Source organism: Paenibacillus sp. JT31N17, from assembly GCF_056269255.1.
This window is the reverse complement of record NZ_JBWDNP010000015.1, coordinates 57,672-115,342: the sequence shown is the minus strand read 5'-3', so window position 1 is coordinate 115,342 and position 57,671 is coordinate 57,672. Positions and strand designations below refer to the sequence as shown.

Here is a 57,671-nt window from a genome sequence, read left to right as displayed (position 1 = left end):
GAGTGAAGACGGAAGGTTATACGCTGGCCAACGCCAACAGCCATCTAATGGTGTGGTCCAAGCACTTTAATTCGGACTGGACGATCGTGGAATTTACACCCTGGAAGCAGATTACTTCGAGCAGCGTTCATAATGCGTTTATTTTGTCCCTTGTCGGGATACTGACCATCTTTCTGGCGTTATTCTTCACTTTATTGTTCTCCAACCAGTTTATCAAGCCGATCCGGCTGCTGCTGCATGAGATGGGCCGATACACGACGAATGCCAATAAAGTGAAGCTCCCGGAGGATTATACGAATGAATACGGCGTATTGTTCTCGGGCTACAGAAAGCTGATGGACCGCATTCAAGAGCTGTATCAATCCCTGGAAAATCAGTACAAAAGGCAAAAGAAAGCGGAGATCAAGGCGCTGCAGGCGATGATCAATCCGCATTTTCTCTACAACACCCTGGACCAGCTGAATTGGATGGCCCTTGGGGCCGGTCACGATAAGATGAGCGAAATACTGGAGCTGATGGGCAAAATGTTCCGGATCGGCTTGTCCAACGGCGAAAGCCTGATAACGATCCGCGAGGAGCTTATGCATGCAAGCTGCTATATGCAGATTCAGCAGCTGCGCTGGGAGGAAGGTTTAACCGTGCAGGTCGAGGTGCCGGAGCATCTGGAAGCCTTTTATATTCCGAAAATGACTTTGCAGCCCTTTATCGAGAATGCCATTATGCATGGCTTCGACGGAAGAACAGCCGGAAGCATCAGGATCCACGCAGCCAGAGAGCCCTATGCGAAAGCCATTATGATTACGATAGCGGATGACGGAGTCGGGCTCAAAGCGAACTGGAATTCCGACAAGAACGGCAAGACCGGCGGGTACGGAATCCGCAATGTGAAAGAAAGATTCGAAGCCTTCTTCGGGGCGGCCTACGGGATTGAAATCAGAAACAAGGAGCCCGGCGGCGGGGTAGTGGTATTCATCCGGATTCCCTTGCTGAGCAATCAACATGACAATATAGGAACGTTTTCTCACAATCTACCGCCACTTTTTTGATTCTGAAAGCGCTACACTTATCATATAAACCAATCTATGGAGGTAGAGAGAATGACCCAGTCCTACTGGCAGGAAGTAATAAGCCGTCTTGATGCCAAGATCGGCAATACGATCGGCAAGCTTGCGGGAACCTATCCTCACTTTGCCGGAGAAGATGGAAAATTCGATAACATCGGCTCGGACTGGTGGACAACTGGCTTCTATCCTGGAATGCTCTGGATTATGTACGACATGACAGGCAAGGAACACTACAGGGAAGCGGCATGGAATTATGATCAGGTATTGGAGGAATGGTTCGTCAAACCGACCGAGGAGCTGCACCATGATGTTGGCTTTCAGTTCCTGTCGACCGCGGTTATCAAGCATAAAATGACGGGGGATGCGGATGGCTTCCGGAGGGGCATCGAAGCCGCCAATTTTCTTGCGGGCCGGTATAACCCCGTCGGACGCTTCATCCGCGCGTGGAATGCCGACAGGCATGGCTGGGCCATTATCGATTGCATGATCAATATCTCGCTTCTCTTCTGGGCAAGCAAAGTAAGCGGAGACCCCCGGTACAAGCACATTGCCATTGCGCATGCCGAGACGACCATGGAATATGGCATCCGCGAAGACGGGTCGACCAGGCATATTTTGTCCTTCGATCCGGAGAACGGCGGATTCATCGAATCCTTCGGCGGTCAGGGCCATTCAGTGGAATCCTGCTGGAGCCGCGGCGCTTCCTGGGGGCTGTACGGCTTTATCAATACCTACCGGAACACAGGCGATGTGCGTTTCCTCAATACGGCCAAACGGATCGCGCATTATTTTATCGCAGCTTTGCCGGAGGATCATGTCCCGTACTGGGATTTCCGGCTGGAGTCGCTGGAAGGTCAGTCAAGAGACAGCTCGGCCGCAGCTATAGCAGCTTCCGGCCTGCTGGAAATCGCGGAAGTCGTGCCTGCAGGGGAGAAGCAGCTGTACCTCGGAGCAGCCGGGCGGATCCTTCGTTCTCTAACCGAGAATTACGCCACATGGGAACTGCCGGAGCATGAAGCTATTCTGCTCCACGGTACTGGAAGCGGCACCTCTTTCATTGATGTCTCTCTCATTTATGGAGACTATTATTATGTGGAAGCAGTCGCCAAATTAAGCGGCTGGAAGCATCGGATTTATTAAGCGGCTGAAGATGGCGGCATGCACGCAGCAGGGGCTGGCCGATGCCTGCAGCAGCTGTCCTTGGGCTGCAGGCCATCCAGCCGCTATACCTATAATCAAAGGGTTGAGCAGGAGACTTCTACCGCTGCTCAGCCCTTTTTTCTGTGAAAGCGGCTCTGCTCCAGCCAGCCCAGGAAACTAAATGATGGAAACGCCCGCGCTTGCATAACCGGTCACAACCAGAGCAACAGTCAACACTGGTGCTGCCACAGTGTACACCAGCAACAGACGGGTACCTGTCGTGACAGGTATTGCAAGCCCTGTAGTAGTACCGCTGCTGATCCCGCCAAGCGCAACAACATCCGTGAGTGGCGGAGCACAACATCTGCAAGCATGAAGACTCTATCTCGAATCAATTTATTCCAAATTGTGGCAAAGGGTGCAAACACATATTTTTGTTCAAGTGTATTGTTGTCCATGCGTTTCCTTATTTGAGACATACCCTGTTCTTGACAGGCTTTTCGGGAATAGGAGAGATAAAGAATGTACAGAAACGGCGCTTTACTCGGCATTATGGTCGCTACCCGCAAAATAAGAAAATCTTCGCTTATCAACTATCTTCGGTTCAACACAACCCGTTTGAACCTTTTCTGTTTTACACCGGCCGATATCGACTGGCAGCGGAACAGGATTACCGGACTTCACCGCTCCAAAGGCAAATGGGCGATTAGCATATTTCCCTTTCCGAAGGTGATCTACAACCGCTGTTATGAGCTGAAACAAGAGATGATTGAACAACTGGAAGCCGTAATCGGACGAAACAAATGCTTCAACCATATCAATCATCTCAATAAATATGAAACTCACAATCAACTAACCAGGTCGCTTGTCCCTTATTTGCCTGAAACCCTTCCTTTTAACCGGAAGAATGCGGCCGAAATGCTTGCTGCTCATAAACTTCTCTATCTCAAGCCTTGTTACGGCAATAAGGGCAAAGGGGTATATCGTGTAGAACTGAAAGATTCCGGCGAAATCCACATCGGCGAGCATTATATTCAACCCAGTATCATAGCCAGCAATATACCGCAGTTTCTGGAGAGCGTGCAAACTCTTCTCGGCTCCGAACCGTACATCATACAAAGGGGAGTCCCTACACAGCGATTAGCCGGGAGAATCTTCGACATTCGCGTGCTTGTGCAAAAAAATAAGACGGGCATATGGTCCGTAACCAGTGTAATTAGCAGAGTGGCCTATAAAGGATGCTTTAACACCAGCATATTTGAGAAGATGTGCTCGTCTATAGAGGCGCTCAGATATTTATATCCCCATGAACAAGCTGGCGCCATTTTAAACCGGATTCATGAGATCAGCTTGCAGGCTGCAAAAACCATCGAGACAAGCAGCGGCCTGCATTTAGGGGAGCTTAGCGTCGATTTGGCGCTGGACAACGATTGTCATCCCTGGATTATTGAAGTAAACGGCAAACCGCAAAAGAGTCTGTATCAAGCTTTCCGCAATAAAAGCACCGTCTATAAGAGGCCATTGGAATATGCGCATTTTCTGCAGAATCGCTGATCCCCATGCTGCAAAGTTTATGCGTGGTGTCAATATGCCCGAAACGGACTATCGTTTCCTTGTTTCTTGGCACCTCTTCCGTCTTAAGAGAAGACCGACAGGACTTTGTAAAAAATGGACAAGCTTCACCCCGAAACCGCACCTCCAAGACAAAACAGCAAAGAAGCAGCTCCGGGAAAAAGAGCTGCTTCCGGCTGTTCCTGATCTATTCGCGGGTCTTATGCCAATCTCTTGATAACAACAGAGGCGTTCACATTGGCTTGCGTGCCTCCTGCCAGCGTCTGAAGGGTAACTGCGGCAGATGAGCTGTGATTGCGCAGCGTAAGCACATCGCCGGAAGCCAAAGCGATTATAGCCTGCCCGTTGTTTTGCTGTGTGCCGGCACCGGAGCCGTATATAGTTCCGGCAACCAGAGCCCCATTCAGGAATAGTGCGAACTGGTTAGGCTCCACACCCGACACGGAAAAAGTAACCTCATAGGTACCCGCATCGGTAACTGCGATCTGAGTTGTTCCGGGGGCATGCGTAATTCCAGGCGTCAGAAGACCATTCGTATCGAAGATAACATCCGCCTCTATAGGAACCACTCGGGATGCCAGGTTATAAACATACCCGAACTGGGAAATCCCTCCGGCAGGGCCTGTAGCTCCTGTTGCTCCAACAGCACCCACGCTTCCCGCTGCGCCTACACTGCCTGCTGCGCCTACAGTGCCCGCTGCGCCTACGCTTCCCGCGGAGCCTACTGTGCCTGCGGGGCCTACCGTACCTGCGCTGCCTACACTCCCTGCCGTACCAACAGATCCGGCAGATCCTACGTTGCCTACTGAACCGGCAGATCCTACACTGCCTGCTGTGCCTACATTGCCAGCAGCTCCTACACTGCCTGCAGCTCCTACACTGCCTGCGGCCCCTACCGCTCCGGCAGCCCCTAATTCAGCTCCTTGAGGAAGATTGACAACCACCACTTGCTTTTTGACAACGATTTTCTTGCAGCAGCAGTTTTTCTTCGGGCGACGGATTTTTCGCTTGACTGTTTTCTTTTTACAGTCTTTTTTTGGTTTAATCACAGGACAACCCAATTCACACACACCTCCAGTTAGATTTGATGTATAGTACTCCATCGATCTATCGAAGGCATGGACATTTGTCTTACAGCTCATAGACTCCTATCTATTTCTGCTGAAAACAGGCCTTTGTACAAGGTACATTCATCCGTAAAGTACATCAAAGTGTTTATCTATCCCGGCACGACTATTTTAATAGAATCATATACTACCAACGGGACAACTCAATAAAGCATCACAACAAACCCTCCTTATGAACATAAGTGAGGGTTCTTTTTTTGCCCAAGCGTATCCGGTTGCGGCATGATCCCCTTTTATTGGAGGGCCAACTTCGCCAGAAAGGTCTGCAGCGCAAGGCGCAATCCGTCCGGATCGCTGAGCATCGGCAGGTGGCCTGTGTTCAAGCTCGCAATGTGCTCAGGGGTAAAGTTTGCAATCATTTTGTCCTGCTGAGCCTTACTGAGCTCTCTATCGTTCAGCAGTTTAATATACAGCTTAGGCACCGGCGGAATAACCGCATTTGATCGGTCCGTGTAAACACGGACCGATTCCGGGACAAATTCCCGCACAACCTCTGCCGCCTGTTCCGGCGGCAGATCATGGCATAAGCCCGAACGGATGGCAGATTCGGGGGGCCGGGTGCCCAGCTTTCGCAGCAGGATGGACATGAGGAGGCGTTTGGGAAATGGCAAAATGGAAAGAAAGGACCCGCCATTCCCGGGGATTGCCGCTCCGACGGCCGCGAATCCGGCCAGACGCCCGGACAACCCCGCGGCAGCCTTCAGAGCGGGAATTCCCCCGAGCGAATGGGCCACAATAATGAATTTTTTCACTTCCCATTCCTCTATTTGTTCCCGGATATAGGCCGTATAATGATCCAGTGAAAGTTCTTGCGCCGTTTCGTTATTGCCGCCGCGCAGCGGGAAGTCAACCAATAAACAGGGATTCTCCAATCCATCAACGACCTTCTCCCAAATTCCGCGATTCAGGCCCGCACCATAAATAAAGACCAAACCGATCCTGTCTCCGGATTGTTGTTCAACGTTCATCCTGATTCCCCCTCCAGTTAATATCTCTTCATAGAAATCTTAGCGTATAAACCGGTCAATTTCTGTCCTATTATTATGGTAAAATAAAAAAAAAGGAGGAGGGGAAGGAATATGTTAAAGGCGCAGCGGCTTATCCAGCTCATTATGATAATTAACGCCAAAAAAACCTTTACCGTTCAGGAGCTGGCGGATGAATTCGGACTGTCCTACCGGACGATAACCCGCGATTTGCTGGAGCTCAGTGAGCTTGGCGTTCCCATCTATTCCGTCCAGGGGCGGGGAGGCGGCTATAAGCTGCTGCAGGACCGGATACTGCCGCCAATCGCATTCACGGAAAGCGAAGCGGTGGCCCTGTTTTTCGCCTGCCAGTCCCTGCAGTATTTCGGCTCCTTGCCTTTTGACGAGGGAGCGAGCTCCGCGCTTCACAAGTTTTATCATTACCTGCCTGCTGACGTCAAGGATCAAATAGACCGTTTGCAAAACAAAGTGGCCATCTGGAGCCCTCACCGCAGAATGTCTCCGGACTGTCTTCGAACACTGCTGCAGGCCATCATGATCCGTAAAGTGGTGACGATCGAATACAGCTCGCGCAGCGGCACGACAAAGCGGAATATTCAGCCGATCGGCCTCTATTCGAGCGATGGCTACTGGTATTGTCCCGCTTACTGCATACTGCGCAGCGAGCAGCGATTGTTCCGTGCAGACCGGATTCTCTCTGCCGCCCTGAACGATGCCATACCGTGGTCGGATGATGTGGAGCAATGGAATTTGCAGAATACGCCTGAAAAAAGCCGGTCGGAGCAAACTTCTCTGACCATCGAGCTCACTCCCAATGGGGTGTGGGCGCTCGAAGCCGATATCTGGTTCGGAACTGCCATTGAACGCCGCGAAGACGGCAGCGGCACGGCAACCATTCTGGTCCCTGCGGAAAATCTGAAGTTTTATGTAGATCTGATCTGGAAGCTGGGGGGAGACGCCAGGATTCTGTATCCCGCTCAGGCCATTGCGTATACAAAACAAAAGCTCCAGGCCATGAATTCGAAATATCTCTGATTGCTATACAGCAGCCAATGTCAGACGGATATCTTATTGATCCCCCTGATCCCAAGGATATCCTCCAATGAGGAAATTCATGCTTGCATGCGCTCACGAGGCATTTCTTTATCTCTAACAAGGAATAACCTCACTGTACCCGCTTCTGAGTAACGTTCCGTCTCATAAAGGTGCTCTTATAAGCTTATTCCTGCTTGCATGCTCTCACGCGGGATTTCTTCATCTCTAACAAGGAAAAACCTCACTGTACCCGCTTCAGGGTACCGTTCAGTCTCGTAGTGGTGCTCTTATAAGCTTATTCCTGCTTGCATGCGCTCATTTCGGATTTCTTCATCTCTAACAAGGAATAACCTCACTGTACCCGCTGCTGGATGCTGCTGTTTAGTCTCGTAAGGATGTTGATGTTCTTATTAACTGTAGATTATTGGTAAATAACTCAATTTCCATGCAAATAGACGCCTCCATCACCACTGTCAGGGTGGTTTTGAGGCGTCTTATACATTGCTTGGGAGTGAGCCGCTCACTGAACCGCCTTTGGCAAAGCCCGCTTGGCAAAGCACTTGGCCGATCCCAACAGGTTGTTATCCTCCCTGCGCATACCCAAGCTGATAGAGCAGCTCGATCAGGACGGCAATCCCCGCCGCCATATCCTGAGGCAGCGTATATTCCTCAGGCGAGTGGCTGATGCCCCGGCAGCTTGGAACGAATAGCAGAGCTGTCGGACAATACCGCTGAAAAACCTGCGCGTCATGCCCGGCGCCGCTGACCATTCTGCGATAGGAGAGCGACTTGGCCTGGCAAATCTGCTCCAGTCTATGTGATAAATCGTGATCCATCCCGGCAGGAGCAGCATCCAGGCTTTTCCGGCAGTCCATTGATAGTCCCCGGATATGTGCTATCTCCTCAAAACGGGTCAATACAGCCCCGCAAAAGCTTTCCAGCTCCGCTTCCCCGGGATGCCGTATGTCCAGCGTGAAGGTCACTTTTCCAGCGACGACATTCGATGTATTGGGCACCGCTTCGATTTTTCCGACGGTAGCGACAAGCGGCTCTCCGAGGCGGAGCGCCTCCTGCTCCAAATAAACGATCATCTCCGCCGCGCCGCTGAGCGCATCCTTGCGCATCCGCATCGGCGTCGTCCCCGCGTGATTGGCCTCGCCATTCAATTCAATGACATAACGCTTCTGCCCGACAATCGCATCGACGATCCCGATCGTCTGCTCCATGCGCTCCAGGATCACGCCCTGCTCGACATGCAGCTCGATAAAAGCCGCAATATCGTCCCGCCGGCTGGTAGGCTGCTGCGGATTTCCGAACCCTGCCGCCTCCATGGCTTCGCGAAAAGCAATGCCGTTATCGTCGTATATCCCCCGTATATGCTCCTCCCCGCGAAAGCCGGTAATGCTTCCGGACCCCCAGAATGCAATGGGAAACCGGCTTCCTTCCTCCTCGCAGAACGAAACCGCCTCGAGACTGCGCTGCGGCTGCCCGCAGATTAGCTTCAAATAACGCAGCGCAATCAGACCGGCGGCAATCCCGTAGATGCCGTCATAGCTGCCGCCGCAGCGCACGGTATCCACATGCGATCCGGTCAGAATCGAAGGCGCTGCCGCATCCATTCCGGTTAACCGGCCGAAGACATTGCCCGCCTGATCCTGCCGCACTTCAAGGCCCATGCGCCTCATCCGCCCGGCAAGCGCCTCCTGCCCGCCGCGCCAGGCTTCAGAGTAGAGCAGACGGGTAACGCCTCCGCCTGCTTCGGCTCCGAACGAAGCCATCTCGTTAATGATCGTTTCCGCTTCCGCCGCAAACTGCGCCAGCTGCTCCTCGCCGATTGAAACCGGGGTATCCGCTCCTTCTCCCATCGTCCGCATCCCCCTTCTTTCTGCTTCGATTCACTGCACACTCAACCAATGGCCGTCCGGATCACCCTGCAGCCCCCGGCCGTTCTCATAGACAAGGCGACCCCGGCTGATCGTCGCTTCGACCCGGCAGCCCATTCTCCGCCCGACATAGGGACTGTGCGGATGTCTGTAGTGCAGATCGGATTCGTGCAAAACATATGCCCGATCCAGCGCAACCAGCGCAAGATCGGCATCCGCATGAAGGGCGATCCCGCCTTTATGCGGGTGAAGCCCGAATCGTTTGGCGGGACTTGCGGACAGCCACTGCGCCACCCGTTGCAGCGGAATTCCTCTTTTCATATGCGCTTCGTCGATGATAATTTCCATGCTGCTCTGACCGCCGGAAATTCCGCCCCACAATGCAAAGAAATTGCCGTCGGCATTTTCCTTCATCGATCGCGGACAGGGAGAATGGTCGGAAGAAATCATGTCGATTTTGCCTTCGCGGAGCGCTTCCCACAGCTGCTCCTGATCCTGCCGGGTTCTTAAAGGAGGCGAGCATTTGGCAAGACCGCCAAGCGTGTCCAGGTCATCCGCCGTCAGAGCCAGGTAATGCGGACAGGTCTCCAGCGTTACATCGATTCCGCGCTGCTTGGCGGCATCGATCAATTCAACGGAACGGGCGCTGCTGATATGGACAAAATGCAATGCGCAGCCGGTTTGCTCCGCAAAGAATAATGCGCGCTGCACAGCTTCCATCTCGGCGATGACAGGGCGCGATGCGGTATAATCGGCCGCCGAATGCAAGCCCGAGTTCCTGCACCGCTCTGCCAGCCTGCCCGTCATCGCTTCGCTTTCCGCATGCAGGGCCAAAATTTTGTGATGCTTCGCAATCTCCTGCATGCCTTCATAAAGCGTAAGATCATCCGCTTCTCTGAATTCATCCTCCTCCGACGGCGACGGAGATGACATAAATGCCTTAAAGCCGATGATGCCGCTTTGCGCGAGTGCCGCGAGGTCATCCCTGTTTCGGGGAACCAGCCCTCCCCATAAGGCATAATCGACGAAGGATTGGCCTTTGGCCGCTTCCAGCTTTTGCTGAAGCGCGGAGATTCGGATAGTTGGAGGAACGCCATTGAGCGGCATGTCAAAATAGGTGGTGCATCCTCCAGCGGCCATGGAGGAGGAGCCATGATAGAATCCCTCCCATTCCCCCAGCCCCGGCTCGTTGAAGTGTACATGCACATCGATCATCCCCGGCATAATATGCAGCTGCGAGGCATCTATCTGGCGGTCGCTGTCTCCATCGATCCGTTCCGACAGCTCTGCAATCCGACCACCGATAATCCCGATGTCGAGCCGTTTCACCTCATCCGCAAGAACCGCCATTCCGCCCCTGACAATCAAATCAAAACGCTGCATGCTTCATCCGCCCCCTCTTCTTCCTGCCGTTACATGGAATCCCATTCACCACTCATGTTATATATACTTACATAATAAAGATTAAGTCTTCCAAAGTCATTATCTATATTTGCCCATTTTGTCATGGCCTTCATGCTTGCCGAGCCGCAACGTAAGCGTATCGCCTCACCTGTTCTGGTGTTTCTCCGCCGTTGTTCCAGAAGCGCAAAAAAAACCAGTCAGGTCATGAATTTGACCTGACTGGCATTATTAATGCGATCTCTGGCGTCTGTGCCATTCGCGAAGCGGCTTCGACCGTTATTCGGCTCCACAGGAGTGATCTCCCGCGGCAGGATGTCCCGCTAAACCAGATGGCAGGCAACATAGTGATTGCCGCCTGCGTCGCGGAATTCCGGCACCTGCTCTTTGCAGATATCCGTGGCGTAAGGGCATCTTGTATGAAACTTGCAGCCTGACGGCGGATTGGCCGGACTTGGAATGTCGCCTTTCAGCACGATTCTCTCCCGCTTCAGCTTCGGAATCGGGACCGGAACCGCCGACAGCAGCGCTTTGGTATAAGGATGCAGCGGATTGCGGAATAATTCATCCCGGGATGCTGTTTCCATCATGGAACCCAAATACATGACGCCGATCCGGGAGCACAGATGCTCGACCACGCTCAAGTCATGGGAGATGAACAGATAGGTCAATCCCCGCGTCTCCTGAAGCTTGCGGAAAAGGTTGATGATCTGGGCCTGTATCGACACATCCAGAGCGGATACGGGCTCATCGGCGATAATCAGATCGGGATTCAGCACGAGCGCCCGGGCGATGCCGATCCGTTGACGCTGCCCGCCTGAGAATTCATGGGGGAAGCGGTCGATATGATAGGATGACAATCCGCAGGAAGCCAGCACCTCCTCCACGCGCTCCCGCACTTCCCCGCCCGGAACCAGACCGTGGTCCAGCAGCGCTTCACCGATGGCATCGCCTACGCGAACACGCGGATTCAGCGAGCTGTACGGATCCTGGAAGATCAGCTGCATTTTCGGACGCAGCTTGCGGAGCTCCTGCGCGGAGAGGCTGTACAGATCGATTCCTTTATACTTCACTTCTCCGGACGTTTTCTCCGTCAGCCGCAGAATCGTCCGCCCGACCGTGCTTTTCCCGCTGCCGGATTCACCGACAAGACCGAAGGTCTCGCCGGGCTGCAGGGTGATGCTGATATCGTCTACCGCCCTGACCTGCCCTACCGTCCGATTGAGCAGGCCGGATTTGATCGGAAAGTATTTTTTCAGATGGTTGATTTCAAGCAGCGCCTCAGACATGAACGACCGCCTCCTCATAGAGCCAGCAGGCGACTTTTTGCTTATCCGCTACAGCTTTGAGCTGCGGCTCCTTCGTCTGGCAGACCGCCATACAGCTCTCGCACCGGTCATGAAAATAACAGGAAGGCGTCAGATCGAGCGGATTGGGAACCTGTCCCGGGATCGAATATAAGTCATCCTGCCGCCGGCCCAGCACCGGCTTGGATTTCAGCAGCCCCCGCGTATACGGATGCTTGGGATTCTCGAACAGCTCGACAACCTCGCCCTCTTCAACGATTTTGCCGGAATACATAACGATCACATAATCGGCCATTTCCGCCACCACGCCAAGATCATGCGTAATCAGCAGAATGGACATATTCGACTCTTCTTTGAACTTGCGGAGCAGATCCAGAATCTGCGCTTGAATGGTCACATCGAGCGCGGTCGTCGGCTCGTCGGCAATGAGCAGCTTGGGACTGCAGGATACCGCAATGGCAATCATGATCCGCTGCAGCATACCGCCGCTGAGCTCATGCGGATAGCTGCCCGCGATCTGCTCGGCCCTGGAGATGCCGACCTGCGTTATGAGCTCAATCGCACGCTTCCGGGCTGCTTTCTTGCTCATCTTCAAGTGCTCGACCAGCGGTTCAATCAGCTGCTCGCCGATCGTCAGAACCGGATTGAGCGACGACATCGGTTCCTGGAAGATCATCGCAATATCATGACCGCGTATGGTACGCAGCTCATTCTTGTCCAATTTGAGCAGGTCACGCCCGTCGAACCCGATCTCTCCTCCCACGACTTTGCCGGCCGGTCCCTCTACCAGTCCCATCACCGACATCGCCGTAATGCTTTTTCCGCAGCCGGACTCCCCGACAATGCACACGGTCTCTCCACGTTTGACCCGCAGGCTCACATCGTCAACCGCTTTGACCGTACCCGCTTCGGTTTCAAAATATGTGCTGAGGTGATTGATCTCAAGCAGCTCTTTCATGGAAGTCTGTCACCTACCTCTTCTGTTTGGGGTCCAGTACGTCCCGGAGCCCATCGCCAAATATGTTAATTGCGATGACCGTCGCGAATATCGAGAAACCCGGCGGTATCCAGAGCCATGGCCGCTCCTGAAAATCAATCATGTTGTTGGCCGAATCGATCATATTGCCCCAGGTCGGCGTTGGCGGCATGACGCCAAGACCGAAGAAGCTCAGAACCGATTCGCTCAGGATGGCGCCGCCGATATTGAGCGTCGCGATAACAATGAGCAGCGGCACCAGATTCGGCAGCAGATGGTTGAACAATTTGCGCCGGTCGCGCAAGCCGAGCACGACCGCGGCCTGCATAAATTCGCGTTCGCGGAGGCTGAGCATCTGCCCCCGCACCATCCGCGCAAGTCCCGGCCAGCCGACAAAGCTGAGCATCACCATGACAATATACATCCGGTAATCGGTCGGCACCTTCCACTCCGAGAGCATCGCGCCGAATATGAACAATAACGGAAGACTCGGAATCGTAAGCATCAGATCCGCGATCCGCATAATAATTTGATCCGCAATTCCCCGATAATAGCCGGCAATCGTGCCCAGAAGCGCTCCGATAAAGACCGAAAGCACCATGGACGCGAGTCCGACAGTCAGTGAAATCCGGCCGGCCTGAAGCACCCGGGTCAATACATCCCGGCCAAGCGCATCCGTGCCAAGCCAGTGCTTGAGGCCGGGAGCCTTGTTCATCATGGCCATATTGATTTTGTTGTCGGTATAAGGCGAGAACAGCGGTCCGATGAAGCACGCCGCAAACATGAGGACGACGACGACAAAGCCGGAGACCGCCAGCTTATTCTTGAGCAGACGGCGCAGCGACTGCTTCCAAAGCGATGATTTTACCGGAACCGGCTTAGCCTGATTGACCTTGCTCAAACCGCTGCTAATGGTTGACATCCATGACAGCCCCCTTCTACAACCGGACGCGCGGATCGGCAACACGGTATAAAATGTCCGATAACAGCGTGCCGATGACCGTCAGAACCGCAATAAATACAGTGAAGCCCATAAGCAGCGGATAATCCCGCAGCGAGAAGGACTGCATATACAGCTGTCCGATTCCCGGCCAGTTGAATATTTTCTCAATGATGAGCGATCCGCCGAACAGCGCCGGAAGCTCGAAGCCGACCAAAGTAATAGCCGGCAGAAGCGCGTTTCGCAGCGCATGCGTAAACAGCACTTTTCTTTCCTTCAGCCCCTTGGCCCGCGCCGTACGGATATAGTCCTGCTTGAGGACGTCGATCATGCTGCTGCGGAAATACCGGGTCAGCGAGCCGAGTCCCAATAGCGTCATGACGATTACCGGAAGCGCCATATGATGGATGACTTCCTTCACATAAGCCATTCCGACCGCGTTGCTTCCCGTCGTCAGCATTCCGCCGGGGGGCAGCCATTTCCAGTCGACCGCCATGATTTTGATCAGGAACAAGCCGATGAAGAAGGACGGGATCGACATGGCGGCGAATATCCCGACCATCACCAGCGTATCGAACCAGGAGTACTGCCGGTAAGCCGCGACCACCCCGACAATCACGGCGATCAGCCAGGTCAGGAACGTTGATACAACCGCCAGCAGGAAGGAATTCCAGACATATTGGTTAAACAGCGTAAGAACCGGCTTCTGCTGCGCCAGCGAATAACCGAAATCCCCGTGAAAAGCATGCTTCATCCATGTGCCGTAACGCTCCAGAAGCGGCTTGTTGAGACCGTAAATCTCCCGCAGCTCCGCCTTGCGCTCCGGCGTCAGCTTGATGTTGCCGGTGATGAAATCCCCCGGAGTCAACGCATACAGGCTGAAGATCAGAAATGTAGCTGCGAGCAGTATGACGACCATGTATGTCAATCTTTTCGTTAGATAAGCGCTCATGACCGGCTCCTTAAATGGCGTCCCCCGCTCTTAAGTAATATAAGGCAGGGGACGGTTTATTTATTTCAGGGTCCAATTCGGCAGGCTGGCGGCAAGTCCGTTGAAAGGACTTACGGACAGGTTCTGAATCCGGCCGTTGTAGGCATACACCGATTTCTTGTAGTTGGTGAAAATTACCGGAAGCTCATCGTTCAGAAGCTGATAAATTTCTTTGTAAATGGCTTTGCGCTGCTCGATATCGAGCGTTGCCAGCCCTTTGTCGTACAATTCCTTGAATTTCGGATTGTCGTAGCCCTTGATCTCTCCGTCCACGAACATCAGCAAGCCATCGGACGGATCGGTCAACAGCGGCGTCGAGAAGGATACGAGATCGTAGTCTCCGCCTTCCACCTTGGATGACAAGGCATTAAAGTCCGCGAACACTTCCGGCTGGAAGTCGACGCCAATCGCCTGAAAGTTTTCTTTGGCGACAGCGATAAAGATATCGGTGTTTTTGCTCTTGGAGCCGAGGTAATGAATGGACAGCTTCTTGCCGTCCTTCTCGCGGATGCCGTCCGCGCCCGGAACCCAGCCCGCTTCGTCCAGCAGCTTGTTCGCCTGATCCGGATCGTATTTGTACGGATTGATTCCGTCCTCGGTATACGACCAAGCAATCGGTGACGATGGAATATTGGCGATGGAAGCGGCCCCCTGGTTGGCGTCAACATAAATACTTTGACGGTCCAGTCCATAGGTGATCGCCTGCCGCACTTTTTTATCCTTCAACGCTTCATGCTCCAGGTTGACCTGCAGATATCCGTAAGTGCTCGGCGTGTAAGAGAGAATATTTACGAACCCGAGGCTTTTCAGCTTATCAATATTTTCCTGCGTTGCTGTGAACGAGGCATAATCGACTTCACCGGTTTCAATGAACTGCCACACATCGCCTTCCGACGTTTTATAGATAAAATGCTCCGTTGCCGGTTTGCCTTTGTAGTAATTCTCATTGGCTACAAGCCGGACTTCCTGACCGGGAATGAACTTCTCCAGCTTGTACGGGCCGCTGCCGACCGGTTGTTCATGCAGCTTCTTGATGTAATCCAGCTGGCCGAATTTATATTCCTTGCCGTAGTAGGCTTTGGACAGCACATCGGAGCCAAGCGTCAGCAGCGCTGCCGCATTCGGCTTTTCCAGCGTGACGGAAATCGTCAGGGGGTCAATCACTTTGATGCCCTCGATGCTTTCCGCTTTGCCTTCTTTGTAAGCCTGGCCGCCTTTGACAAGCAGCGTTGGCAATTGGGAATCGCCATCATAGGCCTTGTCATGCAGAATCGTCCAGGTGAACGCTACATCGTCAGAGGTAATCGGCGTCCCGTCGCTGAACTTCAAGTCTTTGCGAAGATGGAAGGTGTACGTGAGATTATCGGGAGAAACATCCCAGCTTTCCGCAAGAGCAGGCTGCGGGACTCCTTGATCGTCAACCGTAACCAGCGGCGTATAAAGCAGGGAAGACACATTGCCGTCATAACCGCTCTGTTGAAAATAAGGCGTGAACGCGCCGCTTGGATCCGTCAGGCCTACAATGATCGTATCTGTACGCTGCTGGGCCGCAGCGGGAAGTTTGGACATGTCGCTGGCCTGAATCGTCGAGGCTGTACCTTGCGCCGCATCGGCAGGTTCCTCTGTGCTTGCATTGCTGCCGTTCGCTGCCGCCGGAGCTGCCGGTGCATTGTCAGCCGGTGCATTGCCGCTCTTATCCGAGCAAGCGGATAACAATAAACTGCCGATAATCAATACGGTGGATAATAAAACAGCGCCTTTCTTCATAACAACCTCTCCCATTTCAATTAAATTTTCTTTTTCTCAAAATATAAGACAGTATAAATTTGGTCTATACGTTGCTTATATTTCCAAGGTGAAAAGTCCTAGCTGCACTCATAAAGATGGCGAAACCGTTCTTCTCGATAATTCCGATAATATAAGTATGAATTAACTTCAATTATTTATATTATAGAAACCAATTGCGGTTCTGTAAATAGAGAACTGAAAAACATTTCCTAAAAAAGAGAAAATATTTTAAAAACAAAAAAACCACTCCCTTCGGAAATGGTTTGCTGGCATTCTTATTTGTCTCCCGAAGCCCGGTGTTGAAGGGCGGAGAGGTTATTTTTACGAACTAGCTCTGCTCAATATATGCGATCAGTCTGCGCTGCATATGCTCCAATGCGCCAGGCCTCAGTGTGTATTCAACCAGTGTCTCGCCCTCAAAATAAGCCCGGATCATCCCTGCGCTCCGCAGCTTCGCAATATGATCATGCGTAATCCCCTTGGATAAATTCAAATGCCTCACGATTTCGATAAAGCTGCGGGGACCCTGGTGAAGATAGCGTAATATTTTCAGCCGGTTCTTCTCTCCGAGACTTCGGATCATCCGGTATTCCGGCGCGGGAAAATAATCGTCATCGGCAAAATAGATTCTTGCGGAATAATGGCAGAGCGTTAATTTGCCGAAATTGCAGATCACATTCAACGGCTGAAAATGATGCTGCGGGATGAGGATCAACTGTTCCAGCCCGTTCACCGGTTTAAAATGCAGCCCGTTCGTCGTTTGATCGATAAACTCATCCGGCTCAAGCCCCAATAACGCTTTCTTGCGGTCAAGAGTCTCAACCCTTAGCGATTCAATGATAGCCGGATCGATATGCCGGAAATACTGCTCTTCCCACTGCGACAGCATCGACAAGGTGCGGGAACGGAATTTTCCTTTGTTATCGGGAAACTGGTTGCTGTACTCCGATATAAGCTCGTAAAGGTCGCCGGACGACAATCCTTCCAGCCAAGCCAGGAAATCCTCGGTGCTTCCACAGCCTGGGCACAGATGAACGAGCAGAGAGGTTAATTTCCAATCCCCGTCGATCTCCGTTTGATCGAGGAAGGAAGCAAATTCAGGCGTCAATCGCTGACGGGTATCTTTGGCCCATTGGGGGGCCAAATCAATCTTCTTATATGATTTTCGACATATGTACGTATGCAGACTATTGAGAAGTTCATATATGGGCCCAAACTTCACGTCTATCTGGTAGTCCATCTCTCACGCTCCTTTCTTTCGCTTTCTGTTAGGCGTATTCTACAGCAGACTTTACGAAAAACGCAAGAGGAATGTGTAACCATCGGCGTTACAGTCCCACGCAAACTCCCTGTCCGTATGCCGTTCAAAGGTACCGGCATGGCCGCTTTAGTCCTGTTAACCATACCTGGTATGAATAAACGGCGTACTTTGCAAATCCGCGATTATCGCCAATAATGAGGCTGTAAGAACATACGGCAAACAAAACTGCGGGAGGATGAATACAATGAACATTTCTTTGGACGGCAAAGTCGCCATTGTCACCGGCGCAGGGCGCGGAATCGGACTTGCAACCGTCAGAGCGCTGGCCGAATCCGGAGCGGACGTCATAGCGGCTTCGCGTCAGATAACGGCAGAGTTAAAGGAGCTTGAGGATACCGGAAAGGTGCTTACGGTTATAGCGAATGCAGCAAAGGCGGAAGGAGCGGAGCAGGTCGTGAAGGAGACGCTAAATCGCTATGGACGGCTGGACATTCTCGTTAACAATATCGGCGCAACGGATACCCGTTCCGGGGAAGGCTTCCTTCAACTGTCCGATGCCGACTGGGCGGAGATGATGGACGTTAATCTGATGAGCGTCGTGAGGACAGCTCGTGCTGCGCTTCCCCATCTGACGTCGCCAGGAGGTGCAATCGTGAATATTTCCTCAATGAACGCCGTCATGCCTAATCCGCGGATCATCGCTTACAGCTCAGCCAAAGCCGCTGTCACGAATTTATCCAAAAATTTAGCCGGCGAGTTCGCATCAAGAGGCATTCGCGTCAATACCGTCGCACCGGGACCGACCCGTACGGAGATGTGGGCGGGAAGAATACCGGATAGCGATGAGGATTCCAGGAAAATGGCTCTTGATCTGGGCATCTCCCTGGGGCGTTTTGCCGAATCCCATGAAGTTGCCAGTCTTGTCGTATTCCTTGTTTCCGGTCATGCGTCCATGATTACAGGGGTGGATTATATTATCGATGGCGGATTGGTCAAGACCATTCACTAACTAGTAAGCCGCATGGGTATGACGGTGGATAAGCGACGGCAATCATTATACAATTTGGGTCTGTATTCATTCCAAAGCCTTCGGATCATTCAGTTGGCCGGTTTGCGTACAGCCTTATTGCCGGTTTGCAAACTCACGGATTTGACGGAATTCCGCCGTCTCCATATCAGTACGCCGAGGGAGAACAAAAGCAAGCAGCCAAGAATGATCCCCCACCTGATCAGCGTTGGTTTGGCGATTGCCGAAACATGACCGGAGGAGTTATTCTCCCCATCCCTGCTCCAACTGAACTGGGTGCTGGTCTGATTAAAGACAACTTCCTGCTCCCGGTCCGCAAACTGAATATGGGCCATATTAATATGATGGACGAACCCTTCTACCTGAAAGAAACTGTAATTAATCTCAAAATCTTCAACCGGCTTCGCAAATTTATATTCGATTTGGGCCATGATCATCGGCAGCGTGCCTTTCTCCGTCATTACTGTTTGCCTGATCAACGGCTCGCCGGCCACGCCTCCGCTCAATACCTGAAGATTGGAACCCATGAACGCATCCAGTACTGCTTCCTGTTCCTTCACTTCCTCCGCGTCGACATAACCGTCCGTATTCAGATCCAGTTCGACGAACTCCTGAAGCTGGTAGGGGTCCATATAGAGCGAATATTCGATGGTGTCTGTTCCGACGACGATCTCCGAGTAGCCGATAGGCTCAAAATGGGCGGACGAAATCTGGGGCAGAACCGGCAGCAGGCCAAGCAGGAGAATCGCGATTTTCACATATGCACTTATCTTCTTGGCAGTCACAGCAATACTCTCCTCTCAGGTATGGATTTCACTCATTAAACAAATAGCCGGGAATACAGGCAGACGCCCATATTCCCGAACTGGATGTATCCTTGTTTATTTCATCAGATGCATGGCTGTCAAAATAACTTTAATTGCTTCAGCGCGTGTAGTGCCGGCTTTCGGAGCAAATTCCCCATTGCCGCGGCCCTGGATAATACCGAGCTGCTTCAACTGCTCCGCCATGCCTTGTGCCCATACCGGGATATCAGGCGCATCGCCGAATGTCGATTTCAATCCGGCATTGTCAGGAAGGCCCAGCGCTCGGGCCAGCAGAACGACCATTTCCGAACGGCTCACGATCTGACCCGGACGGAAGGTGTTGTCGTCATAGCCTTTGATAATGCCGGCTTTGATTGCCTTCTTGATCGCATCGGCGGACCAGGCAGGAATGCTGCCTTGATCTGCAAAGCTTAATGCTGCGTCGGAATCGTTGTATCCCATCGCTCTGGTGAGAATAACCAGGAACTCGGCCCGATTGATCGTCTCATTAGGTTTAAACGTGCCATCCGGGTATCCGCTAATCAGACCGCTGTCAACGGCTTCCTGGATATAGCTTTTTGCCCAGTTATTCGACACGTCAGTAAACAGCTGATCGACAGGCTTCGTTGGCTGCTGATTCTCTCCTCCGCCTGACTCCGGAGCTTCAGGCGCTTCAGGCTCCTCAACTGGAGGCTTCTCTGCAGGAGGCGCAGGCGGTGAAGCCGGAGGGTATGAAGGATTGTCAGATCCGTCCGCCGGAGGTGTGTTGTCATCGTCATCTGGATGACCCGGTCCCGGCAGCTTAATGGATATCGATACGATACCCGGATTTGAATTTCCTTTGCCGTCGTTCACCATGTACACAAATGTATCCTCACCGGGCTGCTCATCATTCGGCGTATACGTTACGCTGCCGGTATGACTATCCTTGATGACGGCATTCCCCCTCGTACCGTTCTGCACAATGGTATACGTAAGCGGGTCGCCGTCTGAATCCGTTCCTTTCAGACTGACATCGATCGCGATGCCGATTGTCGTGTTGAAGGAGAGATTCTCAGCCTTCGGCAAATGATTGCCTGGTGTAACATGGACGGTGATGGTACCCGTATTCGAATCGACAGAGCCATCATTTACTTTAAAGCTGAACGTATCGGTTCCCGTCGCCGCGCCAATGTTCGGCGTATAGCTGAAGCCGCCGTATACCGCGTCTATGACGGTTGCCGTGCCCATAGTACCATTAGCCACGATTGAATAGGTCAGTTTATCGTTATCCGGATCCGTTGCCTTCAGCTTCTCCAGCAAAGATCCGCCCTGCGCAACGCTCCAGGTTCCATCTTCGGCAACCGGTGCCTGGTTGGATACCGGAACTTCCTTGATGTTGACGGTGACTGCTGTCTCCTGGGAATCCGCTTCGCCATCACTTGCTATAAAGGTGAACGTATCCGTTCCCGTGACACCCGGGTTCGGTGTGTAAGTAAATCCGCCGTATACCGCATCCGTTACGGCTGCCTGACCAAGCGTCCCTTGCTTCACGATTCGGAAAGCAAGCGGATCGCGGTCCTCATCCGAAGCGACCATTACGCCGTTGATCGGCGTGCCGGCAGCCGTATTGTATTCGGATGTCGAGGCGGCAGGCGCTCTGTTCGGCACAACGGTGACGGTTGTGATAATTTCAAGATTTCCGATTGAAACGGTAATATCCGCTTTGCCCGTCTTCAATCCCGTCATATGCCCGTAGCTGTCGATTGAGACAACCGAGGAGTCGCTGCTGACGAAGACAAGCTTACCGGTCTCCGAAAGCTTCAGCTTGCTGGCGTCAAGATAGGCGCCTGTTACAGACAGCACATCCGATTTGTTAACCCGCAGCGTCACATTCTCATCATCAAAGCTCATGCTTTGCGGCACGCTGATTCCGTCTGTAATCCAGATCGGATTGGAGAAGGCGAATTTTCCGTTGGCGCCTTCCAGCTCCATCCTGTAGAAATCACCAGGCATCGCATCATCCTGCAGATTCTGATTAAAGGTTGTACCCGTTAGACCGGTCCACTCTTTCAGAAGGACTCCGTTCTTGATTACCCGGGCGGTCGTCAGTCCTCCAGGCGCAGAACCGTTCAATACGATGTTTGCCTGTCCGCCTTGCCGGTCCACTGCAACATCGGAGCCAATCATTTTTCCGTTAATGTCGAGCTCCAAGTCGATATCGCCGTTCGTACCGTATAGCATGCCGCCACGGATGGCTTGGTAAATCTCTTCCTTGGACAGGTTGTCCATATAGGCTTTAATGTGCGGATCTCCTACTTTGCCCGGGTTATGGGCATCGGAGTTGGCAAGACCGATAATATGCCGGCCCGCTTTGTTCAATTCATCCCACTTGGCGAACGCCTGGGCGTTAACCGTATGCTTGGGCGGGTAAAAGCCGTTCCACACTTCGATCCCGTTATAGTTCTTGACGCTCCAGTCCTCCCACTCCAGGCCGGGATAATACGGATGGGCGATAAAATGCATCCCCTGCCCGTCATTGTTCGCCCGGGTCTCGTTGATGTAATTCTGGGTCGGCTGCGCCCAATTGATCAGACTTGAAATATCATAGGCCAGCGAGTGGCCGGTGCCGGTTGTGACTTCCTCGCCCAGCAGCTCCACGAAATCGGCGCGGTTCTCTTTGGCCACGTCATCTTTTTGCTTGATGGAGTTATGGTCGGTTGCCGTAAGGAAATCCAGTCCCTTGTTGCGTGCAACCGTAGCGTTGTCATTAATCGAACCGCTGCCGTCGCTGTAACGGCTGTGCGTATGGTTGTCGCCGGCATACCAGCCCGGTCCGTTCACGAAAATTTGCTTATTCTTGGTGATATAAGGATTGCCGGATTTCTTGATTTCAAGCTGGATATCTCCGTGACCCCCGCCTGCCGCCGCAGCATTCCATGTGACGGTTGTAGAACTGTGAGCAGCAAGTTCCGGAATGTCTTTCGCTGCCATATCGCTTGAGGTTACATTGGCCGGCAGGTTGAGATTGGCCTGCAGCCCGGACACGATATCGTCCGAATCATTCTTGACCGTAAGCGATACCTGGAAGGTGTCTGTCACAGACAAGGTTTCCTTGTCTACGGCGAGTTCCATGCTGATACCCGTTTGGTGGCTGATGATCTCGTCATAAACGTTGTTGATCGCTTGGCTTTTGTCAGTCAAGCCTTCTGTGCTGGCCGCCACAAGATGGCGTGTAAGCCGGTATTCGCCGCCGGCAGGGATCGTGATCTGTTTTTCGCTCAACACATTCGTATTGTTGCCGTTAAGCGTGAAGCCGCTGGCAAAATCACCTTCGTAAATAATGCCGTACGCCTGCTGCGAGCTGCCGTACTGCGAGAACCACGGCGCGTTCGGCGTATATGTTGCCACATCGGGGATTGCTCCAACGCCCGGCACGTAGGAGGTTTGTCCGTCTCCGTCATGGTCCATCGCATCGCCGGCAAAGGCGACGATATCACTTGCCGTCGTGTTTTTGAACACCGTTTCCGTGTCGATCCACGTTTGATTGGCTTGCAGGGTATAAGTCGTCTCCACATTGACGCCAGGCACCTCGGAGTAGGTACCGGTTGCTTTGACGGTTGATTGCTCGCCAGTGTTCTCCACGACCTCTACATCGGAGTTGGTAACCGTTAGTACTTTCCACGGTTCTTTGGCAGGAAGAGGTGCGAGTCTCAGGTACGGAAGGTTGATCCAATCCAGATCATCATCCAGCCCTTGAACGGCGAAGTCGATCGGCCGTCCTACCGAATTCGTCAGTTGGGAATCGACGTAGGTCTTGGCAATCGTCAGAGCCAGCTTCGAGTTTTGAATGACGACATCATCCACCGTGCCCTCGGCAAGCGTGCCGGGGAGCCGGACGCCCGTTCCCGCTGAGACCGAAATCGGATTCATCGCAAAGTCGATCGGGTAGACGATCGTCGAATCCGTTGTAATTTCCACAGAGTTCGAATCCATTTCATAGCCGGGTCTGGAGGCTGTCAGCGTGTAGGTATTTGCCGGCAGATACAGCTCGTATTTGCCCTCGGCATCCGTTACAGCCGTGCCCGCGACCTCGGAATTGATGTTTTTGGCAACGAGAGTTACGCCCTGAATGCCTTCGCCCGTAGTCGGGTCCGTCATCTGCCCGGTTACTTTGCTGTAATCGGGAACCTCTGGATCCATCACGGACAGCTGCTTCGCATAAGCAGAGAAATTGTCATAAGCATTGCCGCGTTCCGACGGAATTTCCGTAACATGATACCAGGAAATTTGCTTGCTCTCTCCTGCTTTCACATTAGCGTCAAACCAGGCCCCGAAATAAAGATCGCTGCCGTATATTCCGGTTGGCTGATCATCAAGCCAGGCGATGGAGTGGGCCGGTTCGCCCGATGAGCCCGAGGTACCGTCATAGATATAATTCTCCGACCACCCGGACGTTTTAAGTCCTGGGAGCCAGCCGATGCCCGGCGCATAAGACGATTGCGCGCCCGGAACATCCGGATCCATGGAATACAGGAAATAACCGGCGAAGTCGCTTGTATCCTGATTATCCAGCGTCAGGGTCATCTTCATGACCGGCTGGTCCGGCAGCATTTGGTAGGTCACGGAGCCTTTGATCTTGGCATTCTGATCCCACTGGCCAGAGGCAACGATTTTTTCGTTGTCCACGACTTGAATATTATCAAGGGACAGTTGAACACCCTTCTGGTTGTAGTCGCCGTTCATGGTAGGGCTCAGAACGAGCTCCGACCAATCCAGCGTTTCCTTCATATTCGCTTTCGGGTCTTTGGAGACAAAATCAACAGGCCAGCCCTTCTTGAAGCTGCCCTGCTTGTTATTTCCTCCGACTTTGTTCGAAATGATCGCGATAGCCTCGTCATTCTGCAGATAATAGTATGTATCGCCTTCCGCTACGTCTTTGCCGGTATTCGCAGTTCCATCATAAGTGAAGCCCGGATCCTCGGTCGATTGACCCGCTTGCGCATCCAGGGAAGCATAAGTCTTCCCGATTGGCAGCATGCTGAACGCAATCGTCGATATAATTGTAATATTAATCCATTTTTTCCACATGAGATTGCTAAGCATCCTTTCGTTTTTTGTAATGGTGACAGGTTTGACGCCAATAATTACTAGTGATTTCCAACAATCCCCTCTACTTTGCCGGTAAATTTTTGCACAGCGCTAATAATAAATCCGGACTGTTACCGTTGTGTTCTCAAAATAATAATAAATTATTAAGAATTTATATATGATCTGAAAATTTCGAAAATTTCATATAAAATAGACCATCAACCTGACGGCTGATGATCCTGCAAAATCTGTTTCACATGGCATAAAAGTAAAATAAATACATTTTCAAATTCATATTCTTGCTGCTTATTCAAGAATCGGGCTTCCCGGTGCTCCTTAACGGCTGCAAGCCGAGCCGGTTAAAAGCAAAAAACCACATGGAGCATCGGCTCGCATGTGGTTCACTATATAATTTTATTATCATAAATCAACGGAACAGCTGCGGGCAGCACGGATAACGGAATACCTGCACTGCCGTATTAATACAGATGACAAGCCGTAAAATGACCCGGCTCGATTTCTTTGAAGGCCGGCATCGAAGCCGCGCATTCCGGCATCGCTTTAGGACAGCGGGTGCGGAACGGGCAGCCGCTCGGCGGATTGACCGGGCTCGGGATTTCTCCCTGCAAAATAACCCGCTCCCGCGATTTCTGGATTTCCGGATCGGGAATCGGAATCGCCGAAAGCAGCGACTGCGTATAAGGATGCAGAGGCTTCGCGTTCAGCGTGCTGGCCGCCGCCACTTCAACCAGCTTACCCAGATACATGACTCCAATCCGGTCGGAAATATGCTTGATCATCGCCAGATCATGGGCAATGAACAGATAGGTCAACCCATGCTCGCGCTGCAGGTTCTTGAACAAATTCACGACCTGCGCCTGAACGGACACATCAAGCGCCGAGATCGGCTCATCGGCGATAATGAACTGCGGTTCGATCGCAAGCGCCCGCGCGATGCCTATCCGCTGGCGCTGGCCGCCTGAGAATTCATGGGGAAAACGCCCCGCATGCTCTTCATTCAGACCGACGGCGTGGAGCAGCTGATGCACGCGCTCTGTCCGTTTTTTACCCGTGTACAGCTTATGAATGTCGATTCCCTCGGCGATAATTTTACCTACCGTCATCCGCGGATTAAGCGAAGCATACGGGTCCTGGAACACCATCTGCATCTCGCGGTTGAATTTCAGCCGGTCGTCGCCCTTCAGCTTCCCGACATCCTTGCCGTTGAAAATAACCTGCCCCTCCGAAGCCTCGTAAAGCCGGATAATCGTGCGGCCAGCCGTTGACTTGCCGCAGCCGGATTCTCCTACCAGACCGAAGGTTTCCCCGCGATTGATCGAAAAATTCAAACCGTCGACCGCTTTCAGCGTCCGGTTGTCTTTCAGTTGAAAATGCTTCCGCAAGTTTTTCACTTCCAGAATAGGCGCTTCAGGCATATACTTTACCTCCTGTCTCCTTCGACTGCTCCACCTTCGGCGCGTCGGGATGATTCAGCCAGCAGGCAGCGCTGTGCGTATCGGATATTGCGAAATGATCCGGATCCGTCTCCCTGCATATCCGCATGGCATGCGGGCAGCGGGCCGCGAAAGCGCAGCCCTTCGGCGGAGCGTACAGATCGGGCGGTGTCCCGGGTATGGAAGACAGCTCGGTATGGCCGTCGCTGTCCAGACGGGGTACGGAGCTGAGCAAGCCCCAAGTGTAAGGGTGCCGCGAACGATAGAAGATATCGTTCAATTCGCCCTGTTCCACCACCTTGCCCGCATACATAACGATGACACGCTGCGCCATTTCGGCAACCACGCCAAGATCATGGGTAATCAGAATAATCGCCGTATCCGTCTTTTTCTGAATATCCCGCAGCAGATCCATAATCTGTGCCTGGATCGTCACGTCTAGAGCTGTTGTCGGTTCATCCGCAATCAGCAGCTTCGGATTGCAGGCCAGCGAAATTGCAATCATCACCCGCTGGCGCATACCGCCTGACAGCTCATGCGGATACTGGTTGATCCGCTCCTCCGGATTGGACATGCCGACCAATTTCAGCAGTTCAACCGCACGAAGCAGCGCCACGGATTTGCTGGCGCCTTCATGCTTGCGGATCCCTTCGGCAATTTGCGCTCCGACCGTCATCGTCGGATTGAGGGAAGTCATCGGGTCCTGGAAGATCATCCCCATTTCCTCTCCGCGCACTTTTTTCATTTGTTTCTCGGACAGCTTGGTAATATCCGTTTTTCCATTGAACATAATCGAGCCTGCTTTGATATAGCTCGGCGGAGACGGCGTAAGACGCATAAGGGTCTGGGCCGTCACTGACTTGCCGCAGCCGGATTCACCGACGATTGCGAGCACTTCGCCTTTATTTAACTTAAAGGAGACGCCGCGAACCGCCTGGACTTCGCCGGAGAACATTTTGAACGAAACTTGCAGGTTGTTGACTTCCAGTAAAGGTGCGCTCATTCGACTCTCCTCCTTATTTTCTCATTTTCGGGTCGAGAGCGTCGCGCAGACCGTCTCCCAACAGGTTGAAGCTGAGCAATATCAAGCTGAAGATAACAGTCGGGAACAGCAGACGGTGCGGATGATATCTCATCACTCCGGCGCCATCGCTGAGCAGATTCCCCAGTGAAGCCAGAGGCGGCCGTATGCCAAGTCCAATAAAGCTGAGGAATGCTTCGGCAAAAATAGCCGTCGGTACAACAAACGTAATTTGAACGACAATCACGCCAAGGGCGTTCGGAATCAAATGCTTCAGGATAATACGAAACGGTTTTGCACCCAATGTGCGTGCCGCCAGGACGAACTCCTGCTCTTTGAGCACGAGCAGCTGCCCGCGGACCAGCCGCGCCATCGACACCCAACCGGTAATGACATAGGCAAAAATAATCGATTTCATCCCCGGACCCAAAACCATCAAGAGAAGAATGGCCATCAGCAGGTAAGGAATAGAGTATACCACTTCGATAAACCGCTGCATGATCGTATCGACTTTGCCGCCAAAATAAGCGGAAATTCCGCCGTAAAGAACACCGATCACCAGATCAAGCAGAGCCGCCGTAATCCCGATCGTCAAGGAAATGCGCGCTCCCCACCATACGCGGGTCCAGAGATCCCGCCCAAAATCGTCGGTGCCGAAATAATGGTCGGCTGACGGACGCAGATTGACGGCTGACGGATTCTGCGTTTCGTAATCATAACCGCTGACAAGCGGAACAATAATAGCAAAAGCGGCGATGATCACAAGGACTACCAGTCCGGCCATAGCCAATTTATTTTTCTTCAGCCGCCTCCACGCATCCTGCCAATAATTCAGGGAAGGACGCAGAATCGCTTCTTTGCTGCTAGTCTGCGGAGCCGGTTGAAATTGATCTTTAACGATGACTTCCATCCCTTATCACCCTTTCCCTAACCGAATACGCGGATCGACGAAGCCATATGCAATATCAGTAATAAACATAGCCACAACAAGAATAGCCGCATAGAATATGGTCAATCCTGTAATCATCGTGTAATCGTTCGTCAGGATGGCGCTCACAAATTGATAGCCTATCCCCGGAACGGAAAATATCTTCTCCACGACCAGTGTCCCGGTTAATACATTGACGGTAATCGGTCCCAGAATGGTGATAACCGGTAATATCGCATTGCGGATCATATGGGTCCCCACAACGGAAACCGTAGGTATTCCTTTTGCCTTCGCTGTCTTGATATAATCCTGGCCGGCGACTTCGAGCATGGAAGCCCGCATCATCCGCGCCAGTATGGCAATCGTTCCGAGCGACAGGGCCAGAGCCGGTAAAATCCGGTGCTCCGGAGTCGTCCACAAACCAGGCGGAAGCCATTGCAATTTAACCCCTACGAAGTAGGAGAGCAGCGGTCCGATAACAAATGATGGAATGGACACCCCGATAATGGCGATGAACATTGCGGAGTAATCGCCGAGCTTGTTATGTCTGAGCGCGGCAATAACTCCGAGCAGCAGACCGACAATAACAGCAAATATCAGAGACTCCAGACCAAGCTCAAAAGAGGCCGGATAAGCCGACTTGATTACGCTCACAACCGAGCGTGTCGGGAATTGATAGGAAATCCCCAGATCACCTTGAACCACTTGTCCTATATATTTCAAATATTGCTGCCATATCGGTTTATCCAAACCGTATTGTTCAATCAAGATTTGCAAGTTTTCCGGAGTAAGCTTCGCCGTAGCCTCACCAAAGGGATTACCCGGCAGCAGCTTCATCAGGAAAAAAGTGATGGTGACAATAACCCACAGCGTCACAATCATATAAAAGAATCTGCGCAGCACATACTTAAGCATGATGGCCTCCCTCCCGCATTTGAAAGTTTGCAAGCAACATGAAGGAAGCCGTTCAAGTCGTTAACCGTGAACGGCTCCCCATGTTATGAAGTATGATGTTTGTTTCCTGGATGCGTTAAATAACTTCCGCTTGTTTAACCTTCAAAATGGGCCCATTTCAATTCGAAGTCCGGACCGTATGGAGGCAGAATCAGATCTTTCAATTTTGGATTGATGACAAATGGCGACGAACGGAAGTAAAGCGGCATAACTGCTGCTTCGCTCATCAGAATTTTCTCTGCCTGCGCCATTTCATCAGCGCGCTTGGCCAGATCGGTTTGGATCTGAGCGTCTTTGATCAGTTTGTCGTAATCGGCATTCGACCAGTCCTGTGTATTGAGCGAACCGCCGGTCAGGAACATATCAAGCCATGTCATCGGGTCGTTATAGTCAGCGCCCCATAATGTGGAGACGATCGTGTAGTTCTTGCTCAATTCGCGATCCAGACGATTCGCATGCGGCAGCGGTTCAGCCACTACATCGACGCCAAGGTTCGTTTTCCATTGTTGAACAATGTATTCAAGAAGCTTCTTGCCGGTTTCCGTATCGTCACCGATAATGGACAGCTTCGGCAGCGTCGTGCCGGATTCCGCCAAACCTTCTTGAAGCAGGGTTTTAGCTTTGGCCGCATCGAACGCATCGCGCGTGTCGCCGACAACAGCACGGAATTCTTTACCGTTGCCATCCTGATTTCCTGCAGGTACAAAGCCGGTTGCCGGTACGGAACCATTGATCAGTACGAGATCCGTTACGCCTTTAAGATCGACAGCCATGCTGAACGCCTGACGGACTTTAAGATTGGCAAAAGCAGGAACTTTGGTTTGTTGAAAATTGAGGTAGCCGGTAACAAGCTCTTTCTTCATTTGCAGATCCGGTTTGCCGTCATAGGCTTTCATTTGGTCGCCTTTAACGTCCGCGTAGTCTGTCTCGCCGGTTTCGTACAAATTCAGACCGGTATTCGTATCCTTCACGATGTTCAGGGTAACTTTGTCGAGTTTGACATTAGCGGCATCCCAATACTTGTCGTTCTTTTCGAGAACCAGCGATTGCTCGTGATTCCATGAAGTCAGCTTGAACGGACCTGCGCCAAGGACTTTATCGGCATCAGCGCCGCTCTTGTCTCCTTGAGCTTCTACGAACTTCTCATTCTGCGGGTAAAAGTTCAAAAATGCAAGCTGGGCCGTGAAGAACGGAATCGGGTGATCCAGCGTTATAACGAGAGTGGTGTCATCCTTCGCTTGGACGCCGAGCTTTTGCTTGGCCGCCTCAATATCTTCCGGAGTTTTCGCATTCAAGACATCGTTGCCGCCTTTGAGCCATGCGAGCATGAAGGCGTAAGTCGCTTTTGTGTTCGGGTCAAGCGTTCTGCGGTAAGAATATACGAAGTCATTCGCGGTCAGCGGGCTTCCGTCTGCCCAGACAAGGCCGGAACGCAGCTTAATGGTATATGTCAATCCGTCAGCCGAGATTTCCGGCATCGATTCTGCCAGTGCCGGCTGCGGCTGCATGTCTTTATCCAGACGGTACAAACCTTCACTGATGGCTCCAAGGATCGTGAACGTAGCGGCAGCTTCCGCTATCGAAACGTCCAGTGCGGGAGGATCGGCCCGGTAGTTCATGACCAGATCTTTTTTACCTGTACTGCTGTCACTAGGACTATTGGCATTGGTGTTCGTAGTAGTGCCGGGATCGGATGCCGCATTGCCTCCATTGCCCCCGTTGTTACTATTGTTGCCGCATGCCGCCAAAATGGTACCGAGTAGAACTAATGTAATCATTCCTGACAAAAAACCTTTCACCTTCATAAATAAAACCTCCCCATTGATGATTTGTTAAGGATTAACCGCGGTAATTTCCATTTATTTTGGAGAACCTCATCCCAACGTCAGTATTATAACCTATCATTTTGACGATATCTATCATTATTTTTGATTATTAGACGCAGCTATCCCATTCACCAAAAATTGTAAGCGTTTTACGATAAGGATATTATAAAAGAATTTGTAGCATTTGCACAGTAAATGTTCTCGTTTTTAATGCCGTCTACTTATAACATATATATTACATAATGAGGTAATTTGGATGTTATATATTAATCTCCTATATCTATTTATGTGGAAATTAAGGGATTAGGAAAGCGTTATCACCAATTAAAACTTACCACCAACACAAAAAAAGGAACCAGATTTTTATGATTCCTTTTTACCATTACAATTTTCACAATCCCATAAATGGCAATATTTTGTTTATTTTTTTCGACACTTCGTGCTGTTGTGGTTGTTATTATTTCGAAACAACGGGAAATATAACCTCTAATGAAGTCTGCGCGAGGCTCCAATTGCCGCCTATTCCTCGAAACTCAGCACGACTTGAAGATTTTTCTCCGTCTGCCTGTCCAGCATGGCATAAGCGTCTGCCGCTTCGCTGAACGGCATGATCCGGGTGATGAGCCCCTCCAGCTCCAAATCGCCTTGGCCGGCCAGCCGGAAAATAGTCTGCTCCATCCGAGTGCGGTTCCTGCGGTTGCCAAGCTCGGGAGCTACCGCATTAATCTGCGAGCACACGATCTGGATGCGGTTGTGACGGAACTCCTCACCGAGGTACAACCCTTCCGCCTGTCCCTGATAGGAAGCCCGCCGCTACAACGCGTCCGTTATATACCGCAGAACGGACAGCCTGATGCTGCGCATGCGGGGAGCCGGATACTTCGATATAACGGCATCGGCGCCGCGGCCCCCTGTGAGCGCCCTGATTTAACTTGCGGCATCACAGGTCCCGCTGTTGATCGTATGGTGGGCGCCCAGATCCTTTGATTTGGCCAGACGATAATCATCCAGATCGACCGCGATAACTGTTGCACCGCTTCTTCTGGCCAGCTGGGCGGCCAATTGTCCGGGAACGCCCTGTCCGAATACCGCCACCGTCTCACCGACATGAAGAAGGGTATCCAGTACGGCATTCAATGCAATGCAGCCCATCTGCGAAAATATGCCCACGATCGGCTTGAGACCCTGAGCAAGGCGATGCCCGCGGGCAAACGACTCCGTGACAATATGCGAGCAGCGGTGTCCCCAGATACCGTAAATGAGATCGCCGGCCTTTACCTCCTGAAAATCGGACGATGCTTCGGCGACCTCGCCGGCTTCCTCATAGGACCAGCCGCCGACAACAGGATAGAACGTGCTGCCCGGCTGCCTTTTCTCGAACAGCTGCAGTTCCCTGTTCCAAATGCCGCCGACCATCGGGTTCGTCCCCCGATAGGCGGTCAGCTGTGTGCCTGCGCTGATTCCAGAGTATAGCGTCCGCAGTCTGAGCTCTCCCGGCCCAAGCGGCCTCTCGTCATACTCCTCGATGCGGACGGAGCGTTCCCGGTCGAATACCAGTACCTTCCCCGCTGCTGCAGCCTCCTTCGCTGATTGACGGCGCAAAACTAACGATTCTGTTTCATCTTTATGAAGATTTGGCGAATTTCGAGTGGAAAAGCTGTTGCCCTGTCATCTTTGTTTGCAAGGCAGGCCATACTGCCGACCAGTCATGGAAGAATTAATGACAAAACCCGAAATATATTCGAATTCTAAATTTTAGCTTTGTATAACAAACGGGCAGGTTCGGATTCAAACTTGTCATGAACTATACAATCCGCGCTATTCCTTCACCGAGCCCAGTGTAATCCCATGAATAAAGAACCGCTGCAGAAAGGGATAAATAAACAGAATCGGCAGCATCGTAAGCGAGATCTTCGCCGCATTCAGCGTCTGGTTCGAGACCTCCGAGAGCACTCCGCCCTCTCCAATATCCTGCGGTCTTGTCGGATCAATCGTGACGACGATCTGCTGCAGATAGGTCTGCAGCGGCATCAGATGGGGATCGTTGATGAAGACGATCGCCTGAAAATACTCGTTCCAGGTGTTGACGATCGTAAACAGCGATATCGTTGCCAGCACCGGCAGCGACAAGGGAAAATAAATATGCGTCAGCTTCACCCAAGGGCCCGCACCGTCGATATTCGAGCAGTCGTCGAGCTCCTTGGGCAGATTCCGCCAGAAGTTGAACACCAGGAGAATGTTGCCGAAGTTAAACAGGTATGGCAGGATCAAAATCCAGAAATTATCGAGCAGACCAAGGTTCTTGGCGTTCATATATCCCGGAATAATGCCTCCGTTAAAGCTGCTGACAATGAGCAGAATCCACAGATATATATTCCGCATGCGAAAATCTCTTGTCTCCCGAGAGAACGGAAAGGCGGCCAGATACGTCACCACCGTTCCCAGGATAAGCGTCAACGCAATCCGCTCCAGCGACACCCACAGCGAGATGAAGAACTGCTTGTCATCAAGCACTCTGGCATATGCATTGAACGACAGCCCTTTGGGCAGCACGGTAATCGTGCCGCTCCCGGCTACTGCCGGATTGCTGAAGGACACGGCGACGGTATGCAGAATCGGAAACAGCGTGATAAGCGAGATCAGGACAAGGATCGCGATGTTGAACCCGTCAAACAGCCGTGAACCGAACGTTTTGGAATGAATCATGCGCTGTCCTCCTTGGGCTAAAAGATCCGGTAATTGGCGAACCGGTAGGCGAGCGTATACGTCAGGGCGATCAGGGAAAGCCCCATCAGGCTGTTGACCAGGCCAACCGCCGTGCCGATCTCGTACTGTGCCCCAACCAGGCCGTTGCGGAATACCCAGGTTTCAATCACGTCGGCGGTATCGTATACGATAACATTGTACAGGTTGTAAATTTGATCGAAGCCGGCATACAGAATGCCGTTCAAGCTTAAGGTCGCCAGCAAAGCGATGATGATGGCGATTCCCGGGATGGAGATATGCCAGATCTTCTGAAAACGGCCGGCGCCGTCCATTTCCGCAGCCTCGTACAAGGCCGGGTTGATGCTCGTTAAAGCGGCCAAATAAATGATCGTGGAGAAGCCCAGCTCCTTCCACATATTGGACAGGATAATGATCGGACGGAACCAGAAGTTGCTGCCCAGGTACATGATGGGCTCGATATGAAACACCGTCTCCAGCATATAGTTGATGATGCCGTGCGTGGAGAAAATATCGCGGAAGATGCCCGCCAGAATGACCCAGGACAGGAAATGAGGCAGATAGGTGATCGTCTGCACGGAACGCTTGAACCATTTCACCCGGAGCTCGTTCAGCATAAGCGCCAGCATAATGGGCAGCACCAGCAGCGTGACCAGCTTGCCGACCGAGATCAGCAGCGTGTTTCGGAGCACACGCCAGATTTCCGGATTTTGCACCAGAAACTTGTAATGCTCCAGTCCCGCCCATGGCGAGCCGAGCACGCCCTTGGTCGGGATGAAGTGCTTGAATGCCAGCACGATGCCATAGATAGGCAGCACGTTGAACAGGATGAATACAGCAAATACCGGAAGCAGCATGATGTGATAATGGAACTGATCATTCTTGAAGAGTTTGGTCATTCTTTTCACGCTCCGCCTGCGGCGAATCGGACTCCGACGGCGCCAAGCCAGAATCCCGGCCTGGCACCCCCAACATCCGGATCGCCCTATATTCGTTAGCTGCCGCTTTCCTGGGCGGCCGATTCGTTCACCTCTTGGGTAATCTGGTCGCCGCCCTGCGATTTCCACTCCTTGACGAAGGTATCGAAGTAGGAGATGGGCTCTTTATTCATGATGATCTTCGTGTACGCAGTGAGCTGCTTGTCGATCAGCGAGCCCATCTTGGCGTCGTAGGTCGGCGTCGTGCCGCTGAAGCCGTTCCATTGAATGTCCAGGTCCGAGTGTGCGATGGCCGACAGCGCCGACATCCAGTTGATATAGTCCTTGTATTTGCCGGGGTCCTTCCGCGGGTTATCGTGATTGGGCTTGAGCGAATTTTCAAAAATTTGCCGCTCCCCGACCGATAAGTCGTCCACGGTCGCTTTCCCGGCGAAAATATCCTCGAACAGCTTTACGCTTCGCAGCGTCGTATCGAGATAGGAGATTCCGAAGTTCGGAATGATCGTCGGCGCATCGACCTTATCGGTACCGAACTGCGTGTTAAGCTCATTGCGCCGGTCGGTCGTCTCCGGATATTTCGAGTGGCTTAGGGCTGTCGAGAAATTCAGGATTTTGACCGCCGCCTCCGGATTCTTGAAGCCTTTCTTGACGACCAGAAACTGGTCGGTCGGGAAATTCATGACGGCGTGGATTTTATTGTCGGTCGTGAGCGTATAGGCTTTCCAGTCGGCTTTGGGGTCGTTGTCGATGTTGAAGGTGAGCGGGAAGCTGCCGTTCCACCAGGATCCCAGCTGCATGCCCGACCTGCCCGATGTGATGAATTCGGCGGCTTTGTTGCCGTCGCTCAGCGCGAATTCAGGATCGATCATCCCTTCCTTGTACATATCGGCCAATACCTGCAGCGCCTGCTTGTTCTGCTCTTGAATGCCGCCCCATATGAGCTGTCCGCTGCTGTCCTTCACCCAGCTCTTGGGATAGGCGCTGTACGCATTGAATATAGGGATGGCCACTGTGAAGCCCGGGTCCATGAATTGATTCTGCAGGGAAAGCCCGATCGTATCGGCTTTGCCGTTGCCGTCGGGATCCTTCTCCTTGAACGCCCTGGCGACCGTGACCAGGTCATCAATGGTCCGGGGCGCCTGCAGGCTCAGCTTATCCAGCCAGTCCTGGCGGACCCACAGGATCTGGACGTTGGCATAGGTGTCGCCCTGCGAAGGCAGGCCGTACATTTTGCCATCGAAGGTGGCGTAATCCAGCGCTTTGTTGTCAAAGGTCTGATAGTAGTCCTTCACTTCGTCAGATGCGTATTGGCTGTACACCGCTGTCAAATCCTCGACCATGTCCGCATCGACCAGCTTCTTGAGCATGCTGCGGGCGGACTGCTTGTTGTCGGTGGAACGCAGAAGGAAGATATCGGGGAGATCATTGCTCGCGAACATCAGATTGTATTTCTGGTTATACTGGTCGCCTGCGGGCGCGCTCCACTTGACGACCGGCTTGATGTTCAGCTTCTCCAGCCAAAAATCGCTGTTCCAGTTCGCCTCATAAGAGCTGCCGGGGATAAAGGACTTCTCGGTCTCCGGGTTGCGGTCGTAGATGACGCTGATTTCAAGCGTTTCCGGGTATTTGCCGAACGGATCGGCCTTCTCCTCCGGCGCGGACGCCGGATCGGCGGTTGCCGCCGCCGGGCTGCTGTTGTCCGGCTCCGGCGTGCTGCTGCTGCTGTTTCCGCCGCTTCCGTTGTTTGAATTGGAGCATGCGGACAGGATGAATACGGCGGACATCATGACCGCAAGACCCATGCGAAGCTTTTTCATGCCTACCCCTTCTTTCACCAAATATTGACGATCGCTTCAGAAAGCAAGACCCGACTCTTTCGGCCACGGTTTTATCGTCCATAGAAAGTGTACAATGGAAACGCTCTCAACAATCAGGGAAGACCGTTTTCAGGCATAGCGAAAACCGTTGCAAGCTGATAACTGCACCAGACGATTTTCACACCGGCTCCGAACAGGATTCTACGGCCGCATTCCGAAGAGCGAGGCAGCGGAACCGGTATTCCGATGGCAGAAGACCGGCATGCTCCCTGAAAACCCGGCTGAAGTACCTCTCATCCTGGAAACCCGATTGCTCCGCGATCCAATAGATCGGATGCTCCGTGGTGGCAAGCATTCTCTGTGCCGTGCATATACTGAGCGCCTTCACATATTCGTTAAACGACATGCCGAAGATATCCTTGAATACCTGGCTGAAATAGCTTCGGCTTAAGCCCACAAGCCGGGCGACCTCGCCTTGGGACAGCCCCTCCTTCAAATGCAGGCGGATCATGTCCAGCGACTTCAGCGCGCTCGTATATACCTCTTTGGAGTAACGCAGCGCATGATACCGCCGCTGCAGACACTCCCGGGCGAGCCGCAGCTCCCCGGTCCACCGGTCCCAGGAAAAGGCTGCGGGCTCGTACGCCGGCAATCCATTCGTCTGCAGGGCTCCGTGCGCGGGCATGCCCGCAGCCTGCAGGCTGTCGCTCAGCCGCCAGCCAAGCAAAGAGGCATCCGTCATGGCAGTCAGCTCCCCGACAGGCGGCTCGCACTGCGCAACAAGCTCCAGCCACTCCCCGAATAGCTCCTCTCCGAAAATCCACCCGCAGCTGTGCCAGCTTTTTCGGATCTCGGCCATGACGGCGGCAGCCGGCTGCCTGCCGGAATGCAGGCGCTTTAATTCCACAAGCGATACGGTAATGGTTCCGGCGTCCGGCGACCACCGGTACGGGAACGAATGCCGCCTGTAGCCGCTCAGCAATTCATCGACAATCCGGCTGTCTTCATTCCAATGGTCGGTTACATGCACGGCAGCCCATCCTGCCGACGCCGCTTCCGCGGTTATTTTCCCAAGCAATAAATCGCCCGTCTCAGGCATGAACCAGGTGTCCGCTTCGAGCCTGGTCAAGCCGGGTCCGCTCTCCAGCCGCAGACGCTCAGGCAGGTTCAGGGCCGTCTCCGCTATCCGGATCAGGAGCAGGCCGGGGGCAGGATGGCGCGGCTCCTGCTTGCGCTCGGACATTCGTTCATTGATGCGGTAGAGCGACTGTTCAAGCTCTGCCGTATCCAGGCGCGTCTTCACAATGTAATCCAGCGCCCCCAGCCGGAGCGCTTCCTGGACGAATTCAAAATCGCGGTGGCAGGTCAATACGACGGAGGATAGCGACGGATAGAGCAGCTTGGCTTCATGCAGCAGCTCCAGACCCGACTTGACGGGCATCGTCAGATCGGTAATGAGCAGATCCACCTCATGATCGCGCAGGAACTCAAGCGCCGCTTCCCCATTGTCCGCCTCCCCGATAATCTGTATGCCGAATTTCTCCCAAGGCAGCGAGTATACAAAGCCCTGGCGGACAAAATACTCATCTTCAACAAAAAGCGTCCTGATCATTCGTTATCCCCTCCGATTTCCAGCGGCAGCCGAATGGTCATCGTTGTCCCGGAGCCCGCTTCGCTGACGACCTCCAGTCGATACGGCTCGCCATAATAGGTGTGAATCGTATTCTGGACAAATTGCAGGCCGATGCCCAGACCCACTTTTCGGGTCACATCGTCCGGCTTGCCGAACAGCTGATTCAGCTGTTCGGGAGACATCCCTTCGCCGTTGTCCCGGATCTGCACGCAGAAGATGCCGCTGCCTTCGCGTCTGATCCGCACCACAACGAAGCCGTCCTTGTTCCGGAATCCGTGATAAAGCGAGTTCTCAACCAGGGGCTGGAGCAGAAAGCGGGGGAACGGAAGCTCCAGCACATCGTCGTCGACCTCGTATTCCACGCAAAACGAATGCTGATAGCGGATTTGCTGCAGACGGACATAATCGCCCAGCGCCTTGAGCTCCTGCCGGATGGTGACGATCTTCCCTTCCTTGCCCAGATTGTAATCCAGCACTTCAATGAAATAAGAAACCAGCTCGAAAATGTCGCGCTGATTGTTCATTTTGGCCATCCACTGTACGGTGTTAAGCGTATTATGTATAAAATGAGGATTGATCTGGTACATCAGCTTCTCAACCTCCAGCTTCCGCTTGTTGCGCTCTCTCTCCCCGATCTCAGTCAACAGAATGACAATTTCGCTTTTCATATAGCCGAAAGTGCCAAGCAGCTCGTCGAACTCCAAAACTCCCGTATAGCGGACCGGCTCGTTGAAACGGGTTGCCGCCGTATGCTGCAAATACCGGTTGAGCCGGATAAGCGGACGGTAGATGGTCCGCCAGATGAGCCATGCGAGAAATAGACTGGCGCCGATGGACAGTATGCCGACCGCCACAAACCGGATGATCCATTCGTTCGTCTCACGGAAGAACTCGTTCTTCGCGACCGCCGTAATGAGCGTCCAGCCATGCGCCCCCTGCGAGGTGAACAGCACATAATCGCCCTGCTTGTAATACGAACGGCCGTCGACCTTGCGGGGCTGGACCGATGCCTGCAGCGGAAATGCTTTCTCCTCCTCGCTGTAAACAGTCTTCCCGTCCCGGTTGAGCAGGATATGCTTGATCGGCAGTCCGTACGGCAGGCTGCTCAGCCGGTCCTGAAATACCTTGAAATTGGTCTCGATATAGACGGCAATCCGTTTCTCCCCGGCAGTGCCGCCTCCGACCGTCCGCAGCACGGAGAGCACCCGGTTGTCGCTGTACGGATACAGCGTGCGGTGCGGCCCCAGAAATTCAAGGCCTGCATAGGGCGTTGCGATATGGGGAAACTGACGGATATGCAGGTCAGGGTTTACATTCATATTGGAAAAAAGAAAGGTATCGTCGTCCGGGAGGAAATACGTCATCAGTCCGAGATCGGGATTGGTATAATTGACGATCGTGGTGAATTTATATACATCCTTCTCGATCGCTCCCCGTTCAAGAGGATCCGACTGGCTGATAAATGCGTTGTAATGGTTCCGGATATCCCCGAACAGCGCCAGCTGCTGCGAGGCATAGTCGAGATTGCTCAGGGTAATGTCGAGGTTTTGCTTCTCCTGCTCCAGATTGCTCTGCACGCCCTTCTCCAGCTTGTTGGCCAGAAGGTTGTATATTGTATAATAGGAAATGCCGCCAATGAGCGAAACGGGGATAAACGAAGCGAGCAGCAAAACAATAATCAATCGGGATTTGAGAGAATGCGGGAGCGGTATTCCGGTGCGGATTGGTTTCATGGGTAAGCTCCTCCTTTTGAATGCGGAAGAACGAAGCAGCAAAACTAAACCAATTGTAACACAGGAGAGGATTATTCAGGGATAAAAATGAAAACGCTTTTAAACGCCAATGCGGGCATTGGATCAAGCCATTGCAGAAGCTTCCATCAGCCCTTTCTGACATTCCTTATCTTCTGTTAGTTATCCCGTATCCCTGGTCTCGCTGCAAGAGCTTCGAAGGAGCTGCGGCAGCTCTTGCGGCCGTTCCGTCATGCAGCAAGGGCTGCCAATCGCTGGCAGCCCTTGTCTGTTTTCTGTCAAATAAAAACGCTAATCAAACCATCTCTTAAACCGGAACCACAGATACATGCCAACACCAATGCCGAGCATAATAAGAAGAACCATATAATAGCCCCAATGCCAGGCAAGCTCGGGCATCCTCTGAAAATTCATCCCGTAAACCCCCGCAATAAAGGTCAAGGGCATGAATATCGTCGTAATGACCGTTAAAGTTTTCATAATGGTATTCATACGGTAAGAATTTATCGAAACATAGCTGTCCCGTATATCAGCCGTCAGTTCCCGATTGGCTTCAATCGTTTCAGAGAGCTTGAGAAGATGATCGTAGATGTCGGTGAAATAGACGATCCGCTCCTTCAGGCCTTCGATTCTTTCCGAATTGATGACCCGGTAGAGCAGCTCTGTCATCGGAACAATCGTTTTTCGAATTTTCAGAAGCTTGGCTCTGATTTCGAAGATTTCATTCATCAGCATATGAAGGGGAACATTCTTCCCTCTTATTTCAATCTCGTTCAATTGATCTTCGATCCGGTAAAGACTCGGGAAATATTCGTCCACCAGTTTGTCTATGATGAAATAGGCCAGGTACACATTGCCTTTCTCACGGAGCCTCTGATGTTCAGCCATCCGCTGGAACACCTCGTCCATTTCCTTCAACGGCCTGGAATGAAAGGTCACGATGAAATTGCTGCCCCAGAACATATCGATCTCTTCCGCGGCCAGTGTGTCCGGATTCATGGCATGCAGCACAAAAAAATGAATGTCATCGTAATGATCCAGCTTAGGCCGCTGCAGCCAGTGATGGCAATCCTCAATAGCAAGCGGATGAAAATGAAAGTGCTGCTGCAGGAGCTGCGCTTCTTCCTCTGAGGGCGCATTGAAATCCACCCAGTACCATCGTATATCGGCATGATTCAGATCATCTAATGACGGTTGATGGAGAATCTCATGTTCGTCGTTAACAGCCATTATCCTGATCACAGTGTATCTCCCCCTTAGCCAGGCAAAAAACAAAAATCCATCCGGATTAAGGAGGGATTTCTGCTGTACAATACGTTCACTCCTTAATTGACGGATCAAAATCCGCAACGATCAGCATATCCATATGGCGGGCGGTGCGGAGCAGATAATGAACTACCGTTTCCTTAAACAGCGTGTACCAGAGCGGCCTGCGGGATTGCCCGATTATCAGCTGCGTGGCGTGCACTTCATTCATTCTTTGCAGCAAGGCCCTGCGTATGCTCTTGCGGCTGTCCGCCTCGGCTACCTGCATGTTCCCGCCCAGCCGCTCGCAAAGTTGGCGCAGCGTATCGAGCCGCTTCTGCTCCTCCTCCGTCTTCACCGTACCATGATGCACATAATGCACATGCCATTCCGCCTTCAGCCGGTGGGCAATCCGGAATCCGCGCCGGATCAGCCGCTCGGAGCGGCTGCCCGTGTCCACGCAGACGAAGATCACCTCGCGTCTGCGCCAATGCCCCCGCAGCGAGGTATTGCGGTCCCACGCCTCCAGGCGCTCGTCCACATCATCGGCGATTTCACGCAGAGCGAGCTCGCGCAGGGCGATCAGATTGCCGATTTTAAAAAACGATCCCAGCGCCTGATCCACCTTCTCCAGCGCATAGATTTTCCCGTCCCGCATCCGGCTCTGCAGCATCTGCGGCGTGACGTCGATGAGCTCGACCTCGTCCGCCATCTTCAGAATGGCATCCGGCACAGTCTCCCTGACACGCACGCCGGTCAGCTGCAGAACGGCATCGTTCAAGCTTTCCAGATGCTGAACATTCACAGTGGATATAACGGAAATTCCGCTTTCCAGCAGCCGGATGACATCCTCGTATCTTTTCTTGAAGGGACTGCCGGGCACATTCGTATGCGCCAGCTCGTCGACCAGCACCACCTCAGGACGAAGCGAGATGATCGTCTCCGTGTCCATCTCCTCCAGCTGCGCCGCCTGATAGCTGGTCTTCGCGCGGGGAATAACCGGCAGCCCGCCCACCTGGTCAGCCGTATCCTTGCGTCCGTGGGTCTCGAGCAGGCCGATGACGGCATCGATGCCCTTGCTGCGGAGAATATTGCCCTCCTGCAGCATTTTATAGGTCTTGCCGACACCCGGGGCAGCCCCGATGTACACCTTAAATGTACCGCGCCGGATCGTCTCGATTTTCTCCTCGATTTCCCTTGAGCTGAGCCGGCGGAACGAGTCCTCTCCTCCGGCCGGATTGGGCTTGACGGGCAGAATGCGCTCGCCCTCATGCTCCGCCCGGTCCGCCATGAGAAATACATCGATGTTCCTCGTCCTTCTCAGCACTCTGTTTACAATCGAGCCCTGCCACCGCTCCTGCCAGCGGTTCTTCCTGGAATGGCCCATGACGATCCGGGTCACATTGTGCTGTGTGGCGTAACGCACAAGCTCGGTCGGAAGCTTGCGCAGATGCGGCAGAGGCAGCTCCTCGAATTTGGCCCCGACCTTCTCCACCAGCTTCTGGATCGAAAGCTTGAACGCCTGCTGGTTGCGGCTTAGCTTCTGCCGGGGCAGAACAAACGTGACCACCACCAGATCCCCGTTCAACCGCTTGGCGACCTGCTGTCCCCTGCGCACGTAGAGCGACCCGTTCCAGTGATACTGCGCGGAGACAAGAATCCGTTCCGCCGCGCCGGAGGGACCGATAAGCCCCTGCTCCTCCCGGTGCTTCTCCAGCGATTCGTTGACGCCCTCGGCCATCAGCCTGAGCGAAATCTCGCGGAGCACGCCGAGATTTCCGCGGCGGGACAAGGCGGGGTGCGTACTGTCTCCCAATACCCCCTCGTCAATCCGCTTCAGTATCGTCTCCGGCGAAACATCGATCAACCGGACTTCGTCCGCCAATTCAAGAGTATTCGAGGGCACAGTATCTTCAGCCTTGATGCCTGTCATCTTGAAGACATATTCGTCTTCACCGGCAAGCTCATAAACATTAATCGTGGTAATAATGCTGATCCCGTGGTCCATCAGAAATTGAATATCCTCGAGCCGGGTCTTGAAGCGGGCGTCTTCACGGTTGCGGTGGGCAAGACCGTCGACGAGCAGAACCTCCGGATTCCGGGCAAGCAAAACATCCAGCGGCAGGTCCTTCTGCTCCTTGCCAGCCCGCTGCCAATGTATGCTTGGTACGCGTTCCAGCTCCAGCGCCTGCTGGACGGTTTCCGACCGCTGCATCGTCGATACCGCACAAATGACCACATCGATCCCCTGCTGCTTCAGAAGCTTGCCTTCCCGAAGCATATGATAGGTTTTGCCGGATCCGCTGACCGCGCCGATAATAATCTTCAAGCGTCCCCGGTGCAGCCTGGAGATAGAATGCAGGATTTCTTCCGGTGTCTTGCGTCTGAACTGAGTCACGTTTCCTCCCCCTCCCGCAGCTAATCATCGATTTGCTTATACGCCTATTATGCCGTTGATTCTGCCGAAAAAGAAACCGCCCCGCCCGCGGAATGCCGTGCGGACAGGGTACGGTTACTCTTATTTCTTCAGCTCCGACAAAGCCAGATTGAGCTTCAGCACATTGATCCGCTTGTCGCCGAATACGCCCAAGTCCCGGTTTTGCGTATGCTCATCGACCAATGCCTCCAGCTCCTGAGCGGAAATGCCGGTCAGCTTGCTGATTCTGGGAATCTGCACCAGGGCCGATTGCGGGGTAATGTCCGGATCAAGACCGGAGCCCGAATTGGTCACCAGGGCAAGCGGCAGCTGAGCAAGCGGCACGTCAGGATTATCTTTTTGCCACTGCTCGATCGAAGCCTTCGTCCGCGCCAGCAGATCCGGATTGGATGGCGCATAGTTGTTGGTGCCGGAAGCCTCCGCTTTATACTCGATGCTGGATACGCGTCCCTGAAAATAGCTCAGATCCGTAAAGTTCTGCCCGATCAATTCGGAGCCGACTACATTACCGCCTTTATCCTTCAGCAGACTCCCGTTCGCCTGGGAGGGAAACAGCAGCTGCGCCAGCCCCGTGCTGACAAGAGGATATGCAATTCCGCACAGTACGATGAACAGCACGCCGGCCCGCAGGGCAATCCCGAAAACCGATCCTCCGGACTGCTTGTCATTCCCGCTATCCGTAAGTGGTGTACTCATGGTACGATTCCTTCTTTCCATTTGAGTTTATTTCCTTGCGCCGTTCGTCAGATCCATACATGAACGATCAAATCAATCAATTTAATACCGATGAACGGAGCAATTATTCCGCCCAATCCATAGATGAACAGGTTGCGGCTGAGCAGACGCGAAGCGCTCATCGGACGGTAAGCGACGCCTTTCATGGCCAGCGGGATGAGCAGCGGGATGATGATCGCATTGAAGATCAGGGCCGACAATACCGCCGACAGCGGCGAACCCAGCCGCATCACGTTCAAAGCATCCATCTCCGGGATGGCCAGCATGAACATCGCCGGAATGATTGCGAAATATTTGGCAACGTCATTGGCAATACTGAACGTAGTCAATGCTCCGCGGGTCATCAGCAGCTGCTTCCCGATTGCCACCACTTCGATAATCTTCGAAGGGTCGGAGTCGAGATCGACCATATTTGCCGCTTCCTTGGCGGCTGTCGTGCCGCTGTTCATCGCAAGTCCGACATCCGCCTGCGCAAGTGCCGGAGCGTCATTCGTGCCGTCGCCTGTCATGGCAACCAGCTTGCCTTCGGCCTGCTCGCGGCGGATAACGGCAATCTTGTCTTCAGGCGTACTCTCGGCGATGAAATCGTCGACGCCCGCTTCTCTGGCAATCGTAGCCGCCGTCAAGGGGTTATCCCCCGTACACATGATCGTCCTGATGCCCATTGCCCGAAGCTGGTCGAAGCGTTCCCGCATACCGGGCTTCACGGTATCCTTCAAATAAATCAATCCGAAAATCTCTTTGTCTACCGCTACGGCCAGCGGCGTACCGCCCTCGGAAGAGATCCGGTCCGCCTGCGTACCCAGATCCGCCGGAATAGCGCCTCCCTGGGCCAGCACCCATTTACGGATTGCGTCGACTGCGCCTTTGCGCACGATGCGGCCATCCTTCAGATCGATGCCGCTCATCCGGGTTTCCGCTTTGAATTCCACAAAGCTTCCGCCTTCGCCAAGCGCGGAATCGTACGTTTTGCCATTCTTCTTCATCCATTCCAGTACGGAGCGCCCTTCCGGCGTTTCGTCCTGTACAGAGGTGATCGCCGCCCAGGCAGCCGTCTCGTTCACATTCGCCTTGCCCACCGGGACGATTTCGCTGGCCATCCGGTTTCCGAACGTGATCGTTCCTGTTTTATCCAAAATCATCGTATTGATGTCACCCGCGGCCTCCACTGCTTTACCGGACATCGCCAGTACATTAAACTGCGTGACCCTGTCCATGCCGGCGATGCCGATCGCCGACAGCAGTCCCCCGATTGTCGTCGGTATGAGACAGACAAGCAAAGCGATGAGAACCGGAATTTCCAGATCGACATCCACGTAGGAAGCAATCGGTCCAAGCGTTACGACGACAATCAGAAAAATAAGCGTCAAGCTGATCAGCAGCGTATTCAAGGCAATTTCATTCGGCGTTTTCTGCCGCTTCGCCCCTTCGACGAGCGCGATCATCCGGTCGATGAACGTCTCGCCGGGATCGCTTGTGATCCGGGCCTTGATGCGGTCGCTGACAACCCTTGTTCCACCGGTGACGGAATTGAAGTCGCCGCCGGCCTCCTTGATGACGGGCGCGGATTCGCCTGTAATCGCGGATTCGTCGACAGATGCAAGACCCTCGATGACTTCGCCGTCACCGGGAATCATCTCCCCCTGCGAGACAATGACGATATCCCCTTTGCGAAGCTCGGTGGAAGGAACGACTTTGATGCCGCCGCCTACGACCTTGTTGGCCATAATTTCCTGCTTCGTTTTCTTGAGCGAATCCGCCTGCGCCTTGCCCCGGCCCTCAGCCAAAGCCTCTGCGAAGTTGGCGAACAGCACCGTGAACAGCAGGATGACAAACACGGTCAAATTGAAGCCGATGCGGTCCCTTGAGTCGAAGTATCCCGGGAATATCGTCATCAGCAGCACGATGACGGTGCCGACTTCAACGACAAACATGACAGGATTCTTGATCATGGCTGCGGGATTCAGCTTGATTATGCTGGCTTTTAGCGCCTGGGCGACAAGATCGCCAGAAAACATGCTTTTTTTACGATTTCCATTCATTCTCGGCTCACCCCATTTCCTTTAACGAATTGTCAAATACTCGGCGATCGGGCCCATAACGATGACTGGCAGGAAGGTCAGCGCGCCAATCAGAATGACAGTCCCGATCAATAAGAATGTGAACAGCGCATTGTCCGTACGGAACGTACCGATCGTCTCCGGCACCCATTGCTTGCGGGTCAGCGACCCGGCAACGGCCAGCAGCGCAATCATCGAAATATACCTTCCGAAGAACATGACAAGGCCCGTGGTAATATTCCAGAACGGCGTATTATCGGCGAGTCCCTCAAATCCGGAGCCGTTGTTAGCCGCGGACGAGGTGTATTCATACAGCACCTGCGAGATGCCGTGGAAGCCAGGATTCGTAATGGCCCCTTTTCCCAGATCGGTCAGGAAGGCAATGGCCGTCGGTGCAAGAATGATAAACGGATGCGCCAGAATAGCGATCGCGATCAGCTTCATCTCCCGCGGTTCAATCTTCCTGCCGAGAAACTCGGGCGTTCGCCCGACCATCAGACCGCAGATGAATACGGCAAGAATGGCATACATCAGCATATTGACCAGCCCTACGCCTTTACCGCCGAATACGACGTTAAGCATCATCTCTGCAAGCGGTACAAGACCGCCTATCGGCGTGAGCGTATCGTGCATGTTATTGACCGATCCCGTTGTCGCCGCCGTCGTAACCGCTGTGAACAGGGACGACTGGGCAATCCCGAAGCGTACTTCTTTACCTTCCATGCTGCCCTGCGAAGCATCAATGCCAAGCCCGTTCATGACAGGGTTCCCGCTTTTCTCAGCCGAATAGACGACAGAGAGGAATACAAGGAACAGGATCATCATGGCCGAGAAAATAACCCAGCCCTGCTTGCGGCTTTTTGCGAACCTGCCGTACATGAAAGGCAGCGCCGCAGCCAGCACCCACATCGACAAAATCTCGATGACATTCGTAAGTGGTCTCGGGTTCTCGAACGGATGCGCCGAGTTGACGCCGAAGAACCCGCCTCCGTTGGTGCCCAGATGCTTGATCGATTCCAATGAAGCTACAGGTCCGATTGCGATCTGCTGCGTCGCGCCTTCCAGAGTCGTTACGGACAAGGTGGGATCAAGCGTCTGCGGCACCTGCAGGCCGACCAGCACCAGGGTGACGATAATCGCCAGCGGGAAAAAGACCCGCGTGTGCGCTTTGACGAAGTCCTCGAAGAAGTTGCCTACCGTTTTGCCTTTGCTTGTGATTCCCCTCACGAATGCGACTGCAACCGAGAAGCCGGTCGCCGCCGACGTGAACATCATCATCATGATGACCGCCATTTGCGTGAAATACGACAGGCCGCTTTCACCGCTGTAATGCTGCAGGTTCGTATTGGTCATGAAGCTGATTATCGTATTCAGGATGAGCGTGGGCTCCATATCGCCGATTCCGTTCGGATTTAGCGGCAGCCCGCTTTGCACCCGCAGCAGCACATAGCTGATGGCTACGAATATGAAGTTGATGGTAACGAAGCTGATGGCGTACTTCTTCCAGCTCATCCCTGCCCTGTTCTTCAGCCCCATGATCATATAAATCACTTTCTCCACCGGACCGAACACCTTGTCTGTGCGGTTAGGTTCATTCGAGAATACATGATACAAATAATTCCCGAGCGGTTTGGCGATCAGCATCAGAACGCCGATCACAATAATAATTTGCAATATGTCCATAGCCGTTCCTCCTTGGGGCTTAATCGACTCTCAAGCTCATTTAAAATTTCTCCGGATGAAGCAGGGCATACACCAGGTAGATCAGCAGCGCGCCTGTAAAAATCAAAACCAGCGTCATAAGCGTTCTCCCTCCGTCTCATCGATCGATTTGTCGCACCAGACCAAGAATCCGGCGATAACAAGGAAAGAGGCGATCAAAGTCAAAATCATCCATACATCCAACATAACAGCACTCCCTTTATGGTTGATCATTCAGGCGGCTGAGCAAGAACCCGACATCTCCGGATTGCGTGCGCACAATATAGGCAGCGCCGAGCTTTTTATAAATAACCTCGGGATGCCATACCGTCGTAATAACGGTAATCTCCTGGCAGGACCAGTTGGCCATGAGCTGCAGATACTGACAGCTGAGCGGCAGGCTCGACTCAAAAATATAAACGCGTCCGATCGAAAATAGGGGAGCCGCTCCCGCTTTGCTGCGGGTCGTGTTCACACGTATAATTTCATTAACGCCCATTTCCCGCAGCAGCTTTTCTTCCCTCCTATTATTCGTGAGGGCAACCACAGGCTGCTGTTTGTAGAGCAGCAGCCGTACGAATTTTCTCCCTGCCTCAGTCGATGCAGCCACCAATATGGGCCGTTGTTCCATACGTTTCTCCTCCAAATTCAAGGGAAGAAGGCAACAAAAAAGAAGCCTTAGGAAAAGAGTAACCTTTACCTGCGGCTTCTTTGACCATGACAAACGTCCTGATCGCTCGCGATAAGTGTTGCCTCTCCCGGTACGCTTACGAGGTTAGCTGTCGGATTCGGGCATGAGAGTAGCCCTACGCCCGGCATTTTGGAATGCCGGATGATTCACCCCGTGACCGTCGCTTTCGTCCCGATGGACAAGGACGGTCGTTGGTTCCCCCGTTACTGCAGCTGCTGCGCAATATTCAGCGAATGAAACAAATTCAAGATTTATACAAAAATCTATACAACAAAAAACCGCAGAGGCACGTGACGCTCTGCGGTCGAATTTAATCGATCACTTCGTTCACCATTCCTCTCTCCACCTGCGCTTACGAGGTTAGCTGTCGGATTCGGGCGGTGAGAGTCGCCCTACATTGCATGAGTTTCATGACACTCCTGCAACGATTCACCCCTGCGCTGTACGATCCGACTCTCACATCGGATACCAACAACGCTTCTATGGTTCCCCCGCTTTCCACCCGAAGGCGGAAACTCAGCGATCAAAAAAATGGATATATGCTGTTGAGCACGATATGAATCATACTCCCAGCCGTACGGCGTGTAAAGCATGTCCAGAACAGCTATGGGCACAAATAACGCCGCTGGACATATTTTCAAGCGCTTTCAGAGGATCAATGCTTCTTTATGCTCTGTATATCGCGGTATTTCGCTGTTTTTCTTTATCTCCGCTTAAAATGAAACCAGGCCCTTCGGGAGCATATATGAAGAATGGAGCAGCGTATTAGCAACATGAAGAGGGAACGAGTAATTGCGCAAAATGACTGGTTTTAGCCGCTTATTTTCACTTTAAATGAAAAATATGGCGTTATGAAGTGTTTATCAGGCTGCGGATCGTTTTACAGAAGAAAAGGAACGGAATATGATAAATGGCAAGCCTGATTACGGCTATCATTTATTCGCTGAGTGCTTCCAAAGGAAGCAGCGGGGGAACCATGTGAGCGTCTGGGACTTCTGGCGTTCAAGGGGTGAATCCGGATGCCTAACGGCTCTGGCAGGGCGGCTCTCTCGTCCGAATCCGACAGCTAACCTCGTAAGCGAAAAAAGGGAGAGAATTTAAAGATGTCTGTTCAAACCGTTGACCCACTGCCCAAAGCTGACCCGCTGCCTGAACCGGAACTCCGCCTGCAGATTGTTCAAGTCAAAAGGATGGAGCTGTTTATTGTGGCCCTCAATGAAAACAAAATGACCCGTTATCAGGTCATCCTGTTTCTGACCACAAACGCCGGACAAGCATGGAGCGATATGGTGCTGGAAAATTGGCAAAAGCCCGCGGACTGGATTACATGGTCCAACCGTTTCCGGGACATTCTGGATTCCAGGGAGCCTCATAATCTCGGTTGGTTACTGCAGCATTATCATGAAGATACCATTCAAAGTGTACTGGTCTCCTCAGCTCTGGAGCAGTTGAAAAGCAATCCCGGTCATAATCAGTCAGCGATAAAAACCGTATTGTTTGACCGTGCATCTTCTTATATTAGTTTGTTCTAGCATTCAAACCTCTTTTTATATTGTAGGGAAGCCCGGAGAGTTTCTGTGCTCTTCGGGCTTATTTTGTATGCTCTAAAGTCAGATCCGGAGGTGTGGATCGTGCTGCTTGTCGATCAAGCCATCCAGAATAACGTGTACAAAAACACATAATTATGGCGTACAGCAGCATAATAAATCGTATTAATAACTCCCGTGCGGATAAAATCAAAAAAAAGCATCGTCCGCCCTAACAAGCAGCAGCGATACTTTAATTGAATTAGAACAATATAATCCCGGCGGCTCCGGCAGCCATGATGACCATAATGGGATGGAGTTTGTATTTCAGCAGGAGGTATAAGCATCCGGCGCAGATCAGGAGCGTGCAGACCGTTACCCAGGTGAAGCCCGTCTCGCCGTCCGGAAACCCGAAATGGATGGCGGCGAATACTATCAATCCCGTAATGACGGGCCGTAATCCGTAAAATGAGGATTTTACCCATTGATTATGCTGCAGCCGGAAGAAAAAAGCCGCCATCAGCACAACCACGGTGAGAGACGGAAGCACCATCCCCAAAGTGGAGGCGGCGGCTCCCAGAATGCCTGCTGATTTGTAGCCGATCAAGGTGGCCGCGTTGGTAGCAATCGGACCAGGCGCCATGCCCGCCAGCGACACAGCCTGCTGAAAATCGCCGCCCGTCATCCACTGATGAGCCGATACCTCGAACTGAATCATGGGGATCACCGCGTAACCGCCGCCGAAGGAAACCAGACCTATTTTCAAAAATGTGATAAACAGCCCCCAAATCATTCCTTCATCCCTCCCTTCTAAACCATGCCGCTCTTAGATGTAATATTCAAGGTAAACCGGCTCCGGCTTCTGAGCTTCCGAGGACGTTTTCTCCGTATTCGTCTTAAGCCCCATCAATCTCTTCACCTGTATAAGCACAATCCCTCCCAGCAGTCCGCAAACAATGATATACAAGGGATTGATATTCGCAAACAGAAACATAAGTGCGGCAATCGATACGAATGCCGTCGCAGCGTCAAAAACGGATGTTTTGAGCATTCTGTAGGCGGCCATGAGGATGAGCGCGACGACGGCGCCATGTATCCCCTTCAAAGCCGCCTCGACCTTCGGATTATCGTTAAAATATAAATAGAACAGGCTGAGTACAATAACGATCAAAAAAGTAGGGAACGTCACGCCCATAACGGCCGCAACCGCTCCCGGGAAGCCGGCCTTCCGAAAGCCCACGAAAGCCGCCGCGTTGACGCCGACCCCGCCCGGAGCAGAACCGGCAAGGGATATCATATCGGTCATGTCCGCCTTGCCGATCCACTTCTTCCTTCCGACAATCTCACGCTCAATGACCGGCATCATGGCATAACCGCCACCGAAAGTCGATGGTCCAATCCGAAAAAATACCCAAAACAGCTGTAGGAGGATTCCCAGTCGTTCTTTCCAAGCCTGCGCCATTGTTTTACCCTCTTTCAATCACTTTTCTCTATTTTATCACATTTATTTCATTTTGGATTTATCTAATCGGTAAATGGGTTATAAATTCATTTTATAGCTAATTAAAGGTTTATTTAATAGGTATTTCTTAGCTTCAATTTGTCCAATTCCGATTATTCACCTTCATTTAATTCAATATGGGTTAAAGTTAGGCGGGCGAATTGGGCTGCGATAGCGGAAGGCATTCTATTCGGGTATAATCAGAATTATATATTTACGATTATAATACTTGTGTAAGTAGGGATTAACGATGAAGAACAAACCCGAGAGAGCTGTTCCTTCGCATAAAAAGCTTATTTACACCGAGGTGGCCGAGCAGGGGACCGTTTCCAAGGCGGATTTATTAACGTCGAGCAAGCTTACAAGCAGCACGTTAACACGTTTATTGGATGATATGGTGGCGGAAGGGCTGATTCAGGAAACCGGACGGGGTCCCTCCAATGGCGGAAGGCGGCCCATTCTTTATCAGATCAGACCGGATTACGGCTATATTTTCGGGCTGGATATTTCCAGGATCTCCTCGACACTCGGCTTATTCGACATGCAGATGAACCCGAAGTCGCTCGTCCGCTGGCGGATGGATGAGGCCATGACACCGGAGAGAACGGTCGAATACGTGGCCCGTCTCATGCAGGATATCATGAGGGATCACCAGATCGGGCCCAATCAAATCCTTGGCATGGGCATCGGGGCTGTCGGGCCCCTGGACCGGACTAACGGCATGATTCTAAGCCCGCTTTATTTTCCGGCCAGAGGCTGGACCCAGGTTCCGATCTGCCGGATGTTCGAACAGGCAGCCGGGATCAGGAGCACGCTTGAGAACGGGGCGAATATGGCCCTGGTTGGCGAGCAGTGGTCGATGCGCCGTGAGAACTTCCAGCATGCTCTTTATATCCACGCCGGCGTGAGCCTGCGTTCGGCTATGATGTCTTATGGCCGGATCGTCCATGGAACAGTCGATATGGAAGGATCGATCGGGCAAATGATTATTCAAACGGACGGGCCCAGACTTCATTCTTCAGGAAATTATGGGGCTCTTGAAGCATTGGCCTCCGTGCAGGCTCTGGAGAAGCAAGCCAGAGCCCGGGCGAAAATGGGCGATGATGCGCTCCTCCAGCAATACCGGATCACACCTGAACAGCTAAACTTCGATATCCTGGTGCAGGCCTTGTCATCCGACAACCCTTCCGTCCGGGAAATGTTCCACCAATCCGCCGTTTATTTTGGCGTGGGACTTGCCAATCTGATTAATATTTTTCTTCCGGAGCAGGTCATCCTGGGCGGAGCGCTGATTAATTCCAACCCCATGTATTATCAGACCGCGACGGAGATTGCCAGGCAAAACACGTATAATTATCCAGCGTATGAGCCACGGTTCTCGAAAGGCCAGCTGAAGGAGGATGCGGTTGTTACCGGGGCCGCCCTGATCGTAAGAAACAGTATGGAGCTGTAAGGATCAGTAAGCAAAACGAAAGGCCCCAAGAATAGTTCCCCGGGCCTTTCAGCATTTTTTTAAATGGGCTGTCCGGTTAGTCCGGCAAGCAATTCTTTTCCATGATGGCTTTTGAGCACTTTCCCCGGCCGCCAGCCCAGCTCCTTTATGTTGTTCCTCCAGTTTCTGCGTCCTGCCGTCTTCTCCGCTCTTTCTCCCGGATTACTTCCTCTGCTGTAACGATTCCGTCCAATGGTATCCCTAACCGTTCAAACTGCTCAGGCGGTGCGTCATTGTCCCTCATCAGTCCGGCCAGCAATCCAATCATTCGCGCTTCTACCTCCGGATCGTCCATAACCGTCTCCTGCTTCGGGTCTTGAGTCAGATCAAACAATAGATCTCCATATTGGTAAGGATTGACGAATGTATGGCCCGGAATTTTCATCACTTTACACTCCTTGGTAAAGGAGAACGGCGCGCGAAGCTCCAGACCTTCGAATTCCCCGGGAGCAAACATCCGCTTCATATGGGTCGGCATCAGCGTATACTCGTACAGCGGCCGGTTGCCGGCATCCTTCGGCCCTCTCATATACACATACCGCCCGTCCGTGCAATTGACATGGCCGCCATGGATCCCGAACAATGCCGCTTCCCGGATTGCATTGCCCTGAACGACTGCCTCATTGATCGGCCTCCCCTGCATGTCCGCCGGCAGGTCGGCGCTGAAGAAGTCAAGCAGCGTCGCAGGCAGATCGATCGTCTGCACCAGCGCATCGGAACACCTGTTATGTTGTCTGCTTCTGGGGTCCCACAAGAACAGCGGAATATTCACGATTTCGTTATAGAACGGTTGAATATTTTTCCCCCACCACTGATGCTCCCCGAGCAGGAAGCCATGGTCCGTATTGACGATCAGCAGCGTATCTTCCCATAGATGGAGACGGTCGAACGTGTCCAGCACCCTGCCCAGATGCGCATCGCACATGCTGACCAGCGCGGCATACTCGAAGATAGCGTGCTGTACCTCCTCCGGCTGCTCCTTGACCCTCCCATAATCCGGCCAGTCAAAATGCTTGCCGATCGGGGAGTGGGGATACAAATCCTTGTACTTCTGCTGCGTAAAATAAGGCTCATGCGGATCGAACGCTTCGATTTGCAGGAACCAGCGGTCCTGATCGTGATTCCGCTCCATGAACTCGATGCCCCGGTCGACCGTAACCGCGAGCGGCTGCTTCTCTTCGGCATCCAGATACTGGCGGTTGACCCAGTCCTGCCGCCATAAATCGCCGGTCCGCCCGCTCAGGCTCTCCGGTATTTCCGGATTCTTCACATGCCCTTTCCAGGGGTCTCCCTCCTGCCCCCGCGCATACTCCCAGGTGTTATAACGGGTATGGTAGGTGGCGCCTCCATCCTCAAAATAATGCGTATGGTCGGTTGTGAGATGGGTATATACCCCGCTCTTCCTCAAGCACTCGATCATCGAATCATCGAAAGGCTCAAGCGGTCCCCAGCTTCTGTGCAGGAAGCTGCAGCGGCCTGTCTGCAAATCCCTTCTTGCCGGCATACACGGAAGACTTCCCGAGTAGCACCGGTCGAACGTAACGGAGTGCTCGGCCAGTCTTTGGAAATTCGGCGTATGAACCCAATCGCATCCATACGGGGCCAGCATATGCCGGTTCAATGAGTCAAACATCAACATGACGGCTTTCATATCAGGAATGCCTCCTTTTGATCAAGCGGTTACAGCTTGGGCCTATGCCCCTCATCCAGCATCATTTCCCTGTACCGGCTAGGGGTAATGCCCTCGCTCTTCTTGAAAATGCGGTTGAAGTAGGTCGGCTGATAGCCGACCAGCTCCGCGATATCGTTGATTTTGCAGTCTGTTTCGAGGAGCAGCTGCTTCGACTTGTTAAGACGGACGTCGGTTACATAGGTTACAAAGTTGATGCCGGTTATCTTCTTGAAGGCTTTGCTCAGCGTAAGCGGAGTCAGCTCATGCTCATCCGCCAGCATGTCGAGCGAGAGATCCGCATTGCCATACCGGCTGTGGATCGTCTCCACAATCCGCTCAATCGTCAGCTTCAACCGGCTGTCCTGATCCTCGGATTCCTGTCTGATTTTCCGGATGTACGGGCTGATGACCCGCTCTCTGAGCAGAGCTGCGATCTCAGAGGTTTCAATGCCTCTGTCCAGCTCCTCCTGCAGACTGAAGGGCTCTGTTTCAAAAGGGTTGTAGCCCGCCTTCAGCATTCCGAACCTAAGGTTGCCCAGCAGCTGCAGCAGCCCTTGCTGAAACAGATATTCCTTCGTCGTATTGGCCTGCAGCTCGCTGCAGAACGTCTCCAGAACCTGGGCGGCCAGCTTCTCGTCCAAATTGCGGATGGCCTGCAGCAGCTCTGATTCTGCTGCAAAAGGGTAGCGTATCCCATCGTTTAGCTGCGGCATAAAGTCCTCCGCTTGAATGACCTGCTTGGAATCGTATAAATTCCGATAGCGGACAAGCCGGTTCACTTCCTCCCATGCCTGCGGGATTTCGGTCACCGTCTCTATCGGACGGCTGATGCATAGCGTAGTGGGCATCTGCAGAAATTGGTAAATGATATCCACCAGCCTCTCGGCAAGAAGCTGCAAATCGTTTCTTCTGTCATCGGGAGATCCATCCGGCGGATATTCCAGAATGACGCCAATGGAGAGATCGTGAAGATTGATAACCTCGCTCCGCAGTTCGCGGTCCTTGAGCACTTCCTCCACCATGTTAACGGCTGCGAACGAGATGAGCTCCTGATCCCCTTTATGAAACCGCTCCTTGGACTTCGGCGATCCTGTCATCTGAATACCAAGAACGGCATACCCTGGCTGCTCTGTGTTCCAGCCGAAAAGCTGCATCCTCTCCTTCAGCTCATCAGGCCTGGATAATTGAAAATGGCCCTGCAGCAGCTGAAGCAGGAAGCCTTCCTTCATCACCGGAAGCTGCTTCTGAAGACGATCCTCCAGCGCGCGGCTCTGGAAGTTCAAATGCTTCCACTGCTCCGTAATAAACTCAACCTCATCCGCTGTTTCGCTTCCGGGCGAGAGATGAATCCCGAACATTTTGTTTAAGGTATGAATGGGCTGATACAGCTTGCGGGACACCAGAAAAGCAACCGCAATAGCCAGCAGCAGCCCCGCCCCGCCGAATAAATAAACGAAATTGGAGGCTACCACAACGGGAGAATTGATTTTCTCAAGCGAATCGACGCTCGCATAAGTCCAATATTTGCCCAGCCGCTTGAAGACCGTGTAAGTGACGGAATACATGCTCCGGTCCGCTTCATAAATCAGAGAGCCGCCGGCCTTCCCGCTGCTGCCGATACGCTCTATCAACCCGCTTTGCAGCTGCAGCGATTGCGCCTTCTCCGTGGAGCTGCCAATCGGCTGCCCTGAATCGTCGAACAGGAACGCGGCGCTGTTCTCATCCAATGTCGAGCCGCTTAGCATCCGGGAAACCTGGCCCCGGTTCACCTGCACAAGCAGAGCGCCGAACGGTTCGACGTCGCTGCTCGCCGGCAATTGATAGACAAGCGTAAGCGTCTCTTTTCCCGCGCCGGTATTCGCTGCCGGGAGAAACCCCGGAAGCCAGAAGGCTGTTTGCGGATTATTCAATAATTCATGGAACCGCAGCTTGTCGTCATCCCCCAGGGCCAAGGTTCCGCTGCTGTCCGAATATACGACGCCTGGACGATCCAAATAAATATCCGCCTGCTCGATTAACGGATTGGACTCCTTCAGGAGCAGCAGATTCGTATAGATACTGCGGATGAACTCGTAATCGTATTGCGTCTCCAGGTTCTTCAGCTTCAGTCCAAACTCCGGATTGAACGCCCACTGCGTGGCGGCTTTCTCCAGAAACGACAGTGAATCGTCCAGGCGCACCGCAGTCTGGGCTACCTGGTGCTGACGGGAGGAGAGCACTATTTTCTCCATCTGCCGGGTGCCGATCCACTTCACGCCGCTGCCCACAGCGATGGTGGGAAGGCAGATTGCCAATAGAACAAGAACGAGGCTTCTCCGGTAAAACCGTTTGCGAAACAGCGATGATATACGGAACGAATGAAAGGCGGCCTTCCAATTTTTCAAGTGCGATCTCTCCATTTTGTCGGCTCAAGCTAACGCCATTCTATCACCAAATCTCTGAACCCACCATGGCCGCCAAGAAGAAACTGCGATGTCCTTTGGTGTCTCCAAGGCTGAAAATCGCCCTGCCCCGTTCCGTAAAGCTGTTTCGCAAAATCAGTGCTTAGCTGCCTTGTCTCTTCTGATAATCTTCATTAAATTCGCTGATGATTTGCTGATACTGGGGATCCGCCTTCAGATCGGCAGCATACTTGTCCCAAGCTTCAATGGATTCGCGGCCCAGGATGACTTTTACTTTCATATCCTGCGTGCGCTTGTCGTAATCGGCTCCGACCTTGTTGTACGTATCGGAGTTCAGACCGACGGACGGATTCGCCATGCCATCCTTGGCCTGCTCGTCGATGATGGACATGTTGCGCTTCAGGAAGTCCTCCGGAATGCCGGTCTGATAGGCGAAGGCGTACTTGTCGATGCTTTGGAAAATCGGGAAAATGACGCCGGTGTATTCTTTTGCTTTCTCCGTAAACAGGTACATGCCTTCCTTGACATTATAATGCTCGCCTTCAATCCCGAAGTTCGCCATGACGCTGCCTTCCTCTGTAGCTCCGTAATCCATGAAAGCCAGAATCTGCTTCATCTTCGCTTCCGGCACGGTCTTCGGAATGACCCAGAAGCCATATGCGCCGCTGCCCTTCGGAGCGAATTTCCCCTTGGAACCTTCCAGATAAGGCAGGTACAATAAATCCGCTTGCGGATTGGCCGCGCGCATTTGACCGGTAAGCAGCCAGGTCGGCTTGATCGCATCGGCGA

General features: G+C 52.8%; 43 protein-coding genes and 3 riboswitches (2 of these 46 cut by a window edge). Of the genes, 7 read left to right on the top strand and 36 right to left on the bottom strand.

Features of this window, described 5'->3' with window-relative positions:
* The 3 genes from AC0YOB_RS31055 to AC0YOB_RS31045 form a co-directional block, all read left to right on the top strand.
* A protein-coding gene (locus AC0YOB_RS31055) for a cache domain-containing sensor histidine kinase (RefSeq protein WP_475796071.1) crosses the window boundary here: on the top strand, positions 1 to 1,046 show its 3' portion. Its footprint begins 742 nt before the window's first position; the window shows 1,046 of its 1,788 coding nt (coding positions 743-1,788); its start codon lies off the left edge, out of view; its stop codon occupies positions 1,044 to 1,046.
* Between the two features lie 51 nt (positions 1,047 to 1,097).
* Positions 1,098 to 2,204, top strand: a complete 1,107-nt coding sequence (locus AC0YOB_RS31050) for a glycoside hydrolase family 88 protein (RefSeq protein WP_475796070.1) — start codon at positions 1,098 to 1,100, stop codon at positions 2,202 to 2,204.
* Positions 2,205 to 2,726: 522 nt separating this feature from the next.
* Positions 2,727 to 3,758, top strand: coding sequence for a YheC/YheD family endospore coat-associated protein (locus tag AC0YOB_RS31045; RefSeq protein WP_475796069.1), 1,032 nt, complete (start codon positions 2,727 to 2,729; stop codon positions 3,756 to 3,758).
* Positions 3,759 to 3,976: 218 nt separating this feature from the next.
* Here AC0YOB_RS31045 and AC0YOB_RS31040 read toward each other — a convergent pair whose 3' ends face one another.
* Together AC0YOB_RS31040 and AC0YOB_RS31035 are read right to left on the bottom strand one after the other, a co-directional pair.
* A complete protein-coding gene (locus AC0YOB_RS31040; RefSeq protein ID WP_475796068.1) occupies positions 3,977 to 4,825 on the bottom strand; it encodes a BclA C-terminal domain-containing protein in 849 nt (282 codons plus the stop codon).
* A gap of 311 nt (positions 4,826 to 5,136) precedes the next feature.
* Positions 5,137 to 5,871 (bottom strand): alpha/beta fold hydrolase, encoded by a 735-nt coding sequence (locus tag AC0YOB_RS31035; RefSeq protein ID WP_475796067.1) that lies wholly within the window; start codon positions 5,869 to 5,871, stop codon positions 5,137 to 5,139.
* A 111-nt stretch (positions 5,872 to 5,982) separates the two neighbouring features.
* On the opposite strand from AC0YOB_RS31035, the gene AC0YOB_RS31030 reads away from it, so the two are divergent.
* Entirely contained in the window at positions 5,983 to 6,924 is a 942-nt protein-coding gene (locus AC0YOB_RS31030) for a helix-turn-helix transcriptional regulator (protein WP_475796066.1), read from the top strand.
* Positions 6,925 to 7,505: 581 nt separating this feature from the next.
* Here the strand turns inward: AC0YOB_RS31030 and AC0YOB_RS31025 are convergent.
* The 8 genes from AC0YOB_RS31025 to AC0YOB_RS30990 all read right to left on the bottom strand — a co-directional run bounded on the left by AC0YOB_RS31025 (position 7,506) and on the right by AC0YOB_RS30990 (position 17,450).
* Positions 7,506 to 8,789, bottom strand: a complete 1,284-nt coding sequence (locus AC0YOB_RS31025) for a M20 family metallo-hydrolase (RefSeq protein ID WP_475796065.1) — start codon at positions 8,787 to 8,789, stop codon at positions 7,506 to 7,508.
* Between the two features lie 30 nt (positions 8,790 to 8,819).
* Positions 8,820 to 10,190 carry an allantoinase gene (locus tag AC0YOB_RS31020; protein ID WP_475796064.1) on the bottom strand — a complete coding sequence of 457 codons (1,371 nt, stop codon included), beginning with the start codon at positions 10,188 to 10,190 and terminating at the stop codon, positions 8,820 to 8,822.
* 341 nt (positions 10,191 to 10,531) lie between these two features.
* Positions 10,532 to 11,497: an ABC transporter ATP-binding protein gene (locus tag AC0YOB_RS31015; protein WP_475796063.1), complete on the bottom strand. Its 966-nt coding sequence runs from the start codon at positions 11,495 to 11,497 to the stop codon at positions 10,532 to 10,534.
* Positions 11,490 to 12,473 (bottom strand): ABC transporter ATP-binding protein, encoded by a 984-nt coding sequence (locus tag AC0YOB_RS31010; protein WP_475796062.1) that lies wholly within the window; start codon positions 12,471 to 12,473, stop codon positions 11,490 to 11,492. Before AC0YOB_RS31010 ends, AC0YOB_RS31015 begins: the two co-directional genes overlap by 8 nt.
* Positions 12,474 to 12,486: 13 nt before the next feature.
* Positions 12,487 to 13,413: an oligopeptide ABC transporter permease gene (opp4C, locus tag AC0YOB_RS31005; RefSeq protein ID WP_475788052.1), complete on the bottom strand. Its 927-nt coding sequence runs from the start codon at positions 13,411 to 13,413 to the stop codon at positions 12,487 to 12,489.
* A 16-nt stretch (positions 13,414 to 13,429) separates the two neighbouring features.
* Positions 13,430 to 14,383, bottom strand: coding sequence for an ABC transporter permease (locus AC0YOB_RS31000; protein ID WP_475796061.1), 954 nt, complete (start codon positions 14,381 to 14,383; stop codon positions 13,430 to 13,432).
* A gap of 60 nt (positions 14,384 to 14,443) precedes the next feature.
* Positions 14,444 to 16,189 (bottom strand): ABC transporter substrate-binding protein, encoded by a 1,746-nt coding sequence (locus tag AC0YOB_RS30995; protein ID WP_475796060.1) that lies wholly within the window; start codon positions 16,187 to 16,189, stop codon positions 14,444 to 14,446.
* A gap of 349 nt (positions 16,190 to 16,538) precedes the next feature.
* Positions 16,539 to 17,450 (bottom strand): ArsR/SmtB family transcription factor, encoded by a 912-nt coding sequence (locus AC0YOB_RS30990; protein ID WP_475796059.1) that lies wholly within the window; start codon positions 17,448 to 17,450, stop codon positions 16,539 to 16,541.
* A 265-nt stretch (positions 17,451 to 17,715) separates the two neighbouring features.
* Between AC0YOB_RS30990 and AC0YOB_RS30985 the strand changes: the two genes are divergently transcribed.
* Positions 17,716 to 18,480, top strand: a complete 765-nt coding sequence (locus tag AC0YOB_RS30985; RefSeq protein ID WP_475796058.1) for an SDR family NAD(P)-dependent oxidoreductase — start codon at positions 17,716 to 17,718, stop codon at positions 18,478 to 18,480.
* 89 nt (positions 18,481 to 18,569) lie between these two features.
* Here AC0YOB_RS30985 and AC0YOB_RS30980 read toward each other — a convergent pair whose 3' ends face one another.
* The 21 genes from AC0YOB_RS30980 to AC0YOB_RS30880 all read right to left on the bottom strand — a co-directional run bounded on the left by AC0YOB_RS30980 (position 18,570) and on the right by AC0YOB_RS30880 (position 48,229).
* Positions 18,570 to 19,283 carry a hypothetical protein gene (locus tag AC0YOB_RS30980; RefSeq protein WP_475796057.1) on the bottom strand — a complete coding sequence of 238 codons (714 nt, stop codon included), beginning with the start codon at positions 19,281 to 19,283 and terminating at the stop codon, positions 18,570 to 18,572.
* A gap of 96 nt (positions 19,284 to 19,379) precedes the next feature.
* On the bottom strand, positions 19,380 to 24,374 hold the full coding sequence (locus AC0YOB_RS30975) for a CehA/McbA family metallohydrolase (RefSeq protein WP_475796056.1): 4,995 nt from the start codon (positions 24,372 to 24,374) through the stop codon (positions 19,380 to 19,382).
* A 479-nt stretch (positions 24,375 to 24,853) separates the two neighbouring features.
* Positions 24,854 to 25,810, bottom strand: coding sequence for an ABC transporter ATP-binding protein (locus AC0YOB_RS30970; protein WP_475796055.1), 957 nt, complete (start codon positions 25,808 to 25,810; stop codon positions 24,854 to 24,856).
* Complete coding sequence (locus AC0YOB_RS30965) at positions 25,803 to 26,831, bottom strand: ABC transporter ATP-binding protein (RefSeq protein WP_475796054.1); 1,029 nt, start codon at positions 26,829 to 26,831, stop codon at positions 25,803 to 25,805. The genes AC0YOB_RS30970 and AC0YOB_RS30965 overlap by 8 nt, the downstream gene beginning before the upstream one ends.
* A 13-nt stretch (positions 26,832 to 26,844) precedes the next feature.
* Entirely contained in the window at positions 26,845 to 27,759 is a 915-nt protein-coding gene (locus AC0YOB_RS30960) for an ABC transporter permease (RefSeq protein ID WP_210044853.1), read from the bottom strand.
* A 6-nt stretch (positions 27,760 to 27,765) separates the two neighbouring features.
* On the bottom strand, positions 27,766 to 28,692 hold the full coding sequence (locus tag AC0YOB_RS30955) for an ABC transporter permease (protein ID WP_475796053.1): 927 nt from the start codon (positions 28,690 to 28,692) through the stop codon (positions 27,766 to 27,768).
* Between the two features lie 134 nt (positions 28,693 to 28,826).
* On the bottom strand, positions 28,827 to 30,536 hold the full coding sequence (locus tag AC0YOB_RS30950; protein ID WP_475796052.1) for a peptide ABC transporter substrate-binding protein: 1,710 nt from the start codon (positions 30,534 to 30,536) through the stop codon (positions 28,827 to 28,829).
* A gap of 540 nt (positions 30,537 to 31,076) precedes the next feature.
* Positions 31,077 to 31,337, bottom strand: coding sequence for a hypothetical protein (locus AC0YOB_RS30945; RefSeq protein ID WP_475796051.1), 261 nt, complete (start codon positions 31,335 to 31,337; stop codon positions 31,077 to 31,079).
* A 147-nt stretch (positions 31,338 to 31,484) separates the two neighbouring features.
* The gene (locus tag AC0YOB_RS30940) at positions 31,485 to 32,159 is read right to left on the bottom strand and encodes a zinc-binding dehydrogenase (protein WP_475796050.1); all 675 of its coding nucleotides are present in this window, start codon (positions 32,157 to 32,159) and stop codon (positions 31,485 to 31,487) included.
* 216 nt (positions 32,160 to 32,375) lie between these two features.
* Positions 32,376 to 33,263: a carbohydrate ABC transporter permease gene (locus AC0YOB_RS30935; protein WP_475796049.1), complete on the bottom strand. Its 888-nt coding sequence runs from the start codon at positions 33,261 to 33,263 to the stop codon at positions 32,376 to 32,378.
* Positions 33,264 to 33,280: 17 nt separating this feature from the next.
* Positions 33,281 to 34,180: an ABC transporter permease gene (locus AC0YOB_RS30930; RefSeq protein WP_210044848.1), complete on the bottom strand. Its 900-nt coding sequence runs from the start codon at positions 34,178 to 34,180 to the stop codon at positions 33,281 to 33,283.
* Positions 34,181 to 34,275: 95 nt separating this feature from the next.
* Positions 34,276 to 36,036: a type 2 periplasmic-binding domain-containing protein gene (locus AC0YOB_RS30925; protein ID WP_475796048.1), complete on the bottom strand. Its 1,761-nt coding sequence runs from the start codon at positions 36,034 to 36,036 to the stop codon at positions 34,276 to 34,278.
* A gap of 178 nt (positions 36,037 to 36,214) precedes the next feature.
* Entirely contained in the window at positions 36,215 to 37,648 is a 1,434-nt protein-coding gene (locus AC0YOB_RS30920) for a helix-turn-helix domain-containing protein (protein ID WP_475796047.1), read from the bottom strand.
* Entirely contained in the window at positions 37,645 to 39,402 is a 1,758-nt protein-coding gene (locus tag AC0YOB_RS30915; protein ID WP_475796046.1) for a sensor histidine kinase, read from the bottom strand. The genes AC0YOB_RS30920 and AC0YOB_RS30915 overlap by 4 nt, the downstream gene beginning before the upstream one ends.
* Positions 39,403 to 39,711: 309 nt before the next feature.
* Positions 39,712 to 40,662: a magnesium/cobalt transporter CorA gene (gene corA / locus AC0YOB_RS30910; RefSeq protein WP_475796045.1), complete on the bottom strand. Its 951-nt coding sequence runs from the start codon at positions 40,660 to 40,662 to the stop codon at positions 39,712 to 39,714.
* 76 nt (positions 40,663 to 40,738) lie between these two features.
* Positions 40,739 to 43,063: a histidine kinase gene (locus AC0YOB_RS30905; protein ID WP_475796044.1), complete on the bottom strand. Its 2,325-nt coding sequence runs from the start codon at positions 43,061 to 43,063 to the stop codon at positions 40,739 to 40,741.
* 120 nt (positions 43,064 to 43,183) lie between these two features.
* Complete coding sequence (kdpC, locus tag AC0YOB_RS30900; protein WP_475796043.1) at positions 43,184 to 43,798, bottom strand: potassium-transporting ATPase subunit KdpC; 615 nt, start codon at positions 43,796 to 43,798, stop codon at positions 43,184 to 43,186.
* A gap of 47 nt (positions 43,799 to 43,845) precedes the next feature.
* Positions 43,846 to 45,879 carry a potassium-transporting ATPase subunit KdpB gene (kdpB, locus tag AC0YOB_RS30895; protein ID WP_475796042.1) on the bottom strand — a complete coding sequence of 678 codons (2,034 nt, stop codon included), beginning with the start codon at positions 45,877 to 45,879 and terminating at the stop codon, positions 43,846 to 43,848.
* Between the two features lie 21 nt (positions 45,880 to 45,900).
* Positions 45,901 to 47,580, bottom strand: a complete 1,680-nt coding sequence (kdpA, locus tag AC0YOB_RS30890; RefSeq protein WP_475796041.1) for a potassium-transporting ATPase subunit KdpA — start codon at positions 47,578 to 47,580, stop codon at positions 45,901 to 45,903.
* A gap of 40 nt (positions 47,581 to 47,620) precedes the next feature.
* Positions 47,621 to 47,698, bottom strand: a complete 78-nt coding sequence (gene kdpF, locus AC0YOB_RS30885; RefSeq protein ID WP_379114309.1) for a K(+)-transporting ATPase subunit F — start codon at positions 47,696 to 47,698, stop codon at positions 47,621 to 47,623.
* A gap of 120 nt (positions 47,699 to 47,818) precedes the next feature.
* Positions 47,819 to 48,229, bottom strand: coding sequence for a hypothetical protein (locus AC0YOB_RS30880; protein ID WP_475796040.1), 411 nt, complete (start codon positions 48,227 to 48,229; stop codon positions 47,819 to 47,821).
* Between the two features lie 117 nt (positions 48,230 to 48,346).
* Positions 48,347 to 48,531: riboswitch (cyclic di-AMP (ydaO/yuaA leader) on the bottom strand.
* Between the two features lie 92 nt (positions 48,532 to 48,623).
* Positions 48,624 to 48,821: riboswitch (cyclic di-AMP (ydaO/yuaA leader) on the bottom strand.
* 399 nt (positions 48,822 to 49,220) lie between these two features.
* A riboswitch (cyclic di-AMP (ydaO/yuaA leader) is annotated at positions 49,221 to 49,385 on the top strand.
* Positions 49,386 to 49,392: 7 nt separating this feature from the next.
* Between AC0YOB_RS30880 and AC0YOB_RS30875 the strand changes: the two genes are divergently transcribed.
* On the top strand, positions 49,393 to 49,821 hold the full coding sequence (locus AC0YOB_RS30875; RefSeq protein ID WP_475771331.1) for a hypothetical protein: 429 nt from the start codon (positions 49,393 to 49,395) through the stop codon (positions 49,819 to 49,821).
* A 256-nt stretch (positions 49,822 to 50,077) separates the two neighbouring features.
* Here AC0YOB_RS30875 and AC0YOB_RS30870 read toward each other — a convergent pair whose 3' ends face one another.
* Together AC0YOB_RS30870 and AC0YOB_RS30865 are read right to left on the bottom strand one after the other, a co-directional pair.
* Positions 50,078 to 50,608, bottom strand: coding sequence for a chromate transporter (locus AC0YOB_RS30870; protein WP_475796039.1), 531 nt, complete (start codon positions 50,606 to 50,608; stop codon positions 50,078 to 50,080).
* A 33-nt stretch (positions 50,609 to 50,641) separates the two neighbouring features.
* Positions 50,642 to 51,277, bottom strand: coding sequence for a chromate transporter (locus AC0YOB_RS30865; protein ID WP_475796038.1), 636 nt, complete (start codon positions 51,275 to 51,277; stop codon positions 50,642 to 50,644).
* 289 nt (positions 51,278 to 51,566) lie between these two features.
* On the opposite strand from AC0YOB_RS30865, the gene AC0YOB_RS30860 reads away from it, so the two are divergent.
* On the top strand, positions 51,567 to 52,769 hold the full coding sequence (locus tag AC0YOB_RS30860; protein ID WP_475796037.1) for an ROK family protein: 1,203 nt from the start codon (positions 51,567 to 51,569) through the stop codon (positions 52,767 to 52,769).
* Between the two features lie 145 nt (positions 52,770 to 52,914).
* Here AC0YOB_RS30860 and AC0YOB_RS30855 read toward each other — a convergent pair whose 3' ends face one another.
* The 3 genes from AC0YOB_RS30855 to AC0YOB_RS30845 form a co-directional block, all read right to left on the bottom strand.
* Positions 52,915 to 54,459 carry a sulfatase gene (locus AC0YOB_RS30855; protein ID WP_475796036.1) on the bottom strand — a complete coding sequence of 515 codons (1,545 nt, stop codon included), beginning with the start codon at positions 54,457 to 54,459 and terminating at the stop codon, positions 52,915 to 52,917.
* 29 nt (positions 54,460 to 54,488) lie between these two features.
* The gene (locus tag AC0YOB_RS30850) at positions 54,489 to 56,864 is read right to left on the bottom strand and encodes a helix-turn-helix domain-containing protein (protein ID WP_475796035.1); all 2,376 of its coding nucleotides are present in this window, start codon (positions 56,862 to 56,864) and stop codon (positions 54,489 to 54,491) included.
* A 160-nt stretch (positions 56,865 to 57,024) separates the two neighbouring features.
* Positions 57,025 to 57,671 carry the 3' end of an extracellular solute-binding protein gene (locus tag AC0YOB_RS30845; protein ID WP_475796034.1) on the bottom strand. It continues 877 nt past the right edge of the window, so 647 of the gene's 1,524 nt are visible here — the last part of the coding sequence; its start codon lies off the right edge, out of view; the stop codon is at positions 57,025 to 57,027.

Excerpts from the sequence above, each read along its gene's own strand:
- AC0YOB_RS31050 (WP_475796070.1), top strand. The coding sequence starts at position 1,098 with ATGACCCAGTCCTACTGGCAGGAAGTAATAAGCCGTCTTGATGCCAAG.
- AC0YOB_RS31045 (WP_475796069.1), top strand. The coding sequence starts at position 2,727 with ATGTACAGAAACGGCGCTTTACTCGGCATTATGGTCGCTACCCGCAAA.
- AC0YOB_RS31035 (WP_475796067.1), bottom strand. The coding sequence starts at position 5,871 with ATGAACGTTGAACAACAATCCGGAGACAGGATCGGTTTGGTCTTTATT.
- AC0YOB_RS31030 (WP_475796066.1), top strand. The coding sequence starts at position 5,983 with ATGTTAAAGGCGCAGCGGCTTATCCAGCTCATTATGATAATTAACGCC.
- AC0YOB_RS31025 (WP_475796065.1), bottom strand. The coding sequence starts at position 8,789 with ATGGGAGAAGGAGCGGATACCCCGGTTTCAATCGGCGAGGAGCAGCTG.
- AC0YOB_RS31020 (WP_475796064.1), bottom strand. The coding sequence starts at position 10,190 with ATGCAGCGTTTTGATTTGATTGTCAGGGGCGGAATGGCGGTTCTTGCG.
- AC0YOB_RS31015 (WP_475796063.1), bottom strand. The coding sequence starts at position 11,497 with ATGTCTGAGGCGCTGCTTGAAATCAACCATCTGAAAAAATACTTTCCG.
- AC0YOB_RS31010 (WP_475796062.1), bottom strand. The coding sequence starts at position 12,473 with ATGAAAGAGCTGCTTGAGATCAATCACCTCAGCACATATTTTGAAACC.
- opp4C (WP_475788052.1), bottom strand. The coding sequence starts at position 13,413 with ATGTCAACCATTAGCAGCGGTTTGAGCAAGGTCAATCAGGCTAAGCCG.
- AC0YOB_RS31000 (WP_475796061.1), bottom strand. The coding sequence starts at position 14,383 with ATGAGCGCTTATCTAACGAAAAGATTGACATACATGGTCGTCATACTG.
- AC0YOB_RS30995 (WP_475796060.1), bottom strand. The coding sequence starts at position 16,189 with ATGAAGAAAGGCGCTGTTTTATTATCCACCGTATTGATTATCGGCAGT.
- AC0YOB_RS30990 (WP_475796059.1), bottom strand. The coding sequence starts at position 17,450 with ATGGACTACCAGATAGACGTGAAGTTTGGGCCCATATATGAACTTCTC.
- AC0YOB_RS30985 (WP_475796058.1), top strand. The coding sequence starts at position 17,716 with ATGAACATTTCTTTGGACGGCAAAGTCGCCATTGTCACCGGCGCAGGG.
- AC0YOB_RS30975 (WP_475796056.1), bottom strand. The coding sequence starts at position 24,374 with ATGTGGAAAAAATGGATTAATATTACAATTATATCGACGATTGCGTTC.
- AC0YOB_RS30970 (WP_475796055.1), bottom strand. The coding sequence starts at position 25,810 with ATGCCTGAAGCGCCTATTCTGGAAGTGAAAAACTTGCGGAAGCATTTT.
- AC0YOB_RS30965 (WP_475796054.1), bottom strand. The coding sequence starts at position 26,831 with ATGAGCGCACCTTTACTGGAAGTCAACAACCTGCAAGTTTCGTTCAAA.
- AC0YOB_RS30960 (WP_210044853.1), bottom strand. The coding sequence starts at position 27,759 with ATGGAAGTCATCGTTAAAGATCAATTTCAACCGGCTCCGCAGACTAGC.
- AC0YOB_RS30955 (WP_475796053.1), bottom strand. The coding sequence starts at position 28,692 with ATGCTTAAGTATGTGCTGCGCAGATTCTTTTATATGATTGTGACGCTG.
- AC0YOB_RS30950 (WP_475796052.1), bottom strand. The coding sequence starts at position 30,536 with ATGAAGGTGAAAGGTTTTTTGTCAGGAATGATTACATTAGTTCTACTC.
- AC0YOB_RS30935 (WP_475796049.1), bottom strand. The coding sequence starts at position 33,263 with ATGATTCATTCCAAAACGTTCGGTTCACGGCTGTTTGACGGGTTCAAC.
- AC0YOB_RS30930 (WP_210044848.1), bottom strand. The coding sequence starts at position 34,180 with ATGACCAAACTCTTCAAGAATGATCAGTTCCATTATCACATCATGCTG.
- AC0YOB_RS30925 (WP_475796048.1), bottom strand. The coding sequence starts at position 36,036 with ATGAAAAAGCTTCGCATGGGTCTTGCGGTCATGATGTCCGCCGTATTC.
- AC0YOB_RS30920 (WP_475796047.1), bottom strand. The coding sequence starts at position 37,648 with ATGATCAGGACGCTTTTTGTTGAAGATGAGTATTTTGTCCGCCAGGGC.
- AC0YOB_RS30915 (WP_475796046.1), bottom strand. The coding sequence starts at position 39,402 with ATGAAACCAATCCGCACCGGAATACCGCTCCCGCATTCTCTCAAATCC.
- kdpC (WP_475796043.1), bottom strand. The coding sequence starts at position 43,798 with ATGAGTACACCACTTACGGATAGCGGGAATGACAAGCAGTCCGGAGGA.
- kdpB (WP_475796042.1), bottom strand. The coding sequence starts at position 45,879 with ATGAATGGAAATCGTAAAAAAAGCATGTTTTCTGGCGATCTTGTCGCC.
- kdpA (WP_475796041.1), bottom strand. The coding sequence starts at position 47,580 with ATGGACATATTGCAAATTATTATTGTGATCGGCGTTCTGATGCTGATC.
- kdpF (WP_379114309.1), bottom strand. The coding sequence starts at position 47,698 with ATGACGCTGGTTTTGATTTTTACAGGCGCGCTGCTGATCTACCTGGTG.
- AC0YOB_RS30880 (WP_475796040.1), bottom strand. The coding sequence starts at position 48,229 with ATGGAACAACGGCCCATATTGGTGGCTGCATCGACTGAGGCAGGGAGA.
- AC0YOB_RS30875 (WP_475771331.1), top strand. The coding sequence starts at position 49,393 with ATGTCTGTTCAAACCGTTGACCCACTGCCCAAAGCTGACCCGCTGCCT.
- AC0YOB_RS30870 (WP_475796039.1), bottom strand. The coding sequence starts at position 50,608 with ATGATTTGGGGGCTGTTTATCACATTTTTGAAAATAGGTCTGGTTTCC.
- AC0YOB_RS30865 (WP_475796038.1), bottom strand. The coding sequence starts at position 51,277 with ATGGCGCAGGCTTGGAAAGAACGACTGGGAATCCTCCTACAGCTGTTT.
- AC0YOB_RS30860 (WP_475796037.1), top strand. The coding sequence starts at position 51,567 with ATGAAGAACAAACCCGAGAGAGCTGTTCCTTCGCATAAAAAGCTTATT.
- AC0YOB_RS30855 (WP_475796036.1), bottom strand. The coding sequence starts at position 54,459 with ATGAAAGCCGTCATGTTGATGTTTGACTCATTGAACCGGCATATGCTG.